A 56,894-nucleotide genomic window follows, 5' to 3' on the forward strand; every position below is an offset into this window, starting at 1 on the left:
CCTGCCCGAGCGGGTCTTCGCAGAACCCTTGCCCATCGAGCATCCCGAGCAGATGCGTCCACGGCTCGCCAGGGCATTGGAGCTGCTGAACGAGGCAGGCTACGTGGTGCGTGATGGCGTCATGACCCACCTCGATTCCGGTGCGCCGCTGAAGCTGGAGGTACTGCTCTTCGACACCCAGTTCGAGCGGGTCGTGCAGCCGCTGCTGCAGAACCTGGCCAAGATCGGCATCCAGGGTGATATTCGCATCGTCGACGTCAACCAGTACCTCAACCGGCTGCGCAGCTTCGACTTCGACATCATCGTCGGCAGCTTCCCCCAGTCGGCCAACCCCGGCAACGAGCAGCGCGACTTCTGGACCAGCGAATATGCCGAGGTTCCCCAGAGCCGCAACCTGATCGGGCTCAGCAACCCGGTGGTCGACGACCTGGTCGACACCCTGATCGCCGCCGACTCCCGGGAGGCGCTGGACACCGCCGCCCGAGCGCTGGACCGGGTGCTGCGCTGGGGCTTCTACGTGATTCCCCAGTGGCACCTCGGGAAGACACGCATCGCCCTGTGGGACAAGTTCGGCTGGAAGGAGCCCTTCCCCGCGTACAACCTGGACCTGGCCGCCTGGTGGGTGGATCCCGAGCGCGGCGCCGAGATCGAGACCCGTCAGCGCAACCGCTGAAGGTGCATGACCGGTGGCCGGTTCGCCGGCTGCCATCATCCGTGGAGTAAGGATACGCTGTGGCCCGCTATGTACTGCGCCGCCTGCTGCTGATGATCCCCACCCTGCTGGGGATCATGCTGCTCAACTTCATCATCGTCCAGGCCGCCCCGGGCGGTCCCATCGACCAGGTGCTGGCCCGCTTCCAGGGGCTCTCGAGCCAGGCGAGCACCCGCATGGAAGGGGGTGGCGGAGACGTCGCGTCGGGCGGCGAGTCGCGAGGCGCCCGGGGCATTCCGCCCGCCTTCATCGAGAAGCTCGAGGCCCAGTTCGGGTTCGACCAGCCCGCCCATGAGCGCTTCCTCGGCATGATCGCCGACTACGCCACCTTCGATTTCGGCGAGAGCTTCTTCCGCGACGAGCAGGTCACCACCCTGATGCTCGAGCGGCTTCCCGTATCGATCTCGCTGGGGCTGTGGACCACGCTGGTGGTCTATCTGGTATCGATCCCGCTGGGCATTCGCAAGGCGCTGCAACATGGTTCACGCTTCGACGTCTGGAGCTCGGGACTGGTGATCGTCGGCTATGCCATCCCCGGCTTCCTGTTCGCCATCCTGCTGATCGTGCTGTTCGCCGGCGGCAGCTACTGGGACCTGTTTCCGCTGCGCGGCCTCACCTCCCCGGACTTCGGCGAGCTCTCCGCCTGGGGCAAGGTCAAGGACTACCTCTGGCACATCACCCTGCCGGTGATCGCCTCGGCGATCGGCAGCTTCGCGACCCTGACCATGCTGACCAAGAACAGCTTCCTCGACGAGGTCCACAAGCAATATGTGCTCACCGCGCGTGCCAAGGGGGCCAGCGACCGACGAGTGCTCTACGGCCACGTCTTCCGCAACGCCATGCTGATCATCATCGCCGGGCTGCCGGCCGCCCTGGTCGGCATCTTCTTCACCGGCTCGCTGCTGATCGAGGTCATCTTCTCGCTCAACGGCCTGGGCCTGTTGGGCTTCGAGGCGGTAATGCAGCGCGACTACCCGGTGATCTTCGGCACCCTCTACCTCTATACCCTGATCGGCCTGGTCCTGAAGCTGATCTCCGACCTGACCTATGTGTGGGTGGACCCGCGCATCGACTTCGAGACACGGGAGTCCTGATTCGATGTCACTGATCTCGCGCGATCTCTCACCCATCACGCGTCGTCGCCTGGCGGTGTTCCGCGACAACCGCCGGGCCCGGCTCTCGCTGTGGGTCTTCGCGGTTCTCTTCGTCGTCAGCCTGGTGGCCGAGATAATCGCCAACGACCGGCCCATCGTCATGCAGTACCAGGGACAGTGGTACCTGCCGGTCCTGGTGGACTATCCCGATACCGAGTTCGGGGGCTTTTTGCCCAGCCCCGCCGACTACCGCGACCCCTTCGTGCGCGACGAGATCATGGCCAACGGCTGGATGCTCTGGCCGCCGATCCCGTTTTCCTACGAGACCCTGGACATGGCGCTCGACCATCCGGCCCCGTCACCGCCCACTACCCGGCACTGGCTGGGCACCGACGACCAGGGCCGCGACGTCATGGCCAGGGTGATCTATGGCTTTCGGCTCTCGGTGATCTTCGCGCTGGTGCTCACCGCGGGATCGCTGGTGCTGGGGGTGCTGGCCGGCGGCATCCAGGGCTACTTCGGCGGCAAGGTGGACCTGATCGGCCAACGCTTCACCGAGATCTGGTCGGGGCTGCCGATGCTCTTCCTGCTGATCATCCTGGCCAGCCTGGTGGAACCCAACCTCTGGTGGCTGCTGGGCATCATGCTGCTGTTCTCCTGGCTGGGGCTGGTCGACGTGGTACGTGCCGAGTTCCTGCGCGCCCGGAATCTCGAGTATGTGCGCGCTGCTCGGGCCATGGGCCTGCCCTCGCATTTGATCATGTGGCGCCACGTGCTGCCCAATGCCATGGTGGCGACCCTGACCTTCATCCCCTTCCTGTTCACCGGGGCCATCACCACCCTCACCGCTCTGGACTTCCTGGGGTTCGGCCTGCCCCCGGGCTCACCGTCCCTGGGCGAACTGGTCGCCCAGGGCAAGAATAACCTGCAGGCCCCGTGGCTAGGCATTACCGCCTTCGTCACCCTCTCGGTCATGCTCTCGCTGCTGGTGTTCATCGGCGAGGGGCTGCGCGATGCCTTCGACCCCCGGCATATCCAACATGCCGCCAGCCCGAGGACGCCCCGCGATGCCTGAGCCCCTGCTGCGACTCGACGACCTGACCATCGCCTTCGACGACGCCAGCGTGGTCGACCGGCTGTCGATCACGGTGAATCGCGGCGAGACCCTCGCCCTGGTCGGGGAATCCGGTTCCGGCAAGTCGGTCTCGGCGCTCGGCGCCATGAACCTGCTGCCTCCCAATGCGCGGGTCGAGGGCAGGCGCCGGCTGGGCGATACCGACCTCACCACCCTGTCCGACCGGGGCTGGCGAGGCCTGAGGGGCGGCCGGGTAGGCTTCATCTTTCAGGAGCCCATGACCTCGCTCAACCCACTGCACCCCATCGGCAAGCAGATCGGCGAGACCCTGCGCCTGCACCAGGGGCTGACTGGCAGGTCCGCCCGGGCGCGCACCCGGGAACTGCTGGAGCAGGTCCGGCTGCCGCGTGCCGGAGAACTGCTGGATGCCTGGCCGCACCAGATCTCCGGCGGCCAGCGCCAGCGGGTGATGATCGCCATGGCGATTGCCAACGGCCCCGAGCTGCTGATCGCCGACGAGCCCACCACCGCGCTGGATGTCACCGTGCAGCAGGAGATCCTCGCCCTGCTCGCCGAACTGCGCGATGCCCACGGCATGGGCATGTTGTTCATCACCCACGACCTCAACCTGGTGCGCCGCCATGCCGACCGCATCTGCGTGCTGCATGCCGGCCGCGAGCAGGAAACCGGCCCGGTGGCCGAGGTCTTCACCCAGCCCCGCAGCGACTACACCCGGCAGCTGCTGGAGGCCGAACCCGCAGGACGCCCGGCCTTCGTCGCGCGGGTCGCCCCACTGCTGAGCGCCCGGGGGGTCGGGGTCCGCTTCCCGCGCCCGGCACGCCTGTTCGCCCGACGCCCGCCCCCCTTCGAGGCGGTCAAGCCGCTGGACCTCCATGTAGCGCCCGGCGAGACCCTGGGCATCGTCGGCGAATCCGGTTCGGGCAAGACCACCCTGGCCCTCGCGCTGCTGCGCCTGGGCCAGGGCAGCGGCGAGATCGAGTTCGACGGCATTCGCCTCGACCAGCTGACCGGCAACGCCCTGCGACGCCAGCGCCGCAGCCTGCAGGTGGTGTTCCAGGACCCCTATGGCTCGCTTTCGCCGCGGCTGCCGGTCTTCGACATCGTCAGCGAAGGGCTGCGTTTCCATCACCCCGAGCTCACCAGCGCCGAGGTCGACCGCCGCGTGCGCACCACCCTGCGCGAGGTGGGCCTGCCCGAGGCGTGCGCCTCCCGTTACCCACACGAGTTCTCCGGCGGCCAGCGCCAGCGCATCGCCGTGGCACGGGCGATCATCCTCGAGCCACGGCTGGTGGTGCTCGACGAGCCCACCTCGGCGCTGGATCGCAGCGTCCAGAAGCAACTCGTCGAGCTGCTGCGCGACCTCCAGGCCCGGCGTCGACTCAGCTACCTGTTCATCAGCCATGACCTGGCGGTGGTGCGGGCCATGGCCCACCGGGTGCTGGTCCTCAAGGACGGCGAGGTGATGGAACAGGGCGACTGCCTGCAGGTCCTCGAGAATCCCGCCTGCGACTACACCCGGGCCCTGGTCGCGGCCGCCGGGCTTGCCCCGCGCGAGTGAGCCGAACACTGGGCCGCCGATGATGGCCTGGGCAGCGATGCCCCAGCCAAGGTGAGGCTTGCGGCATCTTGCGGCACTCGAGCTCCCTTACTCCCTTACTCCCTTACTCCCTGACTCTGGTCTTTGCTACCAATTGCACAGGAAAGATAACGGTATAAAAAGCGTCGCGCCCGATAAGGTCATATCGCCTGCCGCGGGGCGTTGACAAGGCAGGCATCCGCCAGGGGTTACGCTGGGTTACACTGCCGTCCTGATCCGAGGCCTCAGGACAACATGCGCACACTCCTCTCCTCCCTGCTCGGGACCCTGTTTCTGGCGTTGCTGCTGGCCGCCCCCGCCTGTGCCGGGCCCGCCCCGCTGGCACTCGACGAGGGCTGGGAATATCGCTGGGGGGACTCTACCTTCCAGGCCGACGGCACCCCGGCCTGGGTCGCCGAACCAGCATCGTCGGGCGAGTGGCAGCCAATCGCCTTCCCCTCCAACCCGCCCGGTCGCGGTGGCAGCAAGCACGCCTGGTTCCGCATCACCCTGCCCGAGGGCGAGTGGCGCGACCCGGTGCTCTACATCTACAGCGTCGACCTGATCACCCAGGCCTGGCTGGAGGACGAGCTGATCTATCAGTACGGGCACTTCGATGCTCGCGGAGAAGGGCGATTCGAGGGCTGGCCCTGGCACATGATCAGCCTGCCCGAGGCCTTCGCGGGCAAGACCCTCTACTTCCGCGTCTTCTCCGACTACACCGACATCGGCCTGTGGGGCGAAGTCAAGCTGATGGACCGCCTCGACCTGCTGCACTATATTTTCGAACGTTCCGCCGGCGACCTGGTCGTCAGCGCCTTCCTGCTGCTGCTGGCCCTGCTCGCCTTCATCTTCGCCCTCGTGCAGGCCGACCGGCGAAGCTTCTTCGGTATCGGGCTATTCGCCCTGGCCGCGGGCAGCATGCTGCTGGCCGAGACGCAGGCCAGCCAGCTGCTGCTGGACATCCCCTTGCTATGGGACTACCTGGCCGCCGTCGGCTACTACACCCTGCCGGTGGCCATGGGGCTGATGCTGGAGCACTGGTTCGTCGCGCAACGTCCGACGCTGCTGCGGCGCATCTGGCAGCTACACCTGGGCTACCTGGTGATGGCGCCGGGACTGGCCCTGGCCGGCATCATCGACCTCTCCAGCACCTTCCCGCCCTTCGATGCTCTGCTGCTGGTCAGCCTGCTGGTGATGTTCACGACCATCGTCGTGCACCTGGGCGCCCTCAACGCCGAGCAGAAACTGATCATCACCAGCTATGGGCTCTTCGCCCTGCTGCTGCTGGTCGACATGGCCGTGGCCCACGGCCTGCTGCCCTGGCGCCGTGTTCCCGTGAGTGTCGCCGCGCTGGGCTTCGCGATGGCCATCGTGATGATCTCGCTATGGCACTACCGACATACCCAGCACGAGCTACACCGGCTCAACCTCTCCCTCGAGAAGCAGGTCACCGAGCGCACACGAGCGCTGGAGAAGATGGTCGAGAAGCTGCAGGGCTACTCCTACCAGGACGCCCTGACCGGGCTGCACAACCGCCGCTACTTCGACGAGCTGCTCGAGCACGAGGCGGCGGTCGCGCGCCGACAAGGCACGCCGTTGACCCTGGCGATGATCGATATCGACCACTTCAAGCGGTTCAACGACCGTGAGGGGCACGAGGCGGGAGATACCGTGCTGGTCGGCGTGGGACGGGTGCTGACCCATCACTTCCGCGACGCCGACGTGGTCTGCCGGATGGGCGGCGAGGAGTTCGTCATCATCATGCCGGGGGCCACCGCGGCCATCGCCCAGGCGCGCCTCGCCGAGCTGCTGGAGATCCTGAGCCGGACGCGCTTCCGTCACCGCGACCGGGTGCTCGGGCCGCTGTCGATCTCCTGCGGCATCGCCACCTACCCCGAGCATGCCGGCGACCCGCTGACGCTGATCGGGCTCGCCGACAAGGCGCTCTACTCGGCCAAGCACCGCGGTCGGGCGAGGATCGAGACCTACGCCTGACGCCTCCTCGCACCAACGGGCCGGGCTCAAAACAGCGCCACTTCCTCCTCGCTGAGTTCACGCCACTCGCCGGGTGCCAGCTTGCCGAGGAACAGCGGCCCGATCGACTCGCGGTGCAGGGCCACCACATGGTGGCCGATGGCCGCGAACATCCGCTTGACCTGATGGTACTTGCCCTCGTACAGGGTCAACTCGGCCACGCGGGGTGAGCGCATGGCCAGCTCTGCGGGACGCGTCGGCTTCTCTTCCCCGTCGAGCAGCACCCCCTCGGCGAAACGGGCCACGGCCTCGTCCCACGCGGCCCCGTCCAGCGGCTCGGCGAGCGTGACCTCATAGACCTTGCCGCAGCGCCGCTTCGGCGAGGTGACCCGATGGGACCATTGGCCATCGTCGGTGAGCAGCACCAGGCCGGTGGTGTCGACGTCCAGCCGGCCCACCGTCTGCAGCCGCTCCACATGGGGCAGGTCGACCCGTTCGCGGACCAGCGGGTAGAGGCCGCGACGGGCACTGCATTCGACCCCCTCGGGCTTGTGGAGCATCACGTAGCGCAGGCCGACCAGGGCCAGGCGCTCGCCGTTCCAGGTGACGCGACTGTGCTCGTCGACCTGGGTGGCGGGGTTCTTGATCACCTCGCCGCCCACCAGGACCTCCTCGCGGTGCAGGGCCTTCTTGGCCAGGCTGCGTGTCAGGTCGGTGGTCTCGCAGAGGAAGCGGTCCAGACGCATCAGTAGCCCACCCCGTCGGCGAGGCCGAAGTGGTCGGCGTCGCGCCAGGCGGGAAACTTCTCGCGGAAGCTGCGCAACTCCTCGAGCGACAGGCTGCCGGTCTTCAGGAAGGGGGTGTCCCGGGGCGCGTCGAGCAGCGCCTCCCCCTTGGCATCGACCAGCATCGAATCCCCGGCATAGGTCATGCCCTTGGCATCCTCGCCGACCCGATTGACGCCGATCACCGGGCTGAGGTTCTCGATGGCCCGGGCCTGCAGCAGCACCCGCCAGGGGTGGCGACGCGGCGCCGGCCAGTTGGCCACGCAGAGCAGGGCGTCATACTCGAAGTGCTCGTCGGGCCCCGGCTGCTGGCGCAGCCAGACGGGGAAGCGCAGGTCGTAGCAGACGCTGAGCAGGATCCGGAACCCCTTGAGCTCGACGATTACCCGCTCGTGGCCCATGGCGTAGCGTTCATGCTCCCCGGCCATGCGGAACAGGTGACGCTTGTCGTAGGTGACCAGGCTGCCGTCCGGGCGCGCCCAGACCAGGCGGTTGAAGTAGTCGCCGTGCTCCACCACGGCGACACTACCGGTGACCACGCAGCCCCGGCGGGCCGCCTGAGCCTGCAGCCAGGCCACGGTACGACTCTCGGCCATGGGCTCGGCCATCTCGCGGGAGTTCATGGTAAAGCCGGTGGCGAACATCTCCGGCAACACGATCAGGTCGGTGTCGTCGGCACTCAGCTCGCCCAGGGTCTCCTCGAGCATCCGGCAGTTAGCGTCGGGGTCTTCCCAGCGCAGGTCACACTGCACCAGGGTGGTTCTCAATTCGCTCATAGGGGGACTCCCGTCCAGGTAATATGCCCGGTCACAGCCTACCCCAGGTGCCCCGTCATCGTCAGCCGCCGGGCAGGGCCCATGGCGGCCACGCGAGTAGCCTGCTAATGTCTAGGCGTTTCGCTTCGAGGCCGTCATGTCCCACTACCCCACCTCTGCTCCGCACCAGGAAACCGGCAAGGGCGTCGCCTTCGGCCTGGCCGCCTATGTGGCCTGGGGCTGCTTCCCGCTGTTCTTCGCCCTCTTCCAGGGCGTTCCCGCCTTCGAGATCCTGCTTCACCGGGTGATCTGGTCCTGCCTCTTCCTGGTCGGGCTGGTCACCCTGCTCGGCCGCTGGGCCCCGATCCGCCGGGCCCTTGCCGAGCCGAGGCGCCTCGGCCGGGTACTGGGTTGCGCCCTGCTCATCGCCCTGAACTGGGGGCTCTACATCTATTCGGTGGAGACCCGGCATGTCCTGCAGGCGAGCCTGGGCTACTTCATGACGCCGCTGGTCAACGTGGGGTTGGGCATGCTGGTGTTGCGCGAGCGCATGGCGCGCCTGCAGGGCGTGGCGGTGGGCCTCGCCGCCCTGGCCATCGCGATCCAGCTGGTGATGCTGGGCGAGCTGCCCTGGATCAGCCTGGCCCTGGCCTTCTCCTTCGGCACCTATGGCCTGCTGCGCAAGCAGGTGCCGCTGGACGGCCTGTCGGGGCTGTTCGTCGAGACCCTGCTGCTGCTGCCCCTGGCCCTGATGGCGCTGGGCTGGCTCACCCAGGCCGAGCTCTCCCACTTCCTCGGCGATGGCCGCACCACCGCCCTGCTGGTGGCCAGCGGCGTGATCACCGCCTTGCCCCTGCTGGCGTTTGCCGGGGCCGCGCGCCGGCTGCGCCTGGCGACGCTCGGCTTCTTGATGTACCTCAACCCGACCATCCAGTTCGTCATCGCCCTGCTGGTGTTCCATGAGCCCCTGGCACCGGTGCAGCTCGCCACCTTCGTGCTGATCTGGACCGGGCTGGCCCTCTACTCCTGGTCGGCCTGGCGGTCACGCCCTCGGGAAGCGGGTGCCCCCGCCACCTCGTCGCGTTGACCCGCCCCCGGGGCCGCGGCCTGTCAAGCCGGGCGCCCGTGTCGCCTGACCCGCGCCTTTCCGCTACCATCGCGGAATGACTCCCACACCTCCTCGCGCCGCAAGACCACGCCTGCTGCTGGTCGGCGCCGGGCATGCCCACCTGCACCTGATCCGACATCGCCAGCGTCTCGAGGGCGCCGAGGTCACCCTCGTCGACCCCGGCAGCTTCTGGTATTCGGGGCGGGCCACCGGCATGCTCGGCGCCCACTACACGGCCGCCGAGGATCGCCTGGATCCGACCCGGCTGGCGGCCCGCTACGGCGTTAAGGCCCTGCGGGGCCGCCTGGTGCACCTCGACCCGGAGGCGCGAACCGCCCGGCTGGAGGACGGTCGCGAGCTCGACTTCTCGCTGCTCTCGCTGAACCTGGGGTCGCGCACGCCCTGTCCCGCACGGCGCACGCCGGGTCCGCGTGTCTGGGCGGTCAAGCCGTTCCCGCGCCTGCTCGCCCTGCGCCACTGCCTGGAAAAGGAGTTCTCAAATGGCCTCACCCCTCGGCTGGTCGTCGTCGGGGGTGGCCCAAGCGGCGTGGAGGTGGCCTGCCAGCTGCGCGAACTGGCCAGGCGCCATGCCGCCCGCCCCGAGATCCTGCTGGTGAGCCGCGGCGAGCGGCTGCTGGAGGGCGCCCCCGCCGGGGCCGTGCGCTGGCTGATGCGCCAGCTCGAGCGCCGCGAGATCCGGGTCCGCTTCGGCCTCGACGTCACCGGCCATGCCACCGGCGGCGTGACCTTCGCCACCCAGACCAATGCCTGGGGCGAGGACAGCCTGCAATGGCTGGCGGCGGACCATGTCGTGCATGCCGCGGGACTGGCCCCGCCCGAGGTGGTCGAACGGCTGCGCCTGCCGCTGATTCCCGGGCGTGGCCTGGCCGTGGAGGCCACCCTGCAGAGCCCCGGCCATCCCGACATCTTCGCCGCCGGGGACTGTGCGGCCATGCTCCACCACGAACTGCCGCGCCTGCGCATCCACGGCATCCGCCAGGCCCCGGTGCTGCTCGACAACCTGGCGGCGCGCCTTGCCGGTGCTCCCCCGAGACCTTATGTTCCCCAGCGGCTGGCCCTGGCGATTCTCGACCTGGGCGCCGGCCAGGGACTCGCCATCCGCGGCCACCGCTGGTGGGGCGGTCGCCTGGCCCTGGCCGGGAAGCGGCGACTGGATCGCCGCTTCCTTCGCCCGTTTCGGCCTTGAGGGAGGGAGCCGGCCCCACGGCTCGCTCGTCACTTCCCTTCATGTCCTTCTGTGTTGTCGTGGGTATTCACTATTTCACCCGATGCTAACCAACCCTGAACCCGGCGACCAATATCGTTTAGTCTGGTAGCCACGCCTCGGGGCCGTTCCCGTCGACCCTGCCACCGACATGGCGAGTAAGGATGCTCAAGCGCTACTTCCCGATCCTCACCTGGCTACCCCACTACACCCGGAGACTGGCCGGCGCCGACCTGCTGGCCGGGGTGATCGTCACGGTGATGGTGATTCCCCAGTCGCTGGCCTATGCCCTGCTCGCCGGCCTGCCGGCGGTGGTCGGCCTGTATGCCAGCATCCTGCCGGCCATCGCCTACGCCCTGCTCGGCACGAGCCGCACCCTGGCCGTGGGCCCGGTGGCGATCATCGCCTTGATGAGCGGTGCGGCCCTCTCCGGAGTGGCCGCCCCGGGGACCTCGGACTACCTGCAGGCGGCCCTGGTGCTGTCGCTGCTCTCCGGGCTGATGCTCACGGCGATGGGCCTGCTGCGCCTGGGCTTCTTCGCCAACTTCCTGAGTCACCCGGTGATCGCCGGGTTCCTCTCCGCCTCGGCGGTGCTTATCGCCGCCAGTCAGTCCGTCCATCTGCTGGGCATCGAGGCGAGCGGCTTCACGGCGCTGGCGCTGCTTATCAGCATCGCCGGCGAGCTGGGGCAGACCCACTGGCCGACGCTGTTGCTCGGCCTCGGCTGCCTGGCTTTCCTGATCGGGATGCGACGCTACGGGGAACGGATGTTGCGGGCGCTGAAGTTGCCGAAGGGGCTCGCCTCCCTGCTGGCCCGGGCCGGCCCGGTGATCGCGGTGGTCGTGACGACGCTGCTCAGCTGGTGGCTGGGGCTCGCGGAGCGCGGCGTGGCGGTGGTCGGCGCCATTCCCGGGGGGCTGCCACCGCTGAGCCTGCCGCCGCTGGACCTGCCGCTGTGGCGCGCCCTGCTGATTCCGGCCCTGCTGATCAGCGTGGTGGGCTTCGTCGAATCGATCTCCATGGCCCAGATGCTGGCGGCCAAGCGTCGCGAGCGGATATCGCCCAACCAGGAACTGGTGGGCCTGGGCGGCGCCAACCTGGCCGCGGCCTTCTCCGGGGGCATGCCGGTCACCGGGGGGCTGTCGCGCACGGTGATCAACTTCGAGTCCGGGGCTCGCACGCCCATGGCCGGCCTCTTCGCGGCGCTAGGCATCGGGGCGGCGACCCTGGCGCTGACCCCCTTGCTGCAGCACCTGCCCATCGCCACCCTGGCGGCGACCATCACCGTCTCCATCCTGACCCTGGTGGACATCCCCCTGGTGCGCCAGACCTGGCGTTACTCGCGCAGCGACTTCTCGGCCATGGCGGTGACCATCGTGCTGACCCTGGTGGAAGGGGTCGAGGCCGGCATCATCGCGGGCGTACTGCTCTCCATCACCCTCTTCCTCTACCGCACCAGCCGCCCGCACAGCGTGCTGGTGGGACGCATCGACGGCACCGAGCACTTCCGCAGCATCCAGCGCCACGCGACCGAGACCGTCAGCCACCTGGCCATGCTGCGCATCGACGAGAGCCTCTACTTCGCCAATGCCCGCTACCTCGAGGACACCGTCTACGCGCTGGTGGCGAGCCGTCCGGAACTCGAACACGTGGTGCTGATCTGCTCGGCGGTCAACCTGATCGATGCCTCGGCGCTGGAGAGCCTGGACGCCATCAATGCCCGGCTCGAGGACTCCGGGGTCACCCTGCACCTGGCCGAGGTCAAGGGGCCGGTGATGGACCGGCTCAAACACAGCGACTTCCTCGATGACCTCACCGGGCGGGTCTTCCTCAGCACCTATGCCGCCTGGGTCGAGCTGAAGCGCCCCCCAGAGACGACCTGACCGAGCCGTCAGCCGACCTCCACCTGCTCCTTCACCTTGTCGACGATATAGCGTCCGATGGGCAGGGCCGAGGTGGCCGCCGGTGACGGTGCGTTGCAGACGTTGACGGTGCGCCGCGTGTTGACGAACAGGAAGTCGTCGATCAGATGCCCGTCGCGGGAGACCGCCTGGGCGCGCACTCCGGCCGGCCAGGGCTGGAGGTCATCGAGAGTCAGCTCCGGACAGTAACGGCGCACCAACGCCAGATAACGGCGACGGGAGAAGGAGTTGCGCAGCTCCGCCAGCCCCGGTCGCACATTGCTGGCCAGCATCCGCCACACCCCCGGATGGCTGAAGAGCCGTGCCAGGTCCGGCAGCGAGACATCCGACTTGCGATACCCCTCGCGGGCCAGCGCCAGCACGGCATTGGGGCCAAGGGTGACACCGCCGTCGACCATCGGCGTCAGGTGCACGCCGAGGAAGGGCATGGCCGGATCGGGGATCGGGTAGACCAGGTGCTTGACGATCCCGTCACGCGTCTGCGGCAGGCGGAAGTACTCGCCGCGGAAGGGGCAGATGATGAAGCCGGGATTGCGCCCCAGCATCCTCACGACGCGATCGGCCATCAGCCCCGCGCAGGAGATCAGGTAGCGGGTGGAGAACTCGTCATCGCGGGTCCTGACCACCACCTCGCCGGGGCGCTCGTCGATCCTGGTGACCTCCTGATCGAAACGGACCATCCCACCGCGATGCTCGAACTCCTCGGCCATGGCCAGGGTGACCTTGGAATAGTCGACGATGCCGCTGGATGGCACGAAGAGGGCCCCGGCACCTTTGATCGCCGGCTCACGCTCGCGAAGCGCCTCGGCGGATAGCCACTCCCGCTCGAGACCGTTGGCGCCGGTTCGCTCCCAGAGCCCCTGCATGCGCTGAAGCTCGAGGTCGTTGGTGGCCACCAGCAGCTTGCCGCAGATGCGGGTCTCGATGCCGTGGGCCTCGCAAAACGCCCGGGTGGCCCGGTTCCCCTCGCGGCAGAAGCGCGCCTTGAGGCTGCCGGGGGCATAATAGACCCCGGCATGGATCACACCGCTGTTGCGGCCGCTCTGGTGGCGGGCCGGGCCCGACTCCTTTTCCAGCAACAGGATGCGGCGGTCGGGAAAGCTCTCGCTCAGCTGCATGGCGGTGGACATGCCGAGGATACCCCCGCCGATGATGATGAAGTCGTACAAGGCTCACCTCGGTGATGACAGGCATGTGACCGGAGAATATCCATGATTCCGGCCTCTTTCCATTTTTCGATGTTCCACGGCACGATTCACCACAGTGGCGATGATTAGGTATGATGTCAGCCACATTCGGAACGACAGCGCGCCATGGACATCTCCTCGAAACAGAACCTGGGCATCAGTGCCTATCACTGGCTGAAACGCGACATCATCCGCGGCGACTTCATGCCCGGTGAGAAGCTGTTGATGAGCGGTCTCAAGGCGCGTTACGGGCTGGGCATCGGCCCCCTGCGCGAGGCCCTCTCGCAACTGGTGGCCGAGCGCCTGGTGGTGGCCATCAGCCAGCGTGGCTATCGGGTGGCGCCCATGTCGCTGTCGGAACTCGCCGACCTCTATGACGCCCGGGCCCAGCTCGAGGGGCTGATCCTGGAGCTCGCCATCCAGCGGGGCGACGACGACTGGGAGGCCGACATCCTGGCCAAGGCCCATACGCTGGCCAAGGTGACGGAGGTCAACAGCGCCGAGGAGCTGCTCGACGTCTGGGACACCCGCCACAAGGTGTTCCATACCGCCATCGCCGCCGGCTGCAACTCCCCCCACCTACTGAAGCTCCGCGACAGCCTGTTCGATCAGGTGGAGCGCTACCGCCATCTCTGGCTACGCGAGACCGTCTTCTCCGCTGAGGCCCTGGAGCGCAAGCGGCGCGAACATGCCGCCCTGGTGGAGGTCATCCTCTCCCGCGACGCCCCGCGCGCCGCCGAGATGATGCGCGAGCACTTGATGACGCCGGTCCCCATCATCACCGAAGTCATGCGCCGGCGGGGACTGGCCTGAGGCCGCATCTGCCCTGTTGAGGCCAGGTCTCCCATTGCTCGGCTGACAGCTGTCATACCGCCGTCATCACCAGGCATGAAACTTGCCGTCAGGCATCTCCAGACGACCTGCCAATGTTACACTCAGGATACATTCCATGCGCCCGGGGACCCGGCGCCAGCCCCAGGAGACAGACCATGCCCCACCTGCTGCGATTCCCCCGCGACCTGGAAGCCCGCCTCGAGCGTGCCAGCCACCACACCGGCATCACCAAGGCCGAGTTGATCGAGCGCCTGGTGCAGGACGGCCTGGCCGAGCTGGAGACCCAACTGCTCATCGAGGGTACCGCGACACCCCGCGTCGAGCGCAGCATCGACCAGCTGCTGCGCGAGAGCGGCCTGGGGGCCTGAGGTGCCATCAGCGGGCGAAACCGGCGCGGAAGCGCCGGTAGGCTTCCAGCGCCCGATCGGTCGAAACCGCCTTCAGCCACACCTCCTGCCCCGGCAGGCACTGGGCCAGCCGTGAGCAGGCCAGCGGCGTGAGTGCCCCGAGGCGAGGATAGCCGCCGATGGTCTGGCGGTCATTGAGCAGGGCAATGGGCTGGCCGTCGGGGGGCACCTGCACCGCCCCCAGGCCGATCCCCTCGGAGATCATGCTGGCCATCCGGCAATCAAGCCGCGGGCCGGTCAGGCGCACGCCCATGCGATCGGCCCGATCGTCCACCCGCCAGGGCGCATTGAACGCCAGGAAGAGACTCGCCCCGCTGAACTCGCTTATCTGGGCGCCCGGCAGCAGCGCCAGCTCGGCCGGCCGGCGATAGTCGAACGGCGCCTCCCCGGGGGCCTCGCGGGTGGCGCAAGCGCGACGCGGCGTGACCTGCAGGCAATCTCCCGCGGCCAGCCGGTGTCCCTGGCCATCATGGCCGCCCAGCCCCTCGCGCACCACACAGGCCACACTGCCCAGCACCGGCTGTGCCGCGAAGCCACCGGCCACCGCCAGGTAGGCCCTCAGGCCGTTGACCGGCGCACCGAAGGCGAGCCGCTGGCCCGCCTTGACGGACAGCGAGCGCCAGCCGGCGAGCGGCTCGCCGTCCAGGGTCGCCGACAGGTCCGCCCCCGCCACGGCCAGCACCAGGTCCCGTTCGGCCACGAGCTCGAGGCCGCCGAAGGTCACCTCCAGGGCCGGGGTTCCCCAGGCGTTGCCCGCCAGGTGATTGGCCCAGGCCCAGCCGTGCAGGTCCACCGGCCCGCCCTGGGTCACCCCCAGCCGCCGCACACCGAAGCGCCCGGCATCCTGGAGCAGCGCCAGGGGGCCGGCACGCGTCACGCTGAGGCCATCTATCGCGCCATCTATCGCCTGCGTCATCTATCCTCCTCCATCGGGCGGGTGTCGCCCCCCAGGCGCGCGAACTCGGCACGATCGATGGGCACGAAGCGTACCCGGTCGCCCACCTGGAGCAGGCTGAACCCCTCCCGGTCGCGGTCGAAGAGCACCGCCGGGGTCCGGCCGACGAGGTTCCAGCCGCCCGGCGTGACGGCGGGATAGGCCGCGGTCTGTCGGCCGGCCACGGCCACGCTACCCGCCGGCACGCGCCGCCGTGGCGTCTCCAGCCGGGGCGCCTCGAGCCTGGCATCGACGCTGCCCATGAAAGCGAAGCCCGGCGCGAAGCCCAGGGCGAAGACCCGGTAGCTGTGTTCAGTGTGGCAGGCCACCACCTCCTCGAGACTCATACCCGCAAGCTCGGCCAGTCGCGAGAGTTCGGGCCCCACCGAAGCGTCGTACCAGACCGGCAGCTCCTGAACCGGTGCGTCGGCCGCCTCCTCGTCGGGCTGCAGCCGCTGCAGGAGGTCAACCAGCCATCTTCTGGCCTCGCCTGGCGAGAGTCGCAGCGGGTCGAAGACCACCAGCAGGGTGGTATAGGACGGCACCAGATCGACCAGGTGGTCGCCGAAGGCCGTCTCGCACTCCCTCACCAGGGCGGTGAGCCAGGGCATGTTGGCCTCGTCGATGACGTCGAACAGCCGCACCATCCAGCCGTCCAGCCCGGCGGGCTCGAGGCGCGGCAGCCCTTGCGGAAATCGACCGCTCATGAGGCGCTAGCCAGGCCGTTGAGCGCCTCACGGATCGCCTTGATGGCGGCGATCGACTCGGGGTTGTCGCCATGCACGCAGAGGGTATCGGCGGCCAGCACCAGCGGGCTGCCGTCGCTGGCCGTGAGTGGCGCGCCGCGGGCAATGCGCTGCGCCTGGTCGACGATCACCTCGGGGTCGTGGTGCACGGCCCCCAGCTCTCGCCGGGAGACCAGCCGACCCTCACCGTCGTAGGCGCGATCGGCAAAGGCCTCGAACCACAGGGTCACGCCATGCCGCTCGGCCAGTGCCCGCGCAGCCGAGGTATCCCGGGTGGCCATCGCCATCAACGGCAGGCGTAAATCGTAGGCCACCAATGCGCGCATCACCGCGTCGAGAATCTCCGGGTCGCGCATCATGTCGTTGTAGAGGGCCCCGTGGGGCTTGACGTAACCGACCTCCAGGCCCTCGGCCCGGCAAATGCCGGCCAGAGCACCAACCTGGTAGAGCACCAGGTTCTCGACCTCCTCGGCCGAGCAGGCCATCGAACGGCGCCCGAAGCCGACCATGTCCGGATAGGCGGGGTGGGCGCCCACGGTGACGCCATGGCGCTTGGCTAGCCGCACGGTCATGCGGATCACGTCGGGATCGGAGGCGTGGAAACCGCAGGCCACGTTGGCCAGGTCCACGTGGGGCATCACCTCGTGGTCCAGGCCCATGACCCAGGGACCGAAGCTCTCGCCCATATCGGCATTGAGCAGCAGGGTCTTCATGATGATCCATCTCCTCTGCGTGACGTTTCAGCGAGAATTTATCAAGGTTTTATCAGCAAGACAGCGCGGTTTAGCCTGCATATCGTTGATTCGACATGGGCCGCTCGCCTGACCTTCTTCGCGAACACTCGCTAGACTCCTTGTGGACGGCCCGCTGTCCGACGCCCTGCAGCGACAACCAGACCCCGACTCGAGGAACCGCACATGACTGCCCGTTTCCCCCTCCTTCATCTGACCTCGGCTGTTGCCATTGGTATCAGCCTAGCCACCCTGGGCACCACCGCCCAGGCCGCGACCGAGTGGGACATGCCCACGCCCTACGGCGACATGACCTTCCACACCGTCAACATTCGCGAGTTCGCCGACGACGTGCGCGAGGCCACCGATGGCGAGCTGGACATCACCGTGCACTCCAACGGCTCGCTGATCGGCCATGCCGAGATCAAGAACTCGGTGCGTCGAGGCATCGTGCCCATCGGCGAGCTGATCATGTCTCGCCTGGCCAACGAGAACCCGATCTTCGAGGTCGACTCGGTGCCCTACCTGGCCTCCAGCTACGCGGATGCCCAGACCCTGTGGGAGGCCTCCCGCGAGGTCATCGCCGAGGAGCTTGCCGAACAGCAGCTGCGTCTGCTTTTCGCCGTCCCCTGGCCCCCCCAGGGTATCTACACCCAGCAGGCCCTGGAGGGACCGGACGATCTGAAGAACCTGAGCATGCGGGCCTACAACACCGCCAGCGAAAGGTTCGCCCAGCTCGTCGGCGCCGTGCCGACCCAGGTCGAGGTGCCGGACATCCCCACCGCCTTCAGCACCGGCCGCGTCGACGCCATGATCACCTCGCCGGCCACCGGTGCCGACACCAAGGCCTGGGACTACCTGAGCCACTTCAACCACGCCCAGCTGTGGCTGCCCAAGAACATGGTGATCGTCAGCGAGAAGGCCTTCTCGCGCCTCGACGAGACCACCCGCCAGGCGGTGCTCGAGTCGGCCGCCGCGGCCGAGACGCGCGGCTGGGAGATGAGCCGCCAGGAGACCGACGACGCCCTCGCGGTACTCAAGGAGAACGGCATCGAGGTCAGCGAGCCGACGCCCGAACTCGCCGCCCTGCTCGAAGAGGTCGGCGCGACCATGACCGAAGAGTGGTCCGGCCGCGCCGGCGACCAGGGGGCCGCCATCCTCGAGGCCTACGAGGCCGCGCGCGACTGATCCGCCCCTCCCTGCCGGGGTGCCTCGCCCCGGCAGCCACCTGTGGACCCCGCCATGACCTATCGCCTCAGAACGCTCTACCAGCTGGGCGGCTATCTGGCTGCCCTGTGCCTCTGCCTGATCTGCACCCTGATCACGGCCCAGATACTCGGGCGCATCGTCGATCGCATCGCCACCGGGATCGGCGGCGACCGCATCGGCCTGGCGATTCCCGGCCTCGCGGAAATCTCCGGTTTCCTGCTGGTCGGCGCCAGCTTCCTGGGGCTCGCCTACACCTTCGTCCACGGCGGTCATATCCGCGTGACACTGCTGATCGGACGGCTTCCCGCCGCCCCGCGCGCCTTCGTCGAGCTCTTCTGTCTGAGCATCGCCCTGATCCTCAGCCTCTATCTGGGCTGGTACCTCTACTGGCTGCTGGACGACAGCATCGCCTTCAACGAGACCTCCTACGGACTACTGAGCATCCCGCTGTGGATCCCCCAGTCGGCCATGCTCATCGGCGTGGTGCTGTTATGCCTGGCGCTGGCCGAGGCCTGGCTGGCGACGCTGGTGACCGCCGTGACCCGACCGTCCACCTTCACCATCGATGACGGCGGCCAGCAATGAGCCCGGGAGACACCGCATGCTGGTGATGATGACGATCCTCTTCGCCACCCTGCTGCTGCTGCTCGGCAGCGGCGTCTGGGTGGCCTTCTCCCTGCTGGGGCTGGGCTGGCTGGGGCTCTCGCAGTTCACCTCGGTGCCCACCGGCGACGTGCTCGCCTCGAATGTCTGGGGGGACAGCTACAGCTGGGAGCTCACGGCCCTGCCGATGTTCATCTGGATGGGCGAGATCCTCTTTCGTTCTCGGCTCGCCGACGACATGTTCACCGGCCTGTCGCCCTGGATGCAGCGCATTCCGGGGCGCCTGCTGCACACCAATGTGGTGGGCTGCGGCCTGTTCGCCGCCGTCTCCGGCTCCTCGGCGGCCACCTGCGCCACCATGGGCAAGATGACCATTCCCGAGCTCACCCGCCGCGGCTATGACGAACAGCTGGTCATCGGCACCCTGGCCGGCTCGGCGACGCTTGGCCTGCTGATCCCGCCCTCGATCATCCTGATCGTCTACGGGGTGGCCACCGATCAGTCCATCGCCCGGCTGTTCATGGCCGGCATCTTTCCCGGCCTGCTGCTGATCTCGCTGTTCGCCGCCTACCTGATGCTCTGGTCGTGGCGCTTCCCGGACAAGATCCCGCCCGCCGAGGCCGACCTGCCGCTGGGCGAGAAGCTGCGCCGGGCGCGCCGGCTGCTTCCCTTGCTGGCGCTGATCGTCGGGGTCATCGGCTCGATCTATGCCGGCCTGGCCTCTCCCACCGAGGCGGCCGCCGTAGGGGTGGTGCTCTCGCTGCTGCTGGCCCGGGTCCAGGGCACCATGGATCGCAGGGTGTTTCGCGACGCCCTGCTCGGGGCGGTGCGCACCGCGACCATGATCGCCTTCATCCTGGCAGGCGCCTCCTTCCTCACCGCCGCCATGGGCTTTACCGGCCTGCCTCGGGAGCTCGCCGCCTGGATCGGCACCCTGGGACTGTCGCCCGTCATGCTGCTCGCGGCCCTGACCCTCTTGTTCATCCTGCTGGGCTGCTTCCTGGACGGCATTTCGGTGGTTGTGCTGACCACCTCCATCATGCTGCCCATGGTCGAGGCCGCCGACATCGACCTGATCTGGTTCGGCATCTACCTGGTGATCGTGGTGGAGATGTCGCAGATCACCCCCCCGGTGGGCTTCAACCTCTTCGTGCTGCAGGGCATGACGGGGCGCAATATCCTGTCGATCGCCTGGGCGGCCATGCCGTTCTTCTTGCTGATGATGCTCGGGGTGGTGCTGATCAGCCTCTTCCCCGGCATCGTCACCTGGCTGCCACAGGCCATGGGCAATTGATCATGGAAAGGCGCGGCGCCGTGCCCGAGAAAGCAAGAGAATGATCTCTGCGCCGCGCTGATCGCGCTACTCGGCGGCCTGCCGAGGATTGCGCGGATAGAAGCGCTCCGGCTGGCGCTCGATATGGGCGAAGAAGCGCGTGTCCTTGTAGGGCATCTTCATGAAGCCCGACACCCCGAGCCCCTCGATCAGCCCCACCGCCTCGAGGATGTCCTCCAGGCGGCGCCGGAACTCCGCCTCCCGGGAGGGGTCGAGCAGCCGGTAATGGCTGTGGATCTTGAGGTGCTCGGGCAGCGCCTCGAAGATGATCATGCCGGTGTGATGGATCTCGTTGAGGGCCTCCAGCGAGGTGATGATCGCCTCGGGCAGGACCAGGAACTCCTCCGGGTCCGGACCATCCTCGAAGTAGCTGTGCAGGCGCGAGCGGTCCTCGAGTTCGGGCACGGCGCTGACCTCGTAGTGCAGCCGCATCCCGGGCAGGATCTCGAAGGGCTGATCGACGCTCGCCCGGTCCAGGTGCAGGGTGTCGCGGGCATTGAACAGGCAGCTCTTGAAGATGCCGCGACGGTGGATCGCCCGGGCCAGGGTCACCATGTTGTTGACCGCGGCGATGAACGCCTGCTTCAGGGCCGGATCGTGCAGGTTGAGCGAGGTGTCGATATAGGCCCCTTCGGCCTCCCAGCGCACCGCCAGCCCGCCCACCACCGGGTACTTGCCGAGCCGGCTCACCGCCGCCAGGAAGGCCTTCTCGGTCTCGCCCATGTTCTGCATGAAGTTCTTGTAGTAGCGATCGAGCTGGACGTCATTGACGTCGTTGAGGGTCTCGCGCCCGCCCTCCTCGCGCAGGAAGGACTTGCGCGAGCTGTACACGACGGTATCGATCTCGCGACCCGCCGGCCGGCTCCACACCGGCACCAGGGGGGGCTCCTGGGGCGTGGGCAGGTCGAGCATCACCAGGCGGGCGAGCCGGGGCATCTCGCGGATGAAGTGGTCGCCCGCCCGCATGCGGGTGCGCAGGTCGGGATCGAGCATGCCGTCGAGCATGCGCGCGAACTCCATGGGCAACCCCAAAGAGGTAGCGGGAATGGCCCGATGGCCGAAGCGACAGGACTGCGCCGAGGCCAGGGCGTAGAGCGTGGCCGCCGCCCCCTGCTCGTCGAAGCGCGGTGACGACAGCGCGCCGTTGAGCTGCTCCTCGCCGATGAAATAGACATCCCCCAGTCGCGCGTTGGTCTGCTGCAGGTTGTCCGACATCAGTTCCATGACGTTGGTCGCCACGAACTGCAGGCTGGCGTCGAGCTGGGCGAACACCGAGGAGCCCCAGTCGATCAGCGCGATGGTCTCGTGGGCAGCCTCGAAGACCAGGTTGGAGGGCTTGATGTCGCCATGCACCACTGGCTTGCCGGCCGGTCCGCTCTCGCGGCGCAGGGTGCGCAGGATATCGGCCAGCTGGTCGGCGATGCGCACCACCAGGCGTGGCGACAGCCGCCCCTCGCGCAGCGAGACCTCCTCCATGTTGAAGCCCGGGGCGCGCTGCATCACCAGGATCGACTGGCTGCGCACCCGCTGGAAGACGATCAGCTTGGGCACCCGGGGGTGGTCGACCTGCTCCAGCATGAAGGCCTCTTCTTCCAGGCGGTCCTGGAGGCGCTGGGGCAGGTTGACGCGGGTGAACTTGAAGACGTACTGCTCGCGGGGGCTGGAAACGCCAGCGGTGAGCCCGGCGAAGACGAAGCCGTAGGCGCCCTTGCCGATCAGCTCGATATTCCGGTAGCCCAGCTGTTCCAGCTGGGCCTGGCACAGCGACACCCACGCCTTGAGCTTGCGGGCGTCGTCGTGGCTGAGCAGGTAGATCGACTGCTCTTCCGGAATGTAGAACTGCTGCAGGGACGCCTGGGTCATGGTGGCGCGCTCATGGCTTATCCAAGGTGGAGGAGCATGGTCTCCGGCGCTTCGAGATAGCCCTTCCAGGCATTGCAGAAGAGCGCAATGGTGCCGCCATCGATGAGGCGGTGATCCCCCGCCCAGGTGACGGTCATGATCGCCCGCTTCACCACCGCATCGTTGCTGTCGAAGCGCGGCAGCCACTGGGTCTTGCCGATGGCGACGATGGCCACCTCCGGGGCATTGATGATCGGCGCCGCATAGGTCCCGCCCAGTGCCCCGATGTTGGAGATGCTGATGGTCCCGCCCTTCAGGTCGGCGGCCGCCACCCGGCCCTCACGGGCCCCGGCCGTCAGCCGCTGGATCTCGCCGGCGATCTCCAGCAGGGTCAAGCCCTCCACCCCCTTGACGTTGGGCACCATCAGTCCCGCCTTGCCGTCCACGGCCATGCCGATGTTGCAGGACGGCAGGTAGTGGATCTCGTCGCCCGACTCGTTGAGGCGGCTGTTGAGGATCGGGACGTCGCGGATCGCCAACGCCATGGCCTTCATGAAGAAGGGCATCAGCGTCAGGCGCGCATCGCGTGCCTGGGCCTCGGGCTTGAGGCGCTCACGCAGCGCCAGCAGCTCGGTGACGTCGAGTTCCTCGCCGTACTGGAAGTGCGGGATCGTCGAGGCCGAGGCGACCATCTTGCGCGCCATGGCGGCGCGAATGCCGCTCATCGGCTCCACGCGCACCTCGCCCCGGGCGCTGGAGCGCGCGGGCGCCTGGGGCTTCTCGGCGGATGACGCCGCGGCGGATGACGCCTCTGCGCCGGCCGTCTCGCCACGCGCCAGGAAGGCCTGGACGTCCTCCTTCAGCACCCGTCCCTGCTTGCCGGACCCCGGCACCTGTTCGAGGCGCAGCCCATGCTCGCGCAGCAGGCGGCGCACCGCCGGGCTCGCCGGAATCCGCCCATAGGGGCCAAGCCCACCGGCCGGCGGGGTCTCGGCCCTCGAGGTCGCAGCCGGACGCGGGGCAGGTTCGGCGGGCGCGGGCGCGGCCTTGGCGGCCTCGTCCGGTGCTTCGGCGTGTTCCGGGGCATAGGCGAACAGCGGCGCATGAACGCGGGCAATCTTGCCCTTGGCCACATGCAACCGGGTGACCTGCCCCGCCTCGGGGGCGGTGATCTCCATCATGGCCTTGTCGGTCATCACGTCCACGACCGGCTGGTCCTCCTCGATCTCGTCGCCCTCGGCGATGCGCCACTCGACCACCTCACACTCGACGATGCCCTCGCCGAGGTCCGGCAGGATAAAGTCCTTGCTGGCACCCTTCGATGCCGACGAAACGGCGGTGTCGTCGGGTTCCCCGCCCGCTTCACCGGCAAGAGTCCCGCGGCGGGAGCCGGCCTCATCGGACGCCTCGCCCTCGGCCTCGTAGGCAAACAGCGGCGCGTGGACCTTGGCGATTTCGCCCTTGGGCACGTGGAGCCGGGTGACCCGCCCCGCCTCCGGCGCGGTGATCTCGACCAGCGCCTTGTCGGTCATCACCTCGACCACCGGCTGGTCCTCCTCGATGACGTCCCCCTCCTTGATGCGCCACTCCACTACCTCACACTCCACGATACCTTCCCCGATATCGGGCAGCTTGAAATCTGTCATCTTGTCTCTCCTGTCCTGAACCCGGTCGTCAGAAATTCACACTGGCGCGGATGGCCTCGACGATCTTCAGGTGATCCGGCAGGTACTCCTTCTCCAGCGTCAGCGGGAAGGGCGTATCCAGGCCGGTCACCCGGGCAATGGGCGATTCCAGGTACAGGAAGCAGCGCTCCTGGATGACCGCGGCGATCTCGCCAGCGAAGCCCCCGGTGCGCGGCGCCTCGTGGGTGACCACCAACCGGCCGGTCTTGAACACCGACTCGGCGACGCTGTCCTGGTCCCAGGGCAGCAGGCTGCGCAGGTCGATCACCTCGCAGGAGATGCCGTCCTTCTCGGCCAGCTCCACGGCGCGATCGATCACCTCCATCTGAGCCCCCCAGCCCACCAGGGTCACGTCGCTGCCCTCCTTGGTCACCTCGGCCTCGCCGATGGGCAACTGGTAGTCCTCCTCCGGCACCTCGCCGACGGCGGCACGGTAGAGGCGCTTGGGCTCGAAGAAGATCACCGGGTCGGGGTCGCGGATCGACGCCAGCAGCAGGCCCTTGGCCTGGTAGGGGTCGCGGGGTACCACGACCTTGAGACCGGGCGTATGCGCGAAGTAGGCCTCCGGCGACTGGGAATGGTAAAGGCCGCCGGCGATACCGCCGCCGTAGGGCGCGCGGATGGTCAGCCCCCCGACGTTGAACAGATCGCCGGAGCGGTAGCGGAACTTGGCCGTCTCGTTGACGATCTGGTCAAAGGCCGGAAAGATGTAGTCGGCGAACTGGATCTCCGCGACTGGCACCGAGCCCTGGGCGGCCAGGCCGTTGGCGAAGCCGATGATGCCCTGCTCCACCAGCGGGGTATTGAAGCAGCGCGCGCGCCCGTACTTCTCCTGCAGGTGGCTGGTGGCACGGAAGACGCCGCCGAAGCTGCCCACGTCCTCGCCGAAGCAGAGCACCTTGTCGTCCTCGCCCATGGCGATGTCCAGGGCGTTGTTGATGGCCTGCAGCATGTTCATGGTCGGCATCTCACTCCCCTCCCTTGGCAGCGACGTCGTCACCGGCACGCACGTCCGGGTCCAGGGAGCGCGCACCCTTCGGGTAGGCCTCCGGGTACAGACGGATATGAGTCTTCAAGGCGTCGAGCTGACGCTGCAGCTCCGGGGTGACGTCGGCATAGACATCGGTCACCAGGCTGTCCAGGGGCGGCGGCGGACGCTTCTCGGCGCGCTTCATGGTCTCCAGCACCTCGCGGCGCAGGCTCTCCTGGAGGGCCTTCTCCTCCTCCTCGCTCCACCAGTCCAGATCGATCAACCAACGCTGCATGCGCAGGATGGGATCCTTCTCGCGCCAGGCCTCCTCTTCCTTCTTCGAGCGATAGCCGGAGGGGTCGTCCGAGGAGGAGTGTGCGGCCAGACGATAGCTCATGGCCTCGATGAGCACCGGCTTGTTGTGCTCCACGGAGATCCGGCGCGCCTCGCGGGTGGCCGAGTAGACCGCCAGGATATCGTTGCCATCCACGCGGATGACATGCATGCGATAGCCGAAGGCTCGCGGTGCCACGCCATCGGCGGCGAACTGCTCGATGGACGGCGTGGAGATCGCATAGCCGTTGTTGCGGCAGAAGAAGATGACCGGCACTTCGTGCACGGCGGCCATGTTCAGGGCGGCGTGGAAGTCGCCCTCGGAGGCGGCGCCCTCGCCGAAGAACACCGTGGTGCACTGGCCATCGCCGGCGAGCTTCTGGCCATAGGCGTAACCGGTGGCCTGGGGAATCTGGGTGGCCAGCGGCGAGGAGATGGTCATGTAGTGGAGCTTGCGCGACCCGTAGTGGATCGGCATCTGGCGGCCCTTGCCGTAATCCAGCTCGTTGCCGAACAGCTGGTTCATGAACTCGTCGAAGGTGAAGCCGCGATAGACCAGGGCGCCCTGCTCGCGATACTGGGCCATGATCATGTCGGCATCATCCAGCGCCGCCGTGGCGCCGATCACGGCGGCCTCCTCGCCGGTGCACTGCATGTAGAAGGAGAGCCGCCCCTGGCGCTGCGCGGCGAGCATCCGCTCGTCGAGCACGCGGGTCGCCACCATGGCGCGATAGATGGCCAGCGCCTTGTCATGCTCCAGATCGGGGGCTCGGGCGCCCTCGTGGAGGGTGCCGTCCTGCTTGAGCAGCCGAAAGGTGGGAATGCTGAACTCGTCACCGGCCAGAAAGGTCGGCTCGTGGATATCCGGTGTTGTTGTCATCGTCATGGTCCTGTGCCCCTTTTGAGGGCAGTGTTGTCCTTAATAGGCCGCTCCGCCAGAGGGTCACCCCGGCAGCGGTCAACGCAACAGCATTGACGTTAACGTAAACTGATGGCGTTGACCAGACACCCAACGCCGCAAGGACAATCACGACTCCCACAAAACCTCCTTGCCCAGCCTGGCTCCGGAGACACCTTGTGGGGGTTCCCCCTCAGCCGCGGGTGGCGATCGGCAAGCGGCTGAACAGGCTGTCCACGCTGATCGCCAGCAGCCCGATCAGCAGCGCCCCCTGGACGACATAGGCGGTATTGCCGTTGACGATGCCCGAGATGATCGGGTCGCCCAGGTTGCTCGCCCCCACCGTGGCCCCGATGGCCGCCGTGGCGATGTTGATGGTCACCGAGGTGCGGATCCCGGCCAGTATTACCGGGGCGGCCAGCGGCAGTTCCACCTGGCGCAGGATCTGGCCGCCGCTCATGCCCATGCCGCGGGCCGCCTCCATGACGCCGGGGTCGATGCCCTCGAGCCCGGCGAGGGTGTTGCGCACGATCGGCAGCAGGCCATAGAGCAGCAGCGCCACGATGATCGGCAGGGTGCCGAAGCCCAGCACCGGTACCGCCAGCGCCAGCACCGCCACCGGCGGGAAGGTCTGGCCGATGGAAGCCAGCTGGCTGACCAGCGGCAGGAAGTCCCGCCCCCAGCGGCGAGTGGCGGCGATGGCGGCCCCCACGCCCATCAGTATGGCCAGCACGGCGGCCACGCTCACCACCAGCAGGTGGCGACCCAGCAGGGTCAGGAAGTCGGCACGCTCGTAGATCACCTGGCGGCTGTCGGACTCGATCCAGCGAAACAGCCCCTCCAGTTGCCCCATGCCAAGCGTTGCCGCCAGCAGCAGCGCCAGCCAGCCCAGCGGCGCGGCCCAGCGGCGCCACTCAGTCATCGCTGCGTGCTCCCACCAGGCGACGCAGGGAGAGCTCGCCCACCGGCAGGTCGTCGTCGTCCACCACGGTGAGCCGTTCGGCGTGCCGCCACAGCATCAGCGACAGCGCCTCGCGCAGGCTGGCCCGCTGGCCGATCCGCTCGCGCGCCAGCAGGCGCGGCCCCAGCGGCAGCATCCGCTGGCTGACCGGCAGCAGCGCCGCCTCCTTCAGGCCACGGTCCTCGCCCCCCAGCAGCGACTCGACGAAGTCATCCGCCGGCTCGCGCAGCAGTTCGAGGGGCCGGCCCTGCTGCACGATGCGCCCCTGATGCATCACCACCAGGTGATCCGCCAGGCGCAGCGCCTCGTCCATGTCGTGGGTGACGAAAACGATGGTCTTGTGAAGCCGGGCCTGCAGCTCGCGCAACTCGTCCTGCAGACTTTCCCGGGTGATCGGATCCAGGGCGCCGAAGGGCTCATCCATCAGCAGGATATCCGGATCGGCGGCCAGCGCCCGGGCCACCCCCACCCGCTGCGCCTGGCCACCGGAGAGCTGGTGGGGATACTTGCCGGCAAACGCCTCCATGGAGAGCCCCAGCAACGCCATCAATTCCTCGACCCGTGCCTGGATCCTCGTGGCCGGCCACTTGAGCAGCCGCGGTACCAGGCCGATATTGCGGGCCACCGTCCAGTGGGGAAAGAGCCCGGTGCTCTGGATCGCATAGCCCATCCGCCGACGCAGGGTCTCCTCGCGGAAGCGGCGAATCTGCTGGCCATCGATGTGGATCTCACCCTCGCTGTGCTCGATCAGCCGGTTGATCATGCGCAGCGTGGTCGACTTGCCGCAGCCGGAGGTCCCCACCAGCACGCAGAGCTCACCCTGGGCCACGCTGAGCGAGATATCGTCCACCGCGGTAGCGGCGCCGAAACGCCTGGTGACATGGATCAGGTCGATCATTCGGCCCCTCCCGGGCGCAGGATGTCGGTCAGGGCGCCAAGCAGGGCATCCACCAGCAGCGCCAGCAACAGGATGGGGAGCGCCCCCAGCAGCACCAGGTCCATGGCAGCCTGCCCGAGCCCCTGGAAGATGAAGGTGCCGAGGCCGCCGGCACCGATCAGGGCGGCCACGGCGGTCAGCCCGATGGCCTGTACCGTGGTGATGCGGATGCCCTCGAGGATCACCGGCATCGCCAGCGGCAGGCGCACCTGGCGAAGCACCTGGCCCCGACTCATGCCCATGCCGCGCGCGGCATCGATCACCCCGGCGTCCACCGCCTCCAGGGCGACGAAGGTGTTACGCACCATGGGCAGCAGGCTGTAGCCCACCAGTGCCAGCAGCGCCGGCGCCCGGCCGATGCCGCTGACCCCCAGTGCCGCCAGCCAGTCGACGTTCGCCGACAGCCAGGCGAGCGGCGCCAGCAGCAGGCCGAAGAGCGCGATACTGGGAATCGTCTGCAGGACATTGAGCAAGCCGAAGCCGGCCCTCTGCACGCCGGGCCAGCGGCGCATGGCCAGCGCCAGACAAACGCCGAGCGCCAGGCTCGTGCCCACCGCCACCCCGACCAGCAGCAAATGCTCGCCGACGGCGCTCAGGAACTGGCCGCTGCGGCCGCGGTACTCCTGCCACAGCGCCAGGGGCTCGAGCCAGCGGGCGAGGCAGAGCCCCGCGCTGGCCACGGCGGGCAACACCAATGCCCAGCCGATAAGTCGCGACAGGTCCAGGCGACGGCGCAGCTCGATCATGGCCAGCAGCTGCAGGAAGAGCACCACCCAGATGCCGGCGCCGATGCCCAGCCGGGCCTGGGCGCTGTCGACCAGGGTAACGGCCGACAGCGACAGCCAGGCCGGCAGGGCCGAGAGCATCAGCACCACCAGCGTGAGTGCCAGGGCGAGGCGGTGTCGGGCGGGGCGCCAGGCGAGCCCCGCCAGCGCCAGCCAGGGCAGGCTCGTGGCCAGGGCGCCGCCCACCCCGATGACATCAAAGACCCGATAGCCGGTGCCGGGCACGATGCGGTTGGCCGCCAGGCTGACCGTGTCCAGTCCCAGCCAGGCCGCCAGGGCGACCAGCGAAAGCGTCAGCAGGACGACGTTGGGGCCGGGCATGTCCGGGCGCAAGGCGGCCTCAGTCGTCCAGGGTATCGAGGAAGTCGGCGGCGACCGCCGCGGGATCCCGGCCGTTCACCGCCACGTCACCATTGAGACGTTGCAGGGTCTCGAGGTCCAGGGCCTGGAAGACCGGCTCGAGCAGCGACGCGATCTCGGGATAGGTCTCGAGCACGTCCTCGCGCACCACCGGAGTGGGCTGGTAGACCGGCTGCACCCCCAGGGTGTCGTCCATGACCACCAGATCCAGGGCCTGCAAGCCCCCGTCGGTGCCGTAGGTCATGGCCGCATTGACGCCGCTGGTCTGCTGGGCCGCGGCGCGCATGGTGGCCGCGGTATTGCCACCGGAGAGCACCAGCAGCTGCGCCTCGGAGAGCGTGAAACCGTAGGCCTCCTGGAAGGCCGGCAACGCTTGGGGCGACTCGACGAACTCGGCGCTGGCGGCCAGCTTGAACGCCCCCCCGTCGTCGAGGTAGGCCGCCAGGTCCTCGAGGCTTGCCAGGTCATGCTCGCGGGCGAGCTCGCCGCGCACGCTGATCGCCCAGGTGTTGTTGGCCTCGGCCGGCGTCAGCCAGACCAGGCCGTTGGCCTCGCGATCCTTCTCGCGCACCGTCTCGAGGGCCTTGTCGGCATCGTTCCATACCGGGCTGTCGGCCATGTCGAAGAAGAAGGCACCGTTGCCGGTGTACTCGGGGTAGAGGTCGATCTCGCCGGCGATCAGCGCCTCGCGCACGATGCTGGTGCCGCCCAGCTGGAGGCGATCCTCGACCTCGATACCGCCCTGTTCGAGGCGCTGCAGGATCAGCTGCCCAAGCACCGAGCCTTCGGTATCGATCTTGGAGGAGACCACCACGGGATCCTGCGCCTGGGCCGAGAGGGCGATGAGGGTACCGGCGGCCAGCGCCGCGCCGCGAGACAGAGGGCTGGAAATCAGCGTACGAATCATCATGTTCACCCGGTTCCTTGTGAATGTATGCTGAGTATAAGGCCTGTACAGCTTGGCTGTCAGACCCCCCATCAACGTCTGGACATCAGCATGGCCCTATCCGCAAGCGGATGCCTCGAGCATTGCCACCACCCGCTGGTTCGCGACCTGGCGTGGATCCTGCTGGCCCCTGACCTGATCGCGATGCCCTGGCCGGGGCGTCCGTCGCGTGGCGAGCTGGGCCTCGCCGATGACGGCCAGCTGGCGGCCTGGCTCGATGCGCTGGAAGCAGCACCCGACGCCTTGGAGGCGCACCTGGCCCCGGCCCTCAAGGGGCGCATGGGGCTCTACCACGAGCGGCTCTGGCAGTTCCTGCTCGCGGAGGCGCCCGGCACCCGGCTGCTGGCCCACAACCTGCGCATCCATCAGGGCAAGCGCACCCTGGGCGAGCTGGACCTGCTCTACTCTCGACGCGACAACCCCAGGCCGGTGCACCTGGAGGTCACCATCAAGTTCTACCTGGGCCTGCCGCAGGGGCCGGGGTCGGCGAATAGCCAGGCCCGCTGGATCGGTCCGGGCGGGGCCGACAGCCTGGCCGCCAAGCGCGAGCACCTGCATCGCCACCAGCTCAGGCTCGCCAGCTCCCCCGAGGCTCGCGAGGCCCTGGCACCGCTGCTGTCGCCCCATTCGCCCCATTCGCCCCCTGGGCGGGAGAGGGCGGCGGCGCCCCTGACCGTGCGGCTGGCGATCCCCGGGGTGCTCTTCTACCCCTGGCATGCACCACTGCCAACCCCGCGGGAGGCCACCCCCGACCACCTGCAGGGGCGCTGGCTGTTCGCCCGGGAGTGGCAACGGCTGCGTGACGGCCTGCCCCGGGGTACCCGAGGCGCCTGGCTGCACAAGCCCCACTGGCTTGCCCTGCCCCGTCGCGACGCCCTGCAGTCGCTGCGCAACCTCGAGGCCCAACTGGCCCAGCACTTCAGCGAGCCGGCCGCCCCCGTCCAGTTGGCCCTGTGGCACCGCGACATGGGCTGGCGCCGGGTGGTTGTCGTCGCCGATGACTGGCCGCGGCAGATTCCGCTGCCGCCGCGATCATAAGGCTCGCCGCCTCGAGAGGGAGGGCCAGGATTAGCCGACACGCAGGTCGCCGAGCAGGATGTCAATCAGTTGCTCCTCATGAACCGCCCTGCCCCGTGCCTCCAGGACAGCGCACAGTTCGGGATCCCAGCGGGCCTCGAGCGGCCGTCCCGCCAAGGGCGTGCCGCCGAGATCCGCGTACCCCAGGAGCTCACCGGCCCCCATCCGCCACGGCTGCATGCCGAAGCGCTCAAGCAAGGCGTTGGCGATGCTGATGCCCGCCCAGTCGAAATCGCCGTGATAGTGAAGCACGGCGCCGGCGGCCTCCAGCTGCTCCAGCAGGGTGAGCACGGCGGCGCCGGGCCGGCCCCAGGTGGCGACCAGCGGGGCGCAGTCGGCCCCTAGCCGCTCGGCGGCCTCGGCCAGCACGGCGGGATTCTCGCAGACGAAGACATCCCGCCCCGCACACTCCCACGCCGGGGGATGCCGCAGCAGTTGGCGCAGGGTCAGCCAGCTCGGCTCCGCCTGTTGGCAGTAACAGGACAGGGCCCTATCCAGAGACTGCCCGGGGCGCACGGGAAGCCGCAAGGTCAACACCGCGCTGGTGATATCACCGCCCATCAACACCCCGGCATGGGCCCAGATGCTGCGCTCATCGGGATCCACCCGGGCGACCCCGCCCCGCCAGTGACGCGCCAAGGCCCGACGCACCAGGGCGGCCACCGGCCTGCCGGCATCCAGGCCATGGGCATCGCCCAGGCACTCGGCCGCCAGGGCGCTCAGGCTCAGGCCCTGAACCGGCAGGCGCTCCAGCACGCCGAGTGCTTGTTCGAGAAGCCTCTGGCCCTGGGATTCATTGCCCCTCGCCAACCGCTTGAGCAGCCCGTTGGCCTGCAACGCCTCGAGCCACTCTCCCAGTCCGACGGCATCGGCCCGCCGGAGATAACCGGCGATGAGTGCGGCCCAACGACGACTTGCCTCCTCTCGACGAGCGCGATCATCGACCAGCGGCCCGTCCAACGTTTCCAGGGCGACGCGGAGATTCTCGGCCACCCTGGCGCGTGACAGCGCCTGGGACAGGACCTCCAGATCCACGCTCAGCGACTTGCCCTGGCGGGGAGATCGACCGGTCAGGCGCTCCACGGCGGCCCGTTCGGCGTCGCTGACCCGGCTCAGGGAGAGCCGCCCGCCGCCATCACGCAGCAGCTTGCGCGCCAGCTTGTGGCGCAGGCGGACCAGTTCGGGGCCGCCCAGTAGACGCTGCAGGCGTTCAGGATCCATCAGAACAGGCTGTCCATGCCGCCACCTGCTGTTTCATCAGCCGCCAGGGGAGCAGACTCGCGTGCCTGGGATACCGGCTCCTCGTCGCGCACCCGGCGGCGTCCATCCCACTGCCAGCGGGTGACGTGGACCGCCTCGACCCCCTCGCGACGCACCAGCTGGGCGATGGCCAGGCCCGGCACGTCCGGATAGCAGCCCCACTCGCGTTCCGAGGTCATGATGGCGTCCAGGTCGAACTGGGCCAGCAGCCCCATGCTCTTCGCCCGGGCGTCGTCATCGATGCCGGCGAAGACCTCGTCGAGCATCACCATTCGCGGTGCAAGGTAATGCGCGCTGCTGTAGTGGCTGGCCGCGGCGGCGAACAGCGGCAGGGTGATCACCAGCGCCCGCTCCCCGCCGGAGGCAGGTCCATAGGCCGGACGCCACTGGCCGTTCTGATGGCGGTCGACCACGAAGCGGTGCCAGAAGCGGTAGTCCAGGGCACGCTCGAGGATCTCCTGCAGGGCACCGCCCTCGTCGCTGGCCCGGGCCTCCTCGATGCGCCGGCGCAGGAAGTCACCCACCACCTCACGATCCTCGGGGGACCAGGCGTCCAGAGCCTGGCGGCGCAGCCGCTGGCAGACATCGGCCAGCCCCGCGGGGGCCGTCAGTCCGCCGGCGCTCTGCCCTTCACTCAGCGGCTCCCAGCGGATGCGCAGGCGCATGCCGGTGCTGGTGGGGCGACTCTCCAGCTCGCGGTTCATTCTCATGACATCGCGCTCGGTAGCGGTGATGCGCTCCTGAATATGGCTGGCCACCTCGTCGATCAGGTAGTTCTCCAGCAGCTCGCGCTCCCGGGCATTGAGCAGTGCCTGACGCTGGGTGATCTCCTCGCTCAGCTGACGCCCCAGGGCATCGGGGTCCTGGCGCCGCCCCTGGAAGACGATGCGCACCAGCAGCAGGTCGTCACGCGCCTCGGCCAGGCAATCGTGGCCGCCACGCGACAGGACGTCGGTGAGCAGCTTGATATGCTCGTGCAGCCTACCCTGGTGGGCATGCCAGCTGTCATCGTCGGCATTCAGGTGGTTTGTGGCCTGGGCGGCGGCCCGGGCCAGGCGCACGGCGGGATCCGGCGCCCAGGAGGCGGGCATCTCGCGCTCGACGAAGGCCTCGGGGGCGGCGACACGCAGCAGCCCCTCGTCCACCAGGGCGCGGAAGGCGTCGATGGCCTCGACACGTCGCCCGTCCAGCTCGGCCAGGCGTTGCTCGTCGTTGTCGACCTTCTCCTCGAAGCGCGCCACCTTGCCGAGCAGCTCGCTGTGGCGCTGTTCGAGCGCACGCTGCTCGTGGGTCAGCCGCTCGCGCTCCAGGCGAATCGCCTCCAGCTGGTGCTCCAGGGCCTGCACCTCGGCCCCCATGGACTCGCGCAGGGTATCCCGGCGCACCTCGGCTTCCCTGGCCTGCTCGGCGGCTTCGGCGTGCTCCCACGTCGCCTGTTGCAGCGCTTCCCGGGCGGCCTCGGTCTCCTCGTCCCGCTCGCCATGGCGTCGCCGCGCCTCGTCATTCGCCCTGAGCGCCTGGAACAGCTCGCCGATGGCCAGCCGGTAGTCGCCCAGGGCAGACTCGATCCGCCCCAGTGCCTCACGCTCGGCGGGCAGGCGCAGATCCTCGGCGGCCTGGTAGAGCTCGCCGCGCAGCGCCTCCAGCGCCTCACGGGCACTATCCAGCGCCTCCCGGGCCCGCTCCAGGCGTTCGGCCTGCAGGTCCCGGGCACGGCGCGCCGCCGCCTCACCGGCATGGGCGTCGCGCAGCGCCCGGGCGGTGGGCCGCTGCCGCCACTCCTGCTCGGCCGCCGCCAGGCGCTCTGCCAGGGCCTCGAGCTCGGCGGCGATCTCAGCCCGCTGGCGGGCCAGCGCGGAGAGCTCCTCCTCGATGGCCGCCAGGCGCCGCTGTCGGGCGGCCTCCCGCGCCGCATGGCCGATATGCACCGCCGCCGGCTTGCCCCACTGGCCACGCAGCGGCCCCAGCCGCCAGTGGCCAGTCTCGCTTACCCAGGCGAAGGCCACGGAGTCGCCTATCCCGATACTCGCCAACAGGCGCTCGACCACCTCACGGGCCACCGGCGGCTCGCCATGAAGGTCCGGGCAGAGCACGTTCGCCAGGCTGGTGCCCGGCGCCTCGGCCTCGGGCACCAGCAGGCTGTCCCAGGTCTCGGCCGCGAGCAATTGGCCGTCGGGCATCAGCCAGGCGTCCAGCAGGCCGGCGGCCTCCAGGGCCGCCTCCAGGCCGGCACGCGGCGCGTCGGCCAGCTCGGGCGCGAAGTCCACCAGTTGCCACAGCGGCGCGCCCGGCCGCCCCTCGCGCGCCGCCTCGCCCCGGGTGTAGGGCGCGGGCGGTGCGGACTCGCCACCGGCGTCCAGGCGAGCGCGCTCCTCCTCGAGTTCGTGGCGCGCCGTCTCGATGGTGTCGTGCGATTGCTGCAGGGTGAGGCGCTGCCGGCCCAGGCGTTCGCGCAGCGCATCCCGCGCCTTGGAGAGCCCCGCCTCGGCGGGATCAGCGTCGCCCAGGTGAGCGCACCAGCCCTCGAGCTCGGCCAGCAGCGCCTCCGTGTCCTCCGGTGCCAGCTCGGTCAGCCGTTCCAGGTGACGGCGCCATGCCGACTGCAGCGACTCGGCCGCCTCGGCCCGGGCCTCGGCGGCCTCCTGCAGATCGTCCTCGCGGTTGGCCAGGGTCTCCTCTTCGCGACGCGCCTCATGCTCGGCCTGGTGAAAGCGCCGCTCGGCCTGCTCCACCTCCGCGAGACGCCCCTGCAGGTGCTGGACGCCCGCCAGACGACGACGCTGCAGCTCACGCAGCGCCTGCTGCAGCGCCTCGCTATCGACAGCAGTGTGCGCCTCGAGCTCGCCGGCATGCCGGTGATGCTCGGCGGCAAGCCCGGCGGCCCCGGCCACCTCGGTACTCTCCGCACACCGCTGGCGCAGGGTCTCGGCGGATTCTTGCTGCGCCTGCTCGGCCTCCTGCAGACGGGCCTCGGCCCGCTCGCTATCGCGGCGCGCCCTTTCCCACAGCGTCGCCTGCTTCTCGGCGTGCTGGGCGCGCTGACGGGCCTGCTCGTCGGCATTGGCAAGCGCCTCGGCGGAGCGCATGGCCTCGCTGGCCTCCAGGGTCCGCTGCCGTGCCGCGAGGTCCCGCAGCGTGCCCTCCTGGGCCTGCCGGGCCTCGGCGAGGGTGTCGCGTTCGGCCTCGGCGGCGTGAAGTTCCTGGCGATCCTTGCCCAGCTGCACGCGATTGCGCTCATGCTCGGCGTGGGCGCCGGTCAGGGTATCGGCGCGGCGACGCACGGCGATGCCGGCATAGTGGCGATAGTGCCCCAGGAAGGCCTCCACGGCGCGGGCGGTCTCCTCCAGGCCCTGAATCTCCTCGCGATAGGTGTCCAGGCTGCGGTAGGCCTCGGCGACCTCGCCGATCAGGCCGCGACCCAGCGGCGGCAGGGCATCGCTGAGCGCCAGGGAGAGGCGGTTGGGATCGGGCTTCTTGGCCAGCTGCGGCTGGCGCAGCTGCAGCAGCAGGTCGAGCAGGGCGCCGTAGCGCTGCTCACCCAGGTGGAACAGCGCCTCGTCGATGGCACGCCGATAGTCGGCGGCGCGATCGAAGAGCTGTCCCTCGCTGCCCAGCGCCTGGATCAGCCGGTCGCGGCTGAGGCTACGCCCATTCTCGACCAGGAAGAGGTCGCGCCCGACGCGCTGCGGGGTGGTGAAGAACCAGGAACGCACGGGGCGCCCCGCCACCGCCTTGAGGCCGCAGCCCACCGTAAAGGTCTCGGGCCCCGCCTCGCCCTGGCGGCCGAACTCCAGCCAGGTATAGCCCAGCCGCTCCTGGTACTCGCCCACCAGCAGGTTCCACTCCATGCGCTTGGCGCTGTCGCCGTCGGGTTCCACCCGGGAGGGGATCAGCTGGCCATCGAGCAGGAACGGCAGGGTCAATGCCATCACCTTGGACTTGCCGGTGCCGTTGTTACCGCGCAGCAGCAGGCGGCCATCGTGGAAATGGAAGGTCTCCTCGTCGTAGTAGAAGATCTCCACCAGGCCACAGCGCAGGGGCTGCCAGCGCTGGCTGCGCGGTTCGGGAAGCTCACTCATCGCTCAAGGGGTCCGCCAGGTCGGGTTGTCGGGTCGGTTGTCGCGTCGTTTGCCCGGAAAGTTGCTCGCCATCGTCGTCGGGCCTGGCCGCCGGCTGGACGCGGAAGCGCCCCAGGGCCGGCAGGGGCAGGATACGCTCCCCCCGGCGCGCCACCAGGCGCAGCGACGTCAGGCGCACCAGGGTCTGTCGGCATAGGCCATGCGCGGCGCCCGGCTCGCAGGCCGACTTGCGCCAGTAGCGGCGATAGTCCTGCTGCCAGCCCCGGATCCAGGCTTCCGCCTCGTCCAGGCTGACGCCGTCGGGACCTACCGCGGCCAGCCGTTCGGCCATCAGCAGCGCCAGGTGCCCCTCGGTGCCTTCCGCCGGGATCTTCTCGTCGGTCAGCTCGCCGTCGGGATCGACCAGTGCCACCCCTTCGGCCCGCGCCTCGGGCACCAGGCCGGTGGCCTGTTGGAGGCGTCGCAGCATGACGCCGCGCTGGTTGGTCAGATAGGCCGCCTCGTCCTCGTCGAGCTCCTGCCAGTAGACCACGGGGTCATCCAGCAGGCGGCGCGCCAGTCGGTGGCGCAGCTCACGATTGCGACCCTCCGGGGTGTCGGGCACGAAGGTCTCGGCCAGGGCGTGCAGTCGCGCCTCCAGGTCGAGCTCGCTATCGGCGCCATTCAGGGCCACCAGCGAAGGCCCCCGCGCGGTGACCAGCAGGGCCGACAGCACGCGCCGGTCGACGTCATAGAGGACGTCGCCCTCCAGGCCGCGGCGCAGGAACTGCTCTTCATCGCCGGCCACCCGCACCAGCACGCCCAGTTCCATCAGCAGACGCACCACGACCACGAGATCGCGGCGCGCCTCCTGATGATCCAGGGTGAAGGCCAGGCCGCGTTCGGCGAGTGCCGGGTCGCTCACCGCCTGGCCCAGCCCCTCCCCCAACCGGCCCAGGGTGATCTGGGCATCGCCACGTTCGAGGTCGGCCAGCAGCAGGCAGAACAGCGCATAGCGCCGGCGGTTGAAGGTCTTGCGCTGGGTGCCGCGGCCGACCCGGGCCGGGCGGGTGGCATCGCGCCTGTCGGCGGGACGCTTGTGCAGGCGCACGAAGTCGCGCTCGCTCTGCAGGTGCCAGCCGGTCTCGCGGGCCAGCCAGTCGCGCAGCGATGCGGCATGGCGGCGCACCAGAGGAAAGGCCGAGTCGTCGGCACGAATCAGCGGCCTGGCCAGCAGCGCCCTCAGGGCACGGCGCTGCTCCTCCAGGCGCTGGCGCTCCAGGGTATCGCTCAGCTCGATCATGCGCTCGCCTCCAGATCGACGATCTCGAGGCGATAGTCACGGCCACTCAGGGCGCCGGCGGGGGTGACGATGGTGGCGGAAGACTCCGGCCCCAGCGGGCTCAAGGTGATGCGCAGGCTGCCATCCGCGGTCGTGGTGGTAACCGGGGCGTCATCGCCCTGGCTGGCCGCCAGGGCATCTCCCAGCAGGTTGAGCAGCAGGCGAAAGGCGCCATCATCCAGCTCGCCCAACTCACCCAGCTCGGAGAGCCGCTCGGCGCCTCTCTCCACCAGCTGCCGACGCGCGGCTCGGGCGGCACTGGCCTCCTCGGCCAGTTGACGGGCCAGAAGCTCGCGCTCCCGTGTCCGGCGGTACAGCTTGGGCGGGGGGCCGGCCTTCTGATAATTGCCGGTGGCGCGCAGGCGGGGCTGCACCTGGATGCCGGGCGCCTCGGCCCAGGGCGTGCTGGCCGGCACCGGCTCCTGCTGCCAGCGCTCGCTGGTCTCGGCATCGATGACCAGATGACGCGCCGGGGTCAGGCCGAAGGCGGTGCGCCACAGGCGGTGGGCCTCGCCATCGTCCTGGCATTCCAGGAACCAGCGCGCCAGGGTGCGAAAATCCGCCGAGCGGTCGCTGCGCGCCATGCGCCGCTCGTTGAGTCGACCGACCATCTCCAGCAGCTGGGTCACCGCCCGGCGCGCACTGCTGCGCAGCAGCCGGGCCTGGGCCTGGCGCCCCGGTTGATCGAGGAACCAGGCGCGCAGCCCCTCCCAGTGGCCGTGCCAGCGCCGCCAGGCCTCGGCAAAGGCACGCTCGCGCTCTTCGCCGTCATCCGGCGACTCGCCAGGCGCCAGATCGGCCAGTTCCCGCTCGGCGGCCTGGCGCAGCAGACGATCCACCGGCGCCTCGCGGTGCTCTCGGTCGCCATCACCGTCGCCGCTCAGGGTGCGGATCAGCTCGGCGATCTCGCCGGACGCGGTGGTCAGATCACCGAGAAAGCGCTCGATATAGCCGATCACTCGCTCCTTGTAGAGCAGGAAGGCATCGGCATCGCTGTCCTGACTCTCCAGGGAGCGGTTCAGGCCGGTCATGAAGGCGCGGGCATTCTCGGCCAGATCGGCGAAGACACCGGCCAGGTCGCGCAGCAGCAGCTGGCTCTGGGTGGCATCCGGTGCCTCGCTCTGGGCCAGCGTCAGCAGCGCCCGCAGGCGGGCGCGGATATCCTCCAGCGCCACGCTCTGCAGGGCGCCGCGCCGGCCCAGCTCCTGGTCATAGGTGGCCAGCGCCGCCTCCACCGCCTCGCCGTGGCGGGTGATCTGGTAGACATAGAGGGCGCGGTAGTAGTCCTCGACACTGGTGACCCGGGCATTGTCGCGCTCGGCGTCCAGGTTGCCCCAGGTGACCAGTTGGGTCAGCGCCGCCTGCACCGTCGCCAGCTCCGGCTCGCCGAGCTGCTGCTGGACATCCTCCGGGCGCAGGTGCACCAGGAAGTGTGACTTGGCCTCGACGAAGGTGCGCATCACCTCACGATAGAGGTCGGCCTTCTCGGCGGTGACGTAGCTGAAGGGGGTGTAGTCCAAGTGGGCTCTCGTTCAAGATACTTCATTAAAACGGTGCTTGAGAAACATTGTGCCCATTGCGGGGCATATCGATACCTACCACGTTTCGGATCGGCGGCACTGCTTGACGATATGGTGACGCTGCTGCTGAAGCCTGCGCCAGCCACGCTCGTTCATGCCGGCCTCCATCAGGGTACGCGGCAGGTCATCTGACGCCAGAAGCGCTTCCACCCGTTGCGCGAGTGCCCTTATCTCACGCCTTACGAGCGCATAACTGAATCGGCACTCCCTGGCAAAAGCCTGCCAGTCTCGCGGCAGGAGCTGCTGCGAGTTGGCTTGCTCACCGACGGTGAAAGCCAGTTCCGGATGATAGCCCAGTACCAGGGTGCCCACGAGATCATAGGCCGGAGCTACCCGCCAGCGACCTCGATCATCCTGTAGGAGAGAGAGATTCTTGGCATGCCCATCGGTGTTTCCCACCAGAACGTTGAAGGCCTGCCATCGTATCAGATGCAGTATCGAGGCGGCACTCGGCCGGCAGGCGTGTCGAGCCGTTGCGATGCAATGCGCGAAGCGCGGCCCGCTGGGCACCTGATACTTGTCGATGCGCGAGTAGCCCATGGCCTGGCAGAAGTCCTCCTGGTGGATTCGGCGCAGCCCGGGGGTACCGATACCTTCCCGGTCGTAGCGCTCCACGAGGAGATACCAGTGTCCTTCTATCTCGCCCGCCGTGGTGACAGGACACTCCAAGCCGGCAAGCCGTGCCAGGGTGTTCAGAAAAAGTTCGTTAAGGATGACCAGGTCTCGGCCATCGACGGCGAACTTCAGGATATGGGACGAGGGCGTGCTCCCGACGGGCAGCTTGATCTCGCCCTCCTCGATCAGCACCGGAATCTTGTCCTGGGCGCCCGCGCCTGCTCCTCCGGCAGCAGGTTGCCGAACCAGCGGTGAGCGGTTTGGTCTTCAGGCAACCATGTCTGCTGTTCCAGCGGCAAGCTGAAGGAGATGGCATGCTCGCTATCACGCCAGACCTGGTCGTACTCGAAACCGATCAGGCGCTCACCTTGGCCCCGCCACAAGGTGCCGACCAGGCGCTCCTCTCGCCAGACGTGTAACACATCCTGGCGCTTCAAGGCTCCAACCCCTCGGGCGGCCGAGCCGCCAGCTCGATACCCAAGGCGTCCAGCACCCAGAGCACGCGCACAAGGCTGCAGGTTTCACGCCCGTTCTCGAGCTCGCTGAGGAAGCGAATGCTCAGTCCGCATAGGCCGGCCAGGGTCTCCAGCGTCAGTCCCTGCTGCTTTCGCACCCGGCGAATGAGCCGTCCCAAAACGGCTGAATCGCGAATTGGAATGGTTGGCTCTTTGGCGGCGCAAGTATCCATGGTGGGCATCCCGAATTTTCCCTGACGGGAAAGATAGCCGACCCATTGCCAGTCATGCCAGTCTTTTATCCCGATAGGGATAATTTTTGACCCAGCATGGGCTCAGCCCGGGAACTTTCCCTATCGGGAAAATCAAAAAAAGCACCTGGCTCACCTTGCGGCGGGCCGGGCGTGTGGGAGGTATTGGGCAGGGAGCCTCAGGCTTCCGGCGTCTCGAACACCCAGCTCGTACCCTCGCGGGAATCCTTGAGGACGATGCCGAGCGCCGCCAGCTCGTCGCGAATGGCGTCGGCGGTAGCGAAGTCCCGGGCCTTCTTGGCGGCAGCGCGCTCACTGATCTTGGCCTCTATGTCTTCCTCGGAAAGGGGCAGCGCAGCGCCCCCGCCCTGCAGGAAGCTCGCGGGATCCTGCTGCAGCAGTCCCAGGGTGCCGCCCAGGCGCTTGAGTTCGGCGGCCAGCGCCGGCGCCTGCTCGGGCGCCTCCTTCCGGGCGCGGTTCAGCTCGCGGGCCAGATCGAAGAGCACCGAGAGCGCTTCGGGGGTATTGAAGTCATCGTCCATGGCAGCCGTGAAGCGCACCTCAAAATGCGAGTCGCCCCCGGTGATGGACGCCTCGGCCTCGATCGTCTCGTTGAGTATCAGGCCTTCCAGTGCCGTGTAGAAGCGTTCCAGCGACTTGCGCGCCTCGGCCAGCGAATCCGGCGCGTAATTGATCGGGCTGCGGTAGTGGCTGGCCACCAGCAGGTAGCGCACCACCTCGGGGTCGTGATGCTCGAGCACCTCGCGGATGGTGAAGAAGTTGCCCAGCGACTTGGACATCTTCTCATGGTTCACGCGCACCGCCCCGGCGTGCATCCAGGTATTCACGTAGGCATGGCCGGTGGCCGCCTCGCTCTGGGCGATCTCGTTCTCGTGGTGAGGGAACATCAGATCCGGCCCGCCCCCGTGGATGTCGAAGGTCTCGCCCAGGCAGCAGGTCGACATGGCGGAACATTCGATGTGCCAGCCGGGCCGCCCCTCGCCCCAGGGCGAGGGCCAGCTGGCCTCGCCGGGCTTGGCCGCCTTCCACAGCACGAAGTCCAGCGGGTCTTCCTTGTGCTCATCCACCTCGATGCGCGCCCCGGCACGCATCTCGTCGGGGTCGCGGTTGCTCAGCCGGCCATAGCGTTCGAAGCGACGCACCCGATAGTAGACGTCGCCGTTGTCGGCAGCGTAGGCGAAGCCCTTGTCGATCAGCGTCTCGATCATGGCGACGATCTCGTCGATATGCCGAGTCGCGCGGGGCTCACGATCCGGGGGCAAGACGCAGAGGCGCGCCTCGTCCTCGTGCATGGCCTCGATCATGCGTTCGGTGAGCGAGGCGATCGACTCGCCGTTCTCCTCGGCGCGCTTGAGGATCTTGTCGTCGATGTCGGTGACGTTGCGCACGTAGGTGACGTCATAGCCCCGGGCACGCAGGTAGCGGGTGATGACGTCGAAGGCCACCATCACCCGGGCGTGGCCCAGGTGGCAGTAGTCGTAGACGGTCATGCCGCAGACATACATGCGCACCTTGCCCGGCTCGATGGGCGTGAAGGGCTCCTTGCGACGGGTCAGGGTGTTGTAGATCTGCATGTCGGTGCTCACCTTCACCCCTTCTTCCTGTCTTGTTCTTTCTTCTGGGCTTCTTGCTTCTGAACCTTGGCCCAGCTGTCCTTGAGCCCCACGGTGCGGTTGAACACCAGCCGGCCATCACGGCTGGCATGGCGGTCGGCGCAGAAGTAGCCCACCCGCTCGAACTGGAAGCGGCTCTCCGACTCGGCCTCCGCCAGGCTCGGCTCGCCGATGGCCTGCACGGTGACCAGCGACTCGGGATTGAGGTGCTCGAGGAAGTCGGCATCCTTGCCCTTGTCGGGCTGCTCCTCGAGGAAGAGGTTGTCGTAGAGGCGCACCTCCATGGGCACGCCGTGCTCCGCGCTGACCCAGTGGATCACGCCCTTCACCTTGCGGCCCTCGGGGTTCTTGCCCAGGGTGTCGAAGTCCACGGAGCAGCGCAGCTCGCTGATCTCGCCGGCGGCGTCCTTGATCACCTCGTCACAGCGGATCACGTAGCTATTGCGCAGGCGCACCTCCTTGCCCGGCGCCAGGCGGAAGAACTTCTTGGGCGGCTCCTCCATGAAGTCATCGTGATCAATGTAAATTTCACGAGTAAACGGCACCTTGCGCACCGTCATGTCCTCGCGGGCCGGATGGCCGGGCACATCAAAGACCTCCTCGTGACCCTCGGCCACGTTGGTCAGCACGACCTTCAGCGGCTTGAGCACGGCCATCGCGCGAGGGGCGTTGTCCTCGAGATCCGAGCGGATGGCGTGGTAGAGCATGGCGATATCCACCAGGCCGCCGTCGGCGCGGGTGACGCCGATCATCTCGCAGAACTTGCGGATCGAGGCCGGCGTGTAGCCACGACGCCGCATGCCGGAGATGGTCGGCAGGCGCGGATCGTCCCAGCCGTCGACGATGCCCTCGTCCACCAGCAACTTGAGCTTGCGCTTGGACGTCAGGGTGTAATTGACATTGAGCCGGGCGAACTCGATCTGGCGCGGCGTCGCCGGCACCGGCAGGTTGTCCAGGAACCACTCGTAGAGCGGACGGTGATCCTCGAACTCCAGGGTGCAGATCGAGTGGGTGACCCCCTCCAGGGCGTCCGACTGGCCATGGGTGAAGTCGTAGGAGGGGTAGATCTTCCACCTGTCGCCGGTCTGGTGGTGGCTGGCGTGGCGAATGCGGTAGAGGATCGGGTCACGCAGGTTGATGTTCGACGCGGCCATGTCGATCTTCGCCCGCAGCACCTTCTCGCCCTCGGCGAACTCGCCGGTGCGCATGCGCTCGAGCAGGTCGAGGTTCTCGGCCGCGCTGCGTTCACGATAGGGGCTCGGCGTGCCCGCTTCGGTCAGAGTGCCCCGATACTCGCGGATCTCGTCCGGCGAGAGGTCGTCGACATAGGCCTTGCCCTCGCGCACCAGGTGCTGCGCCCAGGCATAGAGCTGGTCGAAGTAGTCCGAAGCGAAGCGCACCGGCCCCGCCCACTCGAAGCCCAGCCAGTGAACGTCCGCCTTGATGGCGTCGATGTAGGCCTGCTCTTCCTTGGCCGGGTTGGTGTCGTCGAAGCGCAGATGACAGTCGCCACCAAAGTGCTCGGCGAGCCCGAAGTTCAGGCAGATCGACTTGGCGTGGCCGATATGCAGAAAGCCGTTGGGCTCCGGCGGGAAGCGGGTGACGATCTTCCCGGTACGGCCGGCCTCGATCTCCTCGCGGATCTGGTTGCGGATGAAATTCGGCGCGCTGGTGGTATCGGTGGACATGTCGGAAAAAACGACCTCTGGTTTGGGAGGGGCGGATCGGTGCTGCAAGAGAAGCCTGCACCGCTCGGGGCTGATCCGGCGACAAGCCCCGGGGTGCCGGACCATCGAGGAGGCGCTGTGAACCCATCCCTGGGCGCTACCGACGCCATCCCTGGCGTAGGACCTCCTCTTCGGCTTATCCCCGGCGCCCCTCGCCGCAGGCCTCCAGGAACACTTCCGGTTCGGAATGGACTCGCTTCGCGCATGGAAGCAAAACCGTTATTATAGCGCCACAGCCATGGGCAACGCCAAGGCAACTCCTCTTTACCGTACAGGAACTTATCGATGATCGTTCTGCAGACCAATTTCGGTGACATCACCGTCGAGCTCAACCACGAGAAGGCGCCCAAGACCGCCGCCAACTTCGAGCAGTACGTCCGCGAGGGCTTCTATGACGGCACCCTCTTCCACCGCGTGATCCCGGGCTTCATGGTCCAGGGCGGCGGCTTCGACACCGACTTCAACCAGAAGCCGACCCGTGACCCGGTCGAGAACGAGGCCGACAACGGCCTGAAGAACACCACCGGCACCCTGGCCATGGCCCGCACCCAGGACCCGCACTCCGCCACGGCGCAGTTCTTCATCAACATCGCCGACAACGACTTCCTCAACCACAGCGGCAAGAATGTCCAGGGCTGGGGCTATTGCGTGTTCGGCGAGGTGGTCGAGGGTATGGACGTGGTCGAGAAGATCAAGGCGGTGCCCACCACCCGTCGCGGCATGCACGCCGACGTGCCCGCCGAGGACGTGGTCATCCAGAAGGCCTACGTGAAGGGAGAGTGATGACCACCCTGCTGATTTCCGACCTGCACCTGCACCCCGGCGCCCCCCATATCACCGAGGGCTTCCTGCACTGGCTGGACGAGCGTGCCCGGGGCTGTGATGCCCTCTATATCCTCGGCGATTTCTTCGAGGCGTGGATCGGCGACGACCTGCTCGACCTGGGCGAGCAGGACCCCACCGGCAACGCCACCCTGGCGGCGCGCATCGCTGATGCCCTCAAGCGCCTGGCCGATGGCGGTACGGCCATCTACCTGATGCACGGCAACCGCGACTTCCTGCTGGGTGAGCGTTTCGCCAACGAGGCCGGGGCTTCGCTACTGCCCGACCCGAGCGTGGTCCAACTCGGTGGCAAGCGGGTCCTGCTGATGCACGGCGACAGCCTCTGCACCCGCGACGAGGCCTACCAGGCCTTTCGCACCCAGGCACGCCACCCGCTATGGCAGCAGCAGATACTCTCGATGCCGATCCAGGAGCGCATCGCCCTGGCCAGGCAGCTGCGCGAGCAGTCCTTTGATTCCAACTCCAACAAGGCCGAGGACATCATGGACGTGACCCCGGCCGAGGTGGTGAAGGTGATGGCCGAGCACGACGTCACGACCTTGATCCACGGCCACACCCACCGCCCCGCGGTGCATGACCTCGAGGTCGATGGCCGGCCGGCAAAGCGCTATGTGCTGGGCGACTGGCAGCCCGGCCAGGGCTGGGAGATCGACGTCGAGGACAGCAGTGAGCCGCGGCTGCAGACCTTCCCGCTTCCCTGACATTGCGCTCTCGATCGCGCTGCAAGTCGAGGCGTCGAACCGAGCGCTCCTACAGGGTATAGCGCCACCGGACAGGTTGTCGTGGGAGCCTTGCTTGCAAGGCGATAGCAAACTGGGCCCCTGATCGTGCTGCACGCAGCGCTCCCTCGCTGAGCCCTCAGCGACTCGCCAGGCAGCCCGCCAGTTTCGCTTCCAGCGCCTCGACCGCCGGCAGGTGGCCCGCCTCGCCGATCAGCTCCAGTCGTGAGTCCAGCCGCCAGGTGGCGTCAGCGAGGCTGACCGTGCCATCGGCGCGGTTGTAGAGCTTCCAGCCGTCGCCGGTATGCAGCACCCCCTTCACGCGCAGCCCCGCGGGCAATGCGCCCAGCAGCGACGCGACCCGGTCGAGGTCGAAGACCTCGGCGGCATGCCAGCGCCACCCCAGGGTGGCATGTCCCAGCGAAGCGCCCTCCTCCCGCAGCGGCCTGCCGGGTTCCGGCTCGCGAAACGCGACCTCGTCCAGCACCAGGGTCGCCGCCGTCGGATGGGCCGCCTGGTGAACGGACGAGGCAGCTCCCCTCGGCCGCCCATGCGGGCGGCACTCCAGCAGCAGGGAGAGCGGCAGCTCCCCGTGGGGCGCCTCGGCGATCCAGCGCTTGGCCGGCCAGAACTCGCCCAGCCAGGCGCGGGCCGCCTCACGCTGGTCGGGCGTGGCCAGGTCGGTCATGGTCAGGGCCACCCCGTCGGCCATGGCCAGCTGATCGCGGAAGGTCTCATGGGCGCGGGTGCGCGGGTCGTCCAGGCGCCGGGGGTCTAGCAGCGCGATGATGTCACGGACATCCAGCACCCCCTCGAAGCCCTCGCCGCGCAGCACGTCCAGCAGCCCCGCAGGATGGCCCAGCCCCGAGGGCTCGATGATCAGCCGATCCGGCCGGTGGCGATGCAACAGGTTGACCAACGAGGCCTGCAGCACGAAGGCCAGCTGGCAGCAGAGGCAGCCGCCCGGCAACCCCTTGACCACCAGGTCGTCGCGCTCGGCGAACATCGCCTGGTCGATCCCAACCCGACCGAACTCATTGATCACCACCGCCCAGCGCTCTCCCTCTGGCTTCTGCTCGATCAGCCGGCGTATCAGGGTGCTCTTGCCACTCCCCAGGAAACCGGTGACCAGGTGGACAGGCACATGGGCCAAGGGGGCAGGCATGGATAGCCTCCTGAGCAGGGATAGATGTTATAGAGTAACATAAAGCGCCAAGCGGCCGTCACTATGTGATGCTCTCGAGAAAACACAAACCCCGAAGGCCATGACCTTCGGGGTTTGCTTGCAGCTCGGCGCTCGGCGCTTGGCGGCTCCTACAGCCGCTTGATCTCCGCCTCCTCGCGCAGGTCGTCGAGCAGCCCCTGGATGGCAGCCTGGGCACGAAGCCGTTCCGCCATGCGGGCCACGAAGGACTCGATCTGCTGGTTGGGCTCGCCGGGCTGCACCTCGTCCAGGGTGATCAGTACCACGCGCTGGCCGTCCACGACATGGCCATAGACCGGCGAGTCACCCTCGGGATGCGGCAGGCGGAAGGCGGCCTCGATCAGCGCATCGGAGAGGTCGCTCCCGCCCTGGCGGCTGACGGCCTCGGCCTGCTGCCACGCGATCTCCAGGGAGCCGCCGGCGCGCAGTCGCTCGACGCGTTCCGCGGCCAGCTCGAGCAGCGCCTCGCGGGTCTTCTCGCGGCGCACCGCCGCCTCGAGCTCGTCACGCACCTCCTCCAGGGGCAGGGTGGTCGCCTCGCGATGCTCGGCCACCCGCAGCACCAGGCGACGGTCCTCGTCGAGCTCGATCACCTCGCTGTTGTAGCCCTCCTCCAGCACATCGTCGCTGAAGGCCTGCTCCATCACGCCCGGCTCGGAGAGCACGCCGTCGGCGCTGTCGCGACCGACCCAGTCGCCCTGCTGCAGCTCCAGCCCCAGGTCCTCGGCCACGCTGGCCAGGTCCTCGGCGGCGAAGCTGTCATCGATCAGGCGCTGGGCCTTCTCGTTGAAGGCATCGGTCACCTGCTCGCGGGCCAGCTGCCGACGCAGCGGGTCGCGGCTCTCCTCGAAGGCGGGACGGTCCAGCTCGGTGACCTTGACCAGGTGCAGGCCGTTGTCGGTCTCGACGATCTCGGACACCTCGCCCTCGCCCAGGGAGAAGGCCGCCTCTTCGAACGCCTCGCCGAAGAAGCCGCGGGAGATGACGCCCAGATCGCCGCCGTCGTCGCTGGTGGAGCTGTCCTCGGAGACCTCGGTGGCCAGCTCGGCGAAGGCCTCGCCCTCGGCGAGGCGCTGCTGCACCTGCTCGAGAAGGGCCTCGGCCTCCTCGCGGCTACGCGCGTCACCCCCGTCACTATCGCCATAGGTCACCATGATGTGCGACACCCGGCGATCGGCCTCGGCGGTGCCGTCCTGCCAGGCCGCGCGAAGTGCCTCTTCGCTGACCTCGGCGTCCTCGGCCATCTGCTGGCGGTCGAGGACCACATAGTTCAGCCGGACCTGCTCGGGGCGCCGGTAATCCGCCTGGTGGGCGTCGTAGTACGCTTGCAGCGCCTGCTCGTCGACCTCGGGCGGTGTCTCCAGGTCCGCCGGCACCAAGGCATGGTGGCGGAAACTGCGGGTCTGGCGCTGCAGGGTGGCGAGGCGCTCGCGCTCCTCCTCCAGGGTGAAGTCACTCACCGCCAGGCCCTGCTGGAGCTGCTGGCGTTTCACGTCGACGCTGAGCTGCCGGCGAAACGACAGCGGCGTGAAGCCGGCGCTGGCGAGACGGTTGCGGAACAGCTCACGGTCGAAGCGACCGTTGGCATCCTGGAACTCCGGCAGGTTGACGATCAGCTGATCCAGCTGTTCCTCGGAGACATGCAGGCCACCCTCCTCGGCATACTGGGTCAGCAGGCGGTCGGTGATCAGCATGTCGAGCATCTCGGCCCGCAGGGCGCGCTCCTGATCGGGCGGCACCTGCCCGCTGCGGATCGCGCGCTGAACTTCCATTTCCAGCTGCTGGCGGGTGATCGCCTCGCCGTTGACCTCGGCGACCTCGTCGCCACTGTTGCCCAGCAGCCCGACCAGCGATTCCACGCCGAAGAGTGCCAGGGTCACGACCACGGCACCGATGATGATCTTCGCGCCCCAGCTCCTGGAGCGGTCACGAATACTTTGCAGCATGCAGGCCTCTGCGGATCAAGTGAGTCGGGTCGCGCCACATTATACGCATCACCGGGCATTACGCGACGCCGGCGGCGATGCGGGTGGCCGAAAAAGGGATAACCGACAAAAGAACAGGCGCACCGCCGGGGCGATGCGCCTGATATGGAACCAACCGTCAGTGGTGCGGCAGGCGCCGTCGACTCAGTTGACGGAGTCCTTGAGCGCCTTGCCGGCCTTGAAGCTGGGGACCTTGGCAGCGCTGATCTCGATCGGCTGACCGGTCTGCGGGTTACGGCCGGTGCGGGCAGCGCGCTCCTTCACCTGGAAGGTACCGAAGCCCACCAGGGAAACGCTGTCACCCTTCTTGAGGCTGTCGGTCACGGTCTCGACCATGGCATCCAGTGCACGAGAAGCCGCTGCCTTGGGAATGTCGGCAGACGCGGCAATGGCTTCGATCAGCTCGGATTTGTTCACACTTCACCCCTTGACGTTTTCGTAAATTGGCTCTAATCGGCAAGACTTTCGGCTGACTGACGCGATCACAGCATGGCGGTAGTTTATAGCAATGCGGTGAAAGACCTGTCAAGCAACCTTCCTTGCCAAACCCCGCCATACCGGGATTCTGGCACCGGTATGGCGAGGAAATTATCGTTAGTGCGTACTGACCATCGACGCCGAGGAGGTGGAATCTTCCGCTCGCGGTTCCTCCTTTTTCGGCGCCGGTTTGTCGGCCAGGGCCACCTCAAGAACATCATCGATCCAGCGAACCGGCCGAATATCGAGGGCCTCCTTGATATTGTCCGGAACCTCCTTGAGGTCGCGGCGGTTCTCCTCGGGTATTAGCACCGTCTTTATACCACCGCGCCTGGCAGCCAGCAATTTCTCCTTCAGCCCGCCGATCGGCAGCACCTCCCCGCGCAGGTTGACCTCGCCGGTCATGGCCACGTCGCAGCGTACCGGACGCCCCGTGTAGGCCGAGACCATGGCCGTGACCATGGCGATGCCCGCGCTGGGACCGTCCTTGGGCGTGGCGCCCTCGGGCACGTGGATGTGCAGGTCCTCCTTCTCGAAGCGCTCCGGGTCGATGCCCAGCGCCAGGGCCCGCGCGCGCACCACCGTCTGGGCCGCGCTCACCGACTCCTTCATCACGTCGCCGAGCGAGCCGGTCTTGTCCAGACGCCCCTTGCCGGGCGTGATCACCGACTCGATGTTGAGCAGCTCGCCGCCCACCGAGGTCCAGGCCAGGCCGGTCACCCGGCCGACCTGGTCCTCCTGGTCGGCCAGGCCGTAGCTGTAGCGGCGCACCCCGGCATAGGGCTCGATGTCGGCCGCCGAGAGCAGCACCGGCGCCTGGGCGCCCTCCTGGCGCTCCTTCTCGAGGCGCTCGCGGAGCACCTTGCGGCACACCTTGGCGATCTGGCGCTCCAGTTCGCGCACCCCGGCCTCGCGGCTGTAGTAGCGGATCAGCTCGAGCAGCGCGTCGTCGGAGAACGAGAGCTCGTCGTCCTTGAAGCCGTTGGCCTTGAGCTGCTTGGGCACCAGGTAGCGGCGGGCGATGGCGAGCTTCTCGTCCTCGGTGTAGCCCGGCAGGCGGATCACCTCCATGCGGTCGAGCAGCGGGCCGGGGATGTTCATCGAGTTGGCGGTGCAGATGAACAGCGTCTCGGAGAGATCGTAGTCCAGCTCCAGGTAGTGGTCGCTGAAGGTGTCGTTCTGCTCCGGATCCAGCACCTCGAGCAGCGCCGAGGAGGGATCGCCGCGGTGGTCCATGCCGATCTTGTCGACCTCGTCGAGCAGGAACAGCGGGTTCTTGGCCCCGGCCTTGGCCATGCGCTGGATCAGCTTGCCCGGCAGCGAGCCGATGTAGGTGCGGCGATGGCCCCGGATCTCGGACTCGTCGCGCACCCCGCCGAGCGCCAGGCGCACGTACTTGCGGTTGGTGGCCCGAGCGATCGACTGCCCCAGCGAGGTCTTGCCCACCCCGGGCGGGCCCACCAGGCAGAGCACCGGGCCCTTGAGCTTCTTGACCCGCTTGTGCACCGCCAGGTACTCGAGGATGCGCGCCTTGACCTCCTCGAGGCCGTAGTGATCCTCGTCGAGCACCTTCTGGGCGTGCACCAGGTCATGCTTGATGCGGGTGCGCTTCTTCCACGGCACCGCCACCAGCCAGTCCAGGTAGGAGCGCACCACCGTGGCCTCGGCGGAGTTCGGCGACATCATCTTCAGCTTGCCCAGCTCCTGGAGCGCCTTGTCGCGCGCCTCCTTGGGCATGCCGGATCCCTCGATGGCCCGCTCGTACTTCTCGGCCTCGTTGGGCACGTTCTCGAGCTCGCCCATCTCCTTCTGGATGGCCTTCATCTGCTCGTTGAGATAGTACTCGCGCTGGGACTTCTCCATCTGGTCCTTGACCCGCGAGCGGATGCGCTTCTCCACCTGCAGCAGGTCGATCTCGGACTCGATCAGCGCCATCAGGTGCTCGATGCGATCGCGCACCCGGTCCATCTCCAGCAGCTGCTGCTTGTCGTCGATCTTCAGCGACAGGTGGGCACAGATGGTATCCACCAGGCGGCTGGGGTCCTCGATGCCGGAGAGCGAGTTGAGCACCTCGTTGGGCACCTTCTTCGACATCTTCACGTACTGCTCGAACTGGGTGAGCAGCACGCGCACCAGCGCCTCCTGCTCGCGCTCGCTGAGCGGTTCGCTCTCGCGCAGGCTCACCTCGGCACGGCTGTAGCCGCCATCGACGGCGATGATCTCGCGGATATCGGCCCGGGACTCGCCCTCGATCAGTACCTTCACGGTGCCGTCGGGCAGCTTGAGCAGCTGCATGATCTCGGCCACGGTGCCGATGGCGAACATGTCCTCGTTATCGGGATCGTCCTTGCTGGCCTCGCGCTGGGCCACCAGCAGGACGCGCTTGTCGGCCGCCATGGCGGCCTCGAGCGCCTGGATCGACTTCTCGCGGCCGACGAACAGCGGGATGACCATCTGCGGATAGACGACCACGTCCCGCAGTGGCAAAAGGGGCAGACTCAGGGTCTGTTCGGCGTTCTGCTGCATCGCAGACGTTCCTCACACGAAATCGGATGGATACCCAAGGAGTGGGGGCGAAGCGGTGGCATTGCAAGGCAACCCGTGCCGGCGCGCAAAAGAAGGGGAGCGGATCCATCGCCCGAGGCTCCTAAACACCTCGCGGATGAAGCCGCTCCCTCATCGGGGCGCGTGGCGCCCGGTGGTTCAGCCGTCGGTACCGTCGCTCCGCTGCGCTTCCTGCTGGGAGTAGATCAGCAGCGGCTCGCTCTCGCCAGCGATGACCGAGGCATCGATCACCACCTTGGAGACCCCCTCCAGCGAGGGAATCTCGTACATGGTATCGAGCAGCACCGACTCGAGGATCGAGCGCAGGCCGCGGGCGCCGGTCTTGCGCGCCATGGCCTTGCCGGCCACCGCCCGCAGGGCGTCCTCGCGGAACTCCAGCTCCACGCCTTCCATCTCGAACAGCCGGGCGTACTGCTTGATCAGCGAGTTCTTCGGCTCGGTGAGGATCTCGATCAGGGCATCCTCGGTGAGCTCGGTCAGGGTGGCGATCACCGGCAGGCGACCCACGAACTCGGGGATCAGGCCGAATTTGACCAGGTCCTCGGGCTCCACGTCGAGCAGCAGGTCACCGACGCCCTTGGTCTCGTCCTTGCTCTTGACCACGGCATTGAAGCCGATGCCGCCCTTCTCGGCGCGATCACGGATCACCTTGTCCAGCCCGGCGAAGGCGCCGCCGACGATGAACAGGATGTTGCCGGTATCGACCTGCAGGAACTCCTGCTGGGGGTGCTTGCGTCCGCCCTGGGGCGGCACCGAGGCGGTGGTGCCCTCGATCAGCTTGAGCAGCGCCTGCTGCACGCCCTCACCGGAGACATCCCGGGTAATCGACGGGTTGTCCGACTTGCGCGAAATCTTGTCGATCTCGTCGATATAGACGATGCCGCGCTGGGCCTTCTCCACATCGTAGTCGCACTTCTGCAGCAGCTTCTGGATGATGTTCTCCACGTCCTCGCCGACGTAGCCCGCCTCGGTGAGGGTGGTGGCATCGGCGATGGTGAAGGGCACATTGAGCAGCCGCGCCAGCGTCTCGGCGAGCAGCGTCTTGCCGCTGCCGGTGGGGCCGATCAGCAGGATGTTCGACTTGCCAAGCTCGACGTCGTCGTCCTTGGCGCCGAAGCGCAGGCGCTTGTAGTGGTTGTAGACCGCCACCGACAGCACCATCTTGGCGCGGTCCTGGCCGATCACGTAGTCATCGAGGGTGTGACGAATCTCGCGGGGAGCGGGCAGGCGCTCCTCGTCGGTCTCGGCATCGGCATCGAGCACCTCCTCGCGAATGATGTCGTTGCAGAGGTCGACACACTCATCGCAGATATACACGGACGGACCGGCAATCAGCTTGCGTACCTCGTTCTGGTTCTTGCCGCAGAACGAGCAGTAGAGCAGTTTACCGCCTTCGTCCTTGCCTTTGCCGTCGGCCATTCGCGTACCTCTTTCATAGTGACGCCCCTACAGTATGGCTCATGGGGCGTCGGGTTCACCACGGCGGCCTCGGCCGCCGGGAAACGTCTCAGTGCATGAAGGTCACTCGGGTGAAATTCACGCTATCAGGATGTCGGCCGCTGTTCCAGCACCGCATCGATCAGGCCATACTCGGCGGCCTGTGGGCCGTTCATGAAGTTGTCGCGGTCGGTATCCCGGGCGATGGTCTCGATGTCCTGGCCGGTGTGATGGGCGAGGATCTGGTTGAGCTTGTCGCGGATACCGAGGATCTCGCGGGTGTGGATCTCGATGTCCGAGGCCTGCCCCTGGTAGCCGCCCAGCGGCTGGTGGATCATCATCCGCGAGTTGGGCAGGCAGTAGCGCTTGCCTGCGGCACCGCCGGCCAGCAGCAGCGCGCCCATGCTCGCCGCCTGGCCGATGCACACCGTGGAGACGTCGGGCTTGATGAACTGCATGGTGTCGTAGACCGACATGCCGGCGGTCACCGCGCCACCCGGCGAGTTGATGTACAGGTGGATGTCCTTGTCCGGGTTCTCGGACTCCAGGAACAGCAGCTGTGCCACCAGCAGGTTGGCCATGTGGTCTTCCACCGGGCCCACCAGGAAGATCACGCGTTCCTTGAGCAGGCGAGAGTAGATATCGTAAGCCCGCTCGCCGCGCGCGCTCTGCTCGACCACCATGGGCACCAGGCCGCCGGCGGATTGGGGTTCGAACGGATTGCTCATCTGGGTGATGTCCTTGGATCCGATGAATGGAAGCGTGGGATAACGCCCTGCCCGGCCGCGGGGCCAGGCAGGGTGCGCCGCAGCGCGATCAGGCCTGCTTCTCTTCGCCCTGGGGCGCTTCACCCTGGGTCTCGGCCTCGGCCTCTTCGCCTTCCTCGTCGGCTTCGCCCTGCTGCTGGGCCGCGGCGAGGGCCTCCTGATAGCTCATCTCCACGTCCTTGACGCTGGCCTGCTCGAGCAGGACATCGACGGCCTTCTCTTCGAGGATAGCCGACTGGACCTGGGTCTTGAGCTGGTCGTTACCCATGTAGTACTCGACCACCTGCTCGGGGTCCTGATACTGCTGAGCCAGCTCCTCGACCTTGCCCTTGATCTCGTCATCGCTGGCCGCAACCTCGTGGCGCTTGATCACCTCGGCCAGCAGCAAGCCGACCTGGACGCGGCTCTTGGCCTGCTCGGCGAACAGCTCGTCGGGCAGCTGGCTGACGTCGAAGTCTTCACCGAGGCCGAACTGCTGGGCCGCCTGGCGCTTGAGGCCTTCGGTCTCCTGCTGCACCAGCGCCTGGGGCACCGGGATGTCGTTGGCCTTCTTGAGCGCCTCGAGCACCTGCTGCTTGACGCGATTGTCGACGGCCTGGGTGGCCTCGCGGGTCATGTTCTTCTTGACCTCGGCGCGGAACTTGTCCAGATCGCCGTCCTCGACGCCGAACTTCTCGACGAACTCGGCATCCACCTCGGGCAGCGCCTGGCCCTGCACCGCGTGGACCTTGACCTTGAAGGTCGCTTCCTGGCCGGCCAGCTGCTCGGCCTGGTAGTCCTCGGGGAAGGTGACCTTGAGTTCCTTCTCCTCACCCGCCTTGGCACCGATCAGCTGCTCCTCGAAACCGGGGATGAAGCTGTCGGAACCGATCACCAGCTCGTGGCCCTCGGCGCTGCCGCCCTCGAAGGGCTCGTCGCCCAGGAAGCCCTGGAAGTCGATCTTGACCTGATCGTCCTGCTCGGCGGCACGCTCGACTTCTTTCCAGCCGGCGCTCTGCTTGCGCAGGGTATCGATCATCTCGTCGACGTCGGCCTCGGTCACCTCGACCACCGGACGCTCGACCTCGGTGCCCTCGATGGACGAAAGCTCGACCTCGGGGTAGATCTCGAGGGTGGCGGTGAATTCCAGGTCCTTGCCCGCCTCGTTGATGGTGGCCTCGATCTGCGGATACCCGGCCGGGTTGAGCTCGTGCTCGGAGATGGCACGCACGTAGCGCTCGCGCATCACTTCGCCCACCACCTCGTCGCGCACGCCGCGTCCATAACGCTGGCGGATCACCGACATCGGGACCTTGCCCTGGCGGAAACCGTCCATGCGCACGTTCTTGGCGGCATCCTTGAGACGGGCGGCAACGGCCTCGTCGACCTCGGCGGCCGGCACCTGGACCTTGATGCGGCGTTCAATCTGGGAGGTCGTATCGACGGAAACTTGCATGAAATGTCCTCTACCGACTGGGGCGTTCTGTGAAAGCGTGAAAAGGGTCAAGGGGGAGATTCTAAGAATCCCGCCCGGTACTGGCAAGCGCCGTGCCTGAACAGATGGGGGCCTGACGGCACATTACAAGGGGCATGACCGGGATTTTTCCGTGCTGACTGCTGCCGCAGGAGGCAACGGGACGACGGGCGCCACGGCACCGAAAAGGCATCTGGGGGATGAATCGAAAGAAGCGGGACCTGCTGAGGGAGGCAATGGGGTGGATGATGGGGATCGAACCCACGACCACCGGAGCCACAATCCGGGGCTCTACCACTGAGCTACATCCACCACTGCCTGGAGATCATGTCGAGATGGGGTGGATGATGGGGATCGAACCCACGACCACCGGAGCCACAATCCGGGGCTCTACCACTGAGCTACATCCACCACGACGACACGGGTCTTGCTGAAAGCTCAAACGCGTCGGCCGAACCGCTACCGGCCACCCCATGGAACACATGGCGCGCCCAGCAGGAATCGAACCTGCAACCTACGGCTTAGAAGGCCGTTGCTCTATCCGGTTGAGCTATGGGCGCATTCTACGTCTCAGAGCGCCTGACCGCAACCCGAAATGAGAAATAAAACTTCCCAATCAACAGGTTGTGGTCGGGGTGGAGGGATTCGAACCCCCGACATCCTGCTCCCAAAGCAGGCGCGCTACCAGACTGCGCTACACCCCGCCGGCTCTTGCACGGCCCTGACGCCACCGCAGGGGCCTCGTCAAGCGCTGCGTATTCTACGGAACTTTCCCCTCGGGTCAAGCGAGAACCGCGCGGCTGCCGACCGGCCGCTTTGCCTTGGGGCCCGGGCATGCGAAAATCTCCCGCCCCGTCCACCCACCCACCAGCAGAGGGAAGTTCGATGACCGCCCAACTGATCGATGGCAAGTCCATTGCCGCCCGAGTCCGCCAGCAGGTCGCTCGCCAGGTGCAGGCACGCCGCGAGGCCGGAGGGCGCATTCCCGGACTGGCCGTGGTCCTGGTGGGCGAGGACGCCGCCTCCGCCGTCTATGTGCGCAACAAGCACCGTGCCTGCGAGGAGGCCGGCATCCGCTCCTTCAAGTACCCGCTGCCGGCAGACACCCGCCAGGAGGAACTCGAGGCCCTGGTCGACCAGCTCAACGCGGACCCCCGCATCGACGGCATCCTCGTGCAACTGCCGCTTCCCGAGCACCTGGACGCCCGCCCGATCCTCGAGCGCATCCTGCCCCACAAGGATGTCGACGGCTTCCACCCCTACAACCTCGGCCGCCTGGCCCAGCGCCTGCCGCTGCTGCGCCCCTGCACCCCCAAGGGCGTGATGACCCTGCTGGAAGCGAGCGGCCTCGAGGTCCGCGGCCTGGATGCCACCGTGGTCGGCGCCTCCAACATCGTCGGCCGCCCCATGTCACTGGAACTGATGCTCGCCGGCTGCACCACCACCGTCTGTCATCGCTTCACGCAGAACCTGGAGGCACATGTCCGGCGCGCC

General features: G+C 67.8%; 47 protein-coding genes and 4 tRNA genes (2 of these 51 only partly in view). 17 read left to right on the plus strand and 34 right to left on the minus strand.

What is annotated here, in order from left to right; genetic code table 11:
* The 5 genes from OP498_RS01325 to OP498_RS01345 all read left to right on the plus strand — a co-directional run.
* Positions 1-673, plus strand: partial view of an extracellular solute-binding protein gene (locus tag OP498_RS01325; protein ID WP_280545781.1) — the end only. It extends 1,157 nt beyond the left edge of the window; the window shows 673 of its 1,830 coding nt (coding positions 1,158-1,830); its start codon lies off the left edge, out of view; it ends in the stop codon at positions 671-673.
* Between the two features lie 59 nt (positions 674-732).
* Positions 733-1,806: a microcin C ABC transporter permease YejB gene (locus tag OP498_RS01330; RefSeq protein WP_280545780.1), complete on the plus strand. Its 1,074-nt coding sequence runs from the start codon at positions 733-735 to the stop codon at positions 1,804-1,806.
* A gap of 4 nt (positions 1,807-1,810) precedes the next feature.
* Positions 1,811-2,881, plus strand: a complete 1,071-nt coding sequence (locus OP498_RS01335) for an ABC transporter permease (RefSeq protein WP_280545779.1) — start codon at positions 1,811-1,813, stop codon at positions 2,879-2,881.
* Complete coding sequence (locus tag OP498_RS01340) at positions 2,874-4,460, plus strand: dipeptide ABC transporter ATP-binding protein (protein ID WP_280545778.1); 1,587 nt, start codon at positions 2,874-2,876, stop codon at positions 4,458-4,460. Before OP498_RS01335 ends, OP498_RS01340 begins: the two co-directional genes overlap by 8 nt.
* 273 nt (positions 4,461-4,733) lie before the next feature.
* Positions 4,734-6,476, plus strand: a complete 1,743-nt coding sequence (locus OP498_RS01345) for a GGDEF domain-containing protein (RefSeq protein WP_280545777.1) — start codon at positions 4,734-4,736, stop codon at positions 6,474-6,476.
* A gap of 26 nt (positions 6,477-6,502) precedes the next feature.
* Here OP498_RS01345 and OP498_RS01350 read toward each other — a convergent pair whose 3' ends face one another.
* A complete protein-coding gene (locus OP498_RS01350) occupies positions 6,503-7,201 on the minus strand; it encodes a pseudouridine synthase (RefSeq protein ID WP_280545775.1) in 699 nt (232 codons plus the stop codon).
* Positions 7,201-8,016: an amidohydrolase gene (locus tag OP498_RS01355; protein WP_280545774.1), complete on the minus strand. Its 816-nt coding sequence runs from the start codon at positions 8,014-8,016 to the stop codon at positions 7,201-7,203. The genes OP498_RS01350 and OP498_RS01355 overlap by 1 nt, the downstream gene beginning before the upstream one ends.
* A gap of 136 nt (positions 8,017-8,152) precedes the next feature.
* On the opposite strand from OP498_RS01355, the gene rarD reads away from it, so the two are divergent.
* From rarD to sulP, 3 genes are all read left to right on the plus strand, one after another.
* Positions 8,153-9,082, plus strand: a complete 930-nt coding sequence (gene rarD / locus OP498_RS01360; RefSeq protein ID WP_280545772.1) for an EamA family transporter RarD — start codon at positions 8,153-8,155, stop codon at positions 9,080-9,082.
* Between the two features lie 76 nt (positions 9,083-9,158).
* Complete coding sequence (locus OP498_RS01365; RefSeq protein WP_280545770.1) at positions 9,159-10,310, plus strand: FAD-dependent oxidoreductase; 1,152 nt, start codon at positions 9,159-9,161, stop codon at positions 10,308-10,310.
* 182 nt (positions 10,311-10,492) lie between these two features.
* Positions 10,493-12,211, plus strand: coding sequence for a sulfate permease (sulP, locus tag OP498_RS01370; RefSeq protein WP_280545769.1), 1,719 nt, complete (start codon positions 10,493-10,495; stop codon positions 12,209-12,211).
* 8 nt (positions 12,212-12,219) lie between these two features.
* Here sulP and lhgO read toward each other — a convergent pair whose 3' ends face one another.
* Entirely contained in the window at positions 12,220-13,419 is a 1,200-nt protein-coding gene (gene lhgO / locus OP498_RS01375) for an L-2-hydroxyglutarate oxidase (RefSeq protein WP_280545768.1), read from the minus strand.
* 144 nt (positions 13,420-13,563) lie between these two features.
* Here lhgO and csiR point away from each other — a divergent pair, with 144 nt between their 5' ends.
* Entirely contained in the window at positions 13,564-14,250 is a 687-nt protein-coding gene (gene csiR, locus OP498_RS01380; RefSeq protein ID WP_280545767.1) for a DNA-binding transcriptional regulator CsiR, read from the plus strand.
* A gap of 176 nt (positions 14,251-14,426) precedes the next feature.
* On the plus strand, positions 14,427-14,639 hold the full coding sequence (locus OP498_RS01385; protein ID WP_280545766.1) for a hypothetical protein: 213 nt from the start codon (positions 14,427-14,429) through the stop codon (positions 14,637-14,639).
* 7 nt (positions 14,640-14,646) lie between these two features.
* On the opposite strand, the gene OP498_RS01390 is transcribed toward OP498_RS01385, so the two are convergent.
* Genes OP498_RS01390 through OP498_RS01400 form a run of 3 tightly spaced genes read right to left on the minus strand, consistent with a single transcriptional unit; the run spans position 14,647 to position 17,071 of the window.
* The gene (locus OP498_RS01390) at positions 14,647-15,594 is read right to left on the minus strand and encodes a biotin-dependent carboxyltransferase family protein (protein WP_280545765.1); all 948 of its coding nucleotides are present in this window, start codon (positions 15,592-15,594) and stop codon (positions 14,647-14,649) included.
* Positions 15,591-16,319, minus strand: coding sequence for a 5-oxoprolinase subunit PxpB (pxpB, locus tag OP498_RS01395; RefSeq protein ID WP_280545764.1), 729 nt, complete (start codon positions 16,317-16,319; stop codon positions 15,591-15,593). The genes OP498_RS01390 and pxpB overlap by 4 nt, the downstream gene beginning before the upstream one ends.
* A complete protein-coding gene (locus OP498_RS01400; RefSeq protein WP_280545763.1) occupies positions 16,316-17,071 on the minus strand; it encodes a 5-oxoprolinase subunit PxpA in 756 nt (251 codons plus the stop codon). Before OP498_RS01400 ends, pxpB begins: the two co-directional genes overlap by 4 nt.
* 204 nt (positions 17,072-17,275) lie before the next feature.
* Here OP498_RS01400 and OP498_RS01405 point away from each other — a divergent pair, with 204 nt between their 5' ends.
* From OP498_RS01405 to OP498_RS01415, 3 genes are read left to right on the plus strand one after another with little or no spacing between them, the layout of a single operon-like run.
* A complete protein-coding gene (locus tag OP498_RS01405) occupies positions 17,276-18,277 on the plus strand; it encodes a TRAP transporter substrate-binding protein (RefSeq protein WP_280545762.1) in 1,002 nt (333 codons plus the stop codon).
* A 54-nt stretch (positions 18,278-18,331) separates the two neighbouring features.
* The gene (locus tag OP498_RS01410) at positions 18,332-18,883 is read left to right on the plus strand and encodes a TRAP transporter small permease (protein ID WP_280551683.1); all 552 of its coding nucleotides are present in this window, start codon (positions 18,332-18,334) and stop codon (positions 18,881-18,883) included.
* A gap of 16 nt (positions 18,884-18,899) precedes the next feature.
* The gene (locus OP498_RS01415; protein WP_280545760.1) at positions 18,900-20,195 is read left to right on the plus strand and encodes a TRAP transporter large permease subunit; all 1,296 of its coding nucleotides are present in this window, start codon (positions 18,900-18,902) and stop codon (positions 20,193-20,195) included.
* Positions 20,196-20,261: 66 nt separating this feature from the next.
* Here the strand turns inward: OP498_RS01415 and OP498_RS01420 are convergent, their stop codons facing one another.
* From OP498_RS01420 to OP498_RS01455, 8 genes are all read right to left on the minus strand, one after another.
* Positions 20,262-22,097, minus strand: coding sequence for a protein kinase (locus OP498_RS01420; protein WP_280551685.1), 1,836 nt, complete (start codon positions 22,095-22,097; stop codon positions 20,262-20,264).
* 17 nt (positions 22,098-22,114) lie between these two features.
* Complete coding sequence (locus OP498_RS01425; protein WP_280551687.1) at positions 22,115-23,722, minus strand: dihydrolipoyllysine-residue acetyltransferase; 1,608 nt, start codon at positions 23,720-23,722, stop codon at positions 22,115-22,117.
* A 28-nt stretch (positions 23,723-23,750) separates the two neighbouring features.
* Positions 23,751-24,728, minus strand: coding sequence for a transketolase C-terminal domain-containing protein (locus OP498_RS01430; RefSeq protein ID WP_280545757.1), 978 nt, complete (start codon positions 24,726-24,728; stop codon positions 23,751-23,753).
* 1 nt (position 24,729) lies between these two features.
* Entirely contained in the window at positions 24,730-25,950 is a 1,221-nt protein-coding gene (locus tag OP498_RS01435; RefSeq protein ID WP_280551688.1) for a thiamine pyrophosphate-dependent dehydrogenase E1 component subunit alpha, read from the minus strand.
* 205 nt (positions 25,951-26,155) lie between these two features.
* Positions 26,156-26,884, minus strand: coding sequence for an ABC transporter permease (locus OP498_RS01440; protein WP_280551690.1), 729 nt, complete (start codon positions 26,882-26,884; stop codon positions 26,156-26,158).
* A complete protein-coding gene (locus tag OP498_RS01445; protein WP_280551692.1) occupies positions 26,877-27,821 on the minus strand; it encodes an ABC transporter ATP-binding protein in 945 nt (314 codons plus the stop codon). The genes OP498_RS01440 and OP498_RS01445 overlap by 8 nt, the downstream gene beginning before the upstream one ends.
* A complete protein-coding gene (locus tag OP498_RS01450; RefSeq protein WP_280551876.1) occupies positions 27,818-28,966 on the minus strand; it encodes an ABC transporter permease in 1,149 nt (382 codons plus the stop codon). The genes OP498_RS01445 and OP498_RS01450 overlap by 4 nt, the downstream gene beginning before the upstream one ends.
* A gap of 19 nt (positions 28,967-28,985) precedes the next feature.
* A complete protein-coding gene (locus tag OP498_RS01455; RefSeq protein WP_280551694.1) occupies positions 28,986-29,915 on the minus strand; it encodes an ABC transporter substrate-binding protein in 930 nt (309 codons plus the stop codon).
* 87 nt (positions 29,916-30,002) lie between these two features.
* Between OP498_RS01455 and OP498_RS01460 the strand changes: the two genes are divergently transcribed.
* Positions 30,003-30,989 carry a DUF1853 family protein gene (locus OP498_RS01460; protein ID WP_280551696.1) on the plus strand — a complete coding sequence of 329 codons (987 nt, stop codon included), beginning with the start codon at positions 30,003-30,005 and terminating at the stop codon, positions 30,987-30,989.
* Between the two features lie 30 nt (positions 30,990-31,019).
* On the opposite strand, the gene OP498_RS01465 is transcribed toward OP498_RS01460, so the two are convergent.
* The 9 genes from OP498_RS01465 to OP498_RS01505 form a co-directional block, all read right to left on the minus strand.
* Complete coding sequence (locus tag OP498_RS01465) at positions 31,020-32,249, minus strand: TIGR02679 family protein (RefSeq protein WP_280551698.1); 1,230 nt, start codon at positions 32,247-32,249, stop codon at positions 31,020-31,022.
* Positions 32,249-36,367 carry a TIGR02680 family protein gene (locus tag OP498_RS01470; RefSeq protein ID WP_280551701.1) on the minus strand — a complete coding sequence of 1,373 codons (4,119 nt, stop codon included), beginning with the start codon at positions 36,365-36,367 and terminating at the stop codon, positions 32,249-32,251. Before OP498_RS01470 ends, OP498_RS01465 begins: the two co-directional genes overlap by 1 nt.
* Positions 36,360-37,649 (minus strand): TIGR02678 family protein, encoded by a 1,290-nt coding sequence (locus OP498_RS01475; protein ID WP_280551703.1) that lies wholly within the window; start codon positions 37,647-37,649, stop codon positions 36,360-36,362. Before OP498_RS01475 ends, OP498_RS01470 begins: the two co-directional genes overlap by 8 nt.
* Positions 37,646-39,208, minus strand: a complete 1,563-nt coding sequence (locus OP498_RS01480; protein ID WP_280551705.1) for a TIGR02677 family protein — start codon at positions 39,206-39,208, stop codon at positions 37,646-37,648. Before OP498_RS01480 ends, OP498_RS01475 begins: the two co-directional genes overlap by 4 nt.
* A gap of 75 nt (positions 39,209-39,283) precedes the next feature.
* Positions 39,284-40,075 carry a HipA domain-containing protein gene (locus OP498_RS01485; protein ID WP_280545745.1) on the minus strand — a complete coding sequence of 264 codons (792 nt, stop codon included), beginning with the start codon at positions 40,073-40,075 and terminating at the stop codon, positions 39,284-39,286.
* Entirely contained in the window at positions 40,069-40,320 is a 252-nt protein-coding gene (locus OP498_RS01490) for a HipA N-terminal domain-containing protein (protein WP_280545744.1), read from the minus strand. Before OP498_RS01490 ends, OP498_RS01485 begins: the two co-directional genes overlap by 7 nt.
* Positions 40,317-40,580: a helix-turn-helix domain-containing protein gene (locus tag OP498_RS01495; RefSeq protein ID WP_280545743.1), complete on the minus strand. Its 264-nt coding sequence runs from the start codon at positions 40,578-40,580 to the stop codon at positions 40,317-40,319. Before OP498_RS01495 ends, OP498_RS01490 begins: the two co-directional genes overlap by 4 nt.
* Before the next feature lie 188 nt (positions 40,581-40,768).
* Positions 40,769-42,184: a cysteine--tRNA ligase gene (gene cysS, locus OP498_RS01500; RefSeq protein WP_280551878.1), complete on the minus strand. Its 1,416-nt coding sequence runs from the start codon at positions 42,182-42,184 to the stop codon at positions 40,769-40,771.
* Between the two features lie 14 nt (positions 42,185-42,198).
* Positions 42,199-43,911, minus strand: a complete 1,713-nt coding sequence (locus tag OP498_RS01505) for a glutamine--tRNA ligase/YqeY domain fusion protein (protein ID WP_280551707.1) — start codon at positions 43,909-43,911, stop codon at positions 42,199-42,201.
* Positions 43,912-44,235: 324 nt separating this feature from the next.
* Between OP498_RS01505 and OP498_RS01510 the strand changes: the two genes are divergently transcribed.
* Positions 44,236-44,733: a peptidylprolyl isomerase gene (locus OP498_RS01510; protein WP_280551708.1), complete on the plus strand. Its 498-nt coding sequence runs from the start codon at positions 44,236-44,238 to the stop codon at positions 44,731-44,733.
* Complete coding sequence (locus tag OP498_RS01515; protein ID WP_280551710.1) at positions 44,733-45,494, plus strand: UDP-2,3-diacylglucosamine diphosphatase; 762 nt, start codon at positions 44,733-44,735, stop codon at positions 45,492-45,494. The genes OP498_RS01510 and OP498_RS01515 overlap by 1 nt, the downstream gene beginning before the upstream one ends.
* Before the next feature lie 157 nt (positions 45,495-45,651).
* Here OP498_RS01515 and OP498_RS01520 read toward each other — a convergent pair whose 3' ends face one another.
* The 11 genes from OP498_RS01520 to OP498_RS01570 all read right to left on the minus strand — a co-directional run bounded on the left by OP498_RS01520 (position 45,652) and on the right by OP498_RS01570 (position 56,104).
* Complete coding sequence (locus tag OP498_RS01520) at positions 45,652-46,677, minus strand: GTP-binding protein (protein ID WP_280551712.1); 1,026 nt, start codon at positions 46,675-46,677, stop codon at positions 45,652-45,654.
* A gap of 149 nt (positions 46,678-46,826) precedes the next feature.
* The gene (locus tag OP498_RS01525; protein WP_280545738.1) at positions 46,827-48,662 is read right to left on the minus strand and encodes a SurA N-terminal domain-containing protein; all 1,836 of its coding nucleotides are present in this window, start codon (positions 48,660-48,662) and stop codon (positions 46,827-46,829) included.
* 183 nt (positions 48,663-48,845) lie between these two features.
* The gene (locus tag OP498_RS01530) at positions 48,846-49,118 is read right to left on the minus strand and encodes an HU family DNA-binding protein (RefSeq protein WP_106231210.1); all 273 of its coding nucleotides are present in this window, start codon (positions 49,116-49,118) and stop codon (positions 48,846-48,848) included.
* Positions 49,119-49,295: 177 nt separating this feature from the next.
* A complete protein-coding gene (gene lon, locus OP498_RS01535) occupies positions 49,296-51,704 on the minus strand; it encodes an endopeptidase La (RefSeq protein WP_280545737.1) in 2,409 nt (802 codons plus the stop codon).
* A 177-nt stretch (positions 51,705-51,881) separates the two neighbouring features.
* On the minus strand, positions 51,882-53,162 hold the full coding sequence (clpX, locus tag OP498_RS01540) for an ATP-dependent Clp protease ATP-binding subunit ClpX (protein ID WP_280551714.1): 1,281 nt from the start codon (positions 53,160-53,162) through the stop codon (positions 51,882-51,884).
* Between the two features lie 125 nt (positions 53,163-53,287).
* Positions 53,288-53,908 (minus strand): ATP-dependent Clp endopeptidase proteolytic subunit ClpP, encoded by a 621-nt coding sequence (clpP, locus tag OP498_RS01545; protein ID WP_280551717.1) that lies wholly within the window; start codon positions 53,906-53,908, stop codon positions 53,288-53,290.
* An 88-nt stretch (positions 53,909-53,996) separates the two neighbouring features.
* Positions 53,997-55,382: a trigger factor gene (tig, locus tag OP498_RS01550; RefSeq protein WP_280551721.1), complete on the minus strand. Its 1,386-nt coding sequence runs from the start codon at positions 55,380-55,382 to the stop codon at positions 53,997-53,999.
* A 255-nt stretch (positions 55,383-55,637) separates the two neighbouring features.
* Positions 55,638-55,712: transfer RNA gene (locus OP498_RS01555), tRNA-His, on the minus strand.
* A 24-nt stretch (positions 55,713-55,736) separates the two neighbouring features.
* A tRNA-His gene (locus OP498_RS01560) sits at positions 55,737-55,811 on the minus strand.
* A 72-nt stretch (positions 55,812-55,883) separates the two neighbouring features.
* A tRNA-Arg gene (locus OP498_RS01565) sits at positions 55,884-55,960 on the minus strand.
* A 67-nt stretch (positions 55,961-56,027) separates the two neighbouring features.
* Positions 56,028-56,104, minus strand: a tRNA-Pro gene (locus OP498_RS01570).
* Positions 56,105-56,285: 181 nt separating this feature from the next.
* Between OP498_RS01570 and folD the strand changes: the two genes are divergently transcribed.
* Positions 56,286-56,894, plus strand: partial view of a bifunctional methylenetetrahydrofolate dehydrogenase/methenyltetrahydrofolate cyclohydrolase FolD gene (gene folD, locus OP498_RS01575; protein WP_280551724.1) — the 5' portion only. The gene runs 276 nt beyond the window's last position; only the first 609 of its 885 coding nucleotides appear in the window; it begins with the start codon at positions 56,286-56,288; the stop codon falls past the right edge of the window.

The organism is Halomonas sp. 25-S5 (assembly GCF_029889845.1).
Classification (GTDB): Bacteria; Pseudomonadota; Gammaproteobacteria; order Pseudomonadales; family Halomonadaceae; genus Halomonas.

What these genes read in the sequence shown, in the direction of transcription:
- pxpB (WP_280545764.1), bottom strand. Translation starts at nt 16,319, where the DNA reads ATGAGCGGTCGATTTCCGCAAGGGCTGCCGCGCCTCGAGCCCGCCGGG.
- OP498_RS01420 (WP_280551685.1), bottom strand. Translation starts at nt 22,097, where the DNA reads ATGACCCAGGCGTCCCTGCAGCAGTTCTACATTCCGGAAGAGCAGTCG.
- OP498_RS01520 (WP_280551712.1), bottom strand. Translation starts at nt 46,677, where the DNA reads ATGCCTGCCCCCTTGGCCCATGTGCCTGTCCACCTGGTCACCGGTTTC.
- OP498_RS01340 (WP_280545778.1), top strand. Translation starts at nt 2,874, where the DNA reads ATGCCTGAGCCCCTGCTGCGACTCGACGACCTGACCATCGCCTTCGAC.
- OP498_RS01405 (WP_280545762.1), top strand. Translation starts at nt 17,276, where the DNA reads ATGACTGCCCGTTTCCCCCTCCTTCATCTGACCTCGGCTGTTGCCATT.
- OP498_RS01415 (WP_280545760.1), top strand. Translation starts at nt 18,900, where the DNA reads ATGCTGGTGATGATGACGATCCTCTTCGCCACCCTGCTGCTGCTGCTC.
- OP498_RS01410 (WP_280551683.1), top strand. Translation starts at nt 18,332, where the DNA reads ATGACCTATCGCCTCAGAACGCTCTACCAGCTGGGCGGCTATCTGGCT.
- lon (WP_280545737.1), bottom strand. Translation starts at nt 51,704, where the DNA reads ATGCAGCAGAACGCCGAACAGACCCTGAGTCTGCCCCTTTTGCCACTG.
- OP498_RS01400 (WP_280545763.1), bottom strand. Translation starts at nt 17,071, where the DNA reads ATGAAGACCCTGCTGCTCAATGCCGATATGGGCGAGAGCTTCGGTCCC.
- OP498_RS01440 (WP_280551690.1), bottom strand. Translation starts at nt 26,884, where the DNA reads ATGACTGAGTGGCGCCGCTGGGCCGCGCCGCTGGGCTGGCTGGCGCTG.
- OP498_RS01505 (WP_280551707.1), bottom strand. Translation starts at nt 43,911, where the DNA reads ATGTCCACCGATACCACCAGCGCGCCGAATTTCATCCGCAACCAGATC.
- csiR (WP_280545767.1), top strand. Translation starts at nt 13,564, where the DNA reads ATGGACATCTCCTCGAAACAGAACCTGGGCATCAGTGCCTATCACTGG.
- OP498_RS01470 (WP_280551701.1), bottom strand. Translation starts at nt 36,367, where the DNA reads ATGAGTGAGCTTCCCGAACCGCGCAGCCAGCGCTGGCAGCCCCTGCGC.
- OP498_RS01435 (WP_280551688.1), bottom strand. Translation starts at nt 25,950, where the DNA reads ATGACGATGACAACAACACCGGATATCCACGAGCCGACCTTTCTGGCC.
- OP498_RS01475 (WP_280551703.1), bottom strand. Translation starts at nt 37,649, where the DNA reads ATGATCGAGCTGAGCGATACCCTGGAGCGCCAGCGCCTGGAGGAGCAG.
- OP498_RS01445 (WP_280551692.1), bottom strand. Translation starts at nt 27,821, where the DNA reads ATGATCGACCTGATCCATGTCACCAGGCGTTTCGGCGCCGCTACCGCG.
- tig (WP_280551721.1), bottom strand. Translation starts at nt 55,382, where the DNA reads ATGCAAGTTTCCGTCGATACGACCTCCCAGATTGAACGCCGCATCAAG.
- OP498_RS01495 (WP_280545743.1), bottom strand. Translation starts at nt 40,580, where the DNA reads ATGCCCACCATGGATACTTGCGCCGCCAAAGAGCCAACCATTCCAATT.
- OP498_RS01335 (WP_280545779.1), top strand. Translation starts at nt 1,811, where the DNA reads ATGTCACTGATCTCGCGCGATCTCTCACCCATCACGCGTCGTCGCCTG.
- OP498_RS01390 (WP_280545765.1), bottom strand. Translation starts at nt 15,594, where the DNA reads ATGACGCAGGCGATAGATGGCGCGATAGATGGCCTCAGCGTGACGCGT.
- OP498_RS01455 (WP_280551694.1), bottom strand. Translation starts at nt 29,915, where the DNA reads ATGATGATTCGTACGCTGATTTCCAGCCCTCTGTCTCGCGGCGCGGCG.
- clpP (WP_280551717.1), bottom strand. Translation starts at nt 53,908, where the DNA reads ATGAGCAATCCGTTCGAACCCCAATCCGCCGGCGGCCTGGTGCCCATG.
- OP498_RS01355 (WP_280545774.1), bottom strand. Translation starts at nt 8,016, where the DNA reads ATGAGCGAATTGAGAACCACCCTGGTGCAGTGTGACCTGCGCTGGGAA.
- OP498_RS01450 (WP_280551876.1), bottom strand. Translation starts at nt 28,966, where the DNA reads ATGCCCGGCCCCAACGTCGTCCTGCTGACGCTTTCGCTGGTCGCCCTG.
- OP498_RS01465 (WP_280551698.1), bottom strand. Translation starts at nt 32,249, where the DNA reads ATGGATCCTGAACGCCTGCAGCGTCTACTGGGCGGCCCCGAACTGGTC.
- OP498_RS01510 (WP_280551708.1), top strand. Translation starts at nt 44,236, where the DNA reads ATGATCGTTCTGCAGACCAATTTCGGTGACATCACCGTCGAGCTCAAC.
- OP498_RS01350 (WP_280545775.1), bottom strand. Translation starts at nt 7,201, where the DNA reads ATGCGTCTGGACCGCTTCCTCTGCGAGACCACCGACCTGACACGCAGC.
- OP498_RS01515 (WP_280551710.1), top strand. Translation starts at nt 44,733, where the DNA reads ATGACCACCCTGCTGATTTCCGACCTGCACCTGCACCCCGGCGCCCCC.
- clpX (WP_280551714.1), bottom strand. Translation starts at nt 53,162, where the DNA reads ATGGCCGACGGCAAAGGCAAGGACGAAGGCGGTAAACTGCTCTACTGC.
- OP498_RS01345 (WP_280545777.1), top strand. Translation starts at nt 4,734, where the DNA reads ATGCGCACACTCCTCTCCTCCCTGCTCGGGACCCTGTTTCTGGCGTTG.
- OP498_RS01365 (WP_280545770.1), top strand. Translation starts at nt 9,159, where the DNA reads ATGACTCCCACACCTCCTCGCGCCGCAAGACCACGCCTGCTGCTGGTC.
- OP498_RS01425 (WP_280551687.1), bottom strand. Translation starts at nt 23,722, where the DNA reads ATGACAGATTTCAAGCTGCCCGATATCGGGGAAGGTATCGTGGAGTGT.
- OP498_RS01525 (WP_280545738.1), bottom strand. Translation starts at nt 48,662, where the DNA reads ATGCTGCAAAGTATTCGTGACCGCTCCAGGAGCTGGGGCGCGAAGATC.
- rarD (WP_280545772.1), top strand. Translation starts at nt 8,153, where the DNA reads ATGTCCCACTACCCCACCTCTGCTCCGCACCAGGAAACCGGCAAGGGC.
- OP498_RS01430 (WP_280545757.1), bottom strand. Translation starts at nt 24,728, where the DNA reads ATGCCGACCATGAACATGCTGCAGGCCATCAACAACGCCCTGGACATC.
- OP498_RS01385 (WP_280545766.1), top strand. Translation starts at nt 14,427, where the DNA reads ATGCCCCACCTGCTGCGATTCCCCCGCGACCTGGAAGCCCGCCTCGAG.
- cysS (WP_280551878.1), bottom strand. Translation starts at nt 42,184, where the DNA reads ATGCAGATCTACAACACCCTGACCCGTCGCAAGGAGCCCTTCACGCCC.
- OP498_RS01460 (WP_280551696.1), top strand. Translation starts at nt 30,003, where the DNA reads ATGGCCCTATCCGCAAGCGGATGCCTCGAGCATTGCCACCACCCGCTG.
- sulP (WP_280545769.1), top strand. Translation starts at nt 10,493, where the DNA reads ATGCTCAAGCGCTACTTCCCGATCCTCACCTGGCTACCCCACTACACC.